General features: G+C 69.2%; 41 protein-coding genes and 1 other RNA gene (1 of these 42 only partly in view). 20 read left to right on the top strand and 22 right to left on the bottom strand.

What is annotated here, in order from left to right; genetic code table 11:
• Positions 1–297 precede the first annotated feature (297 nt).
• Together E8D38_RS03650 and E8D38_RS03645 are read right to left on the bottom strand one after the other, a co-directional pair.
• Positions 298–747, bottom strand: coding sequence for a c-type cytochrome (locus E8D38_RS03650; RefSeq protein WP_140626369.1), 450 nt, complete (start codon positions 745–747; stop codon positions 298–300).
• 132 nt (positions 748–879) lie between these two features.
• Complete coding sequence (locus tag E8D38_RS03645) at positions 880–2820, bottom strand: propionate--CoA ligase (protein ID WP_140626368.1); 1941 nt, start codon at positions 2818–2820, stop codon at positions 880–882.
• Between the two features lie 205 nt (positions 2821–3025).
• Here E8D38_RS03645 and E8D38_RS03640 point away from each other — a divergent pair, with 205 nt between their 5' ends.
• From E8D38_RS03640 to E8D38_RS03625, 4 genes are all read left to right on the top strand, one after another.
• Positions 3026–3748, top strand: coding sequence for an NlpC/P60 family protein (locus E8D38_RS03640; RefSeq protein WP_140626367.1), 723 nt, complete (start codon positions 3026–3028; stop codon positions 3746–3748).
• Between the two features lie 67 nt (positions 3749–3815).
• Positions 3816–4925, top strand: coding sequence for a GTP 3',8-cyclase MoaA (gene moaA, locus E8D38_RS03635; protein WP_140626366.1), 1110 nt, complete (start codon positions 3816–3818; stop codon positions 4923–4925).
• 13 nt (positions 4926–4938) lie between these two features.
• A complete protein-coding gene (gene mobA, locus E8D38_RS03630; RefSeq protein WP_181178911.1) occupies positions 4939–5541 on the top strand; it encodes a molybdenum cofactor guanylyltransferase MobA in 603 nt (200 codons plus the stop codon).
• Entirely contained in the window at positions 5534–6067 is a 534-nt protein-coding gene (locus E8D38_RS03625; protein WP_140626365.1) for a GNAT family N-acetyltransferase, read from the top strand. Before mobA ends, E8D38_RS03625 begins: the two co-directional genes overlap by 8 nt.
• Before the next feature lie 2 nt (positions 6068–6069).
• On the opposite strand, the gene E8D38_RS03620 is transcribed toward E8D38_RS03625, so the two are convergent.
• The 4 genes from E8D38_RS03620 to E8D38_RS03605 all read right to left on the bottom strand — a co-directional run bounded on the left by E8D38_RS03620 (position 6070) and on the right by E8D38_RS03605 (position 11763).
• Positions 6070–9153 (bottom strand): efflux RND transporter permease subunit, encoded by a 3084-nt coding sequence (locus E8D38_RS03620; RefSeq protein WP_140626364.1) that lies wholly within the window; start codon positions 9151–9153, stop codon positions 6070–6072.
• A 12-nt stretch (positions 9154–9165) separates the two neighbouring features.
• Entirely contained in the window at positions 9166–10383 is a 1218-nt protein-coding gene (locus E8D38_RS03615) for an efflux RND transporter periplasmic adaptor subunit (RefSeq protein ID WP_140626363.1), read from the bottom strand.
• Positions 10384–10504: 121 nt separating this feature from the next.
• On the bottom strand, positions 10505–10957 hold the full coding sequence (rnhA, locus tag E8D38_RS03610) for a ribonuclease HI (RefSeq protein WP_246099339.1): 453 nt from the start codon (positions 10955–10957) through the stop codon (positions 10505–10507).
• Positions 10954–11763 (bottom strand): class I SAM-dependent methyltransferase, encoded by an 810-nt coding sequence (locus E8D38_RS03605; protein ID WP_140626362.1) that lies wholly within the window; start codon positions 11761–11763, stop codon positions 10954–10956. The genes rnhA and E8D38_RS03605 overlap by 4 nt, the downstream gene beginning before the upstream one ends.
• Here E8D38_RS03605 and gloB point away from each other — a divergent pair.
• Together gloB and E8D38_RS03595 are read left to right on the top strand one after the other, a co-directional pair.
• Positions 11762–12532: a hydroxyacylglutathione hydrolase gene (gene gloB, locus E8D38_RS03600; RefSeq protein WP_140626361.1), complete on the top strand. Its 771-nt coding sequence runs from the start codon at positions 11762–11764 to the stop codon at positions 12530–12532. The genes E8D38_RS03605 and gloB overlap by 2 nt on opposite strands.
• The gene (locus tag E8D38_RS03595; protein ID WP_140626360.1) at positions 12529–14169 is read left to right on the top strand and encodes a transglycosylase SLT domain-containing protein; all 1641 of its coding nucleotides are present in this window, start codon (positions 12529–12531) and stop codon (positions 14167–14169) included. The genes gloB and E8D38_RS03595 overlap by 4 nt, the downstream gene beginning before the upstream one ends.
• Positions 14170–14185: 16 nt before the next feature.
• Here the strand turns inward: E8D38_RS03595 and E8D38_RS03590 are convergent, their stop codons facing one another.
• The 4 genes from E8D38_RS03590 to dnaX all read right to left on the bottom strand — a co-directional run bounded on the left by E8D38_RS03590 (position 14186) and on the right by dnaX (position 17472).
• Positions 14186–14578, bottom strand: a complete 393-nt coding sequence (locus tag E8D38_RS03590; protein WP_140626359.1) for an MAPEG family protein — start codon at positions 14576–14578, stop codon at positions 14186–14188.
• An 8-nt stretch (positions 14579–14586) separates the two neighbouring features.
• On the bottom strand, positions 14587–15180 hold the full coding sequence (recR, locus tag E8D38_RS03585) for a recombination mediator RecR (protein WP_140626358.1): 594 nt from the start codon (positions 15178–15180) through the stop codon (positions 14587–14589).
• Positions 15181–15282: 102 nt separating this feature from the next.
• Entirely contained in the window at positions 15283–15609 is a 327-nt protein-coding gene (locus E8D38_RS03580; RefSeq protein WP_219851633.1) for a YbaB/EbfC family nucleoid-associated protein, read from the bottom strand.
• An 18-nt stretch (positions 15610–15627) separates the two neighbouring features.
• A complete protein-coding gene (gene dnaX / locus E8D38_RS03575; protein ID WP_140626356.1) occupies positions 15628–17472 on the bottom strand; it encodes a DNA polymerase III subunit gamma/tau in 1845 nt (614 codons plus the stop codon).
• Positions 17473–17553: 81 nt separating this feature from the next.
• Between dnaX and E8D38_RS03570 the strand changes: the two genes are divergently transcribed.
• From E8D38_RS03570 to E8D38_RS03555, 4 genes are all read left to right on the top strand, one after another.
• Positions 17554–18672: an AIR synthase-related protein gene (locus E8D38_RS03570; RefSeq protein WP_140626355.1), complete on the top strand. Its 1119-nt coding sequence runs from the start codon at positions 17554–17556 to the stop codon at positions 18670–18672.
• A gap of 147 nt (positions 18673–18819) precedes the next feature.
• Positions 18820–19614, top strand: coding sequence for a sensor histidine kinase (locus tag E8D38_RS03565; RefSeq protein WP_140626354.1), 795 nt, complete (start codon positions 18820–18822; stop codon positions 19612–19614).
• Positions 19613–19711, top strand: an RNA gene (gene ffs, locus E8D38_RS03560) — signal recognition particle sRNA small type. Before E8D38_RS03565 ends, ffs begins: the two co-directional genes overlap by 2 nt.
• Before the next feature lie 288 nt (positions 19712–19999).
• The gene (locus E8D38_RS03555; protein WP_181178910.1) at positions 20000–21847 is read left to right on the top strand and encodes a carbohydrate-binding module family 20 domain-containing protein; all 1848 of its coding nucleotides are present in this window, start codon (positions 20000–20002) and stop codon (positions 21845–21847) included.
• Positions 21848–21869: 22 nt separating this feature from the next.
• On the opposite strand, the gene E8D38_RS03550 is transcribed toward E8D38_RS03555, so the two are convergent.
• From E8D38_RS03550 to E8D38_RS03535, 4 genes are all read right to left on the bottom strand, one after another.
• Positions 21870–24362: a serine/threonine protein kinase gene (locus E8D38_RS03550; protein WP_140626353.1), complete on the bottom strand. Its 2493-nt coding sequence runs from the start codon at positions 24360–24362 to the stop codon at positions 21870–21872.
• A gap of 85 nt (positions 24363–24447) precedes the next feature.
• On the bottom strand, positions 24448–26199 hold the full coding sequence (locus tag E8D38_RS03545) for a serine/threonine protein kinase (RefSeq protein ID WP_140626352.1): 1752 nt from the start codon (positions 26197–26199) through the stop codon (positions 24448–24450).
• 115 nt (positions 26200–26314) lie between these two features.
• Positions 26315–29602 (bottom strand): UvrD-helicase domain-containing protein, encoded by a 3288-nt coding sequence (locus E8D38_RS03540; RefSeq protein WP_140626351.1) that lies wholly within the window; start codon positions 29600–29602, stop codon positions 26315–26317.
• A complete protein-coding gene (locus E8D38_RS03535; protein WP_140626350.1) occupies positions 29599–32322 on the bottom strand; it encodes a PD-(D/E)XK nuclease family protein in 2724 nt (907 codons plus the stop codon). The genes E8D38_RS03540 and E8D38_RS03535 overlap by 4 nt, the downstream gene beginning before the upstream one ends.
• Positions 32323–32451: 129 nt before the next feature.
• On the opposite strand from E8D38_RS03535, the gene trxA reads away from it, so the two are divergent.
• From trxA to E8D38_RS03515, 4 genes are all read left to right on the top strand, one after another.
• A complete protein-coding gene (trxA, locus tag E8D38_RS03530) occupies positions 32452–32781 on the top strand; it encodes a thioredoxin TrxA (RefSeq protein WP_140626349.1) in 330 nt (109 codons plus the stop codon).
• Positions 32782–33003: 222 nt separating this feature from the next.
• Positions 33004–34266: a transcription termination factor Rho gene (gene rho / locus E8D38_RS03525; protein WP_140626348.1), complete on the top strand. Its 1263-nt coding sequence runs from the start codon at positions 33004–33006 to the stop codon at positions 34264–34266.
• A gap of 94 nt (positions 34267–34360) precedes the next feature.
• Positions 34361–34621, top strand: coding sequence for a type B 50S ribosomal protein L31 (locus E8D38_RS03520; protein WP_140626347.1), 261 nt, complete (start codon positions 34361–34363; stop codon positions 34619–34621).
• Between the two features lie 126 nt (positions 34622–34747).
• Positions 34748–36403: a hypothetical protein gene (locus tag E8D38_RS03515; RefSeq protein ID WP_246099338.1), complete on the top strand. Its 1656-nt coding sequence runs from the start codon at positions 34748–34750 to the stop codon at positions 36401–36403.
• A 2-nt stretch (positions 36404–36405) separates the two neighbouring features.
• On the opposite strand, the gene phoR is transcribed toward E8D38_RS03515, so the two are convergent.
• From phoR to pstS, 7 genes are all read right to left on the bottom strand, one after another.
• Complete coding sequence (phoR, locus tag E8D38_RS03510) at positions 36406–37776, bottom strand: phosphate regulon sensor histidine kinase PhoR (RefSeq protein ID WP_140626345.1); 1371 nt, start codon at positions 37774–37776, stop codon at positions 36406–36408.
• Positions 37777–37795: 19 nt separating this feature from the next.
• Positions 37796–38497 carry a phosphate regulon transcriptional regulator PhoB gene (gene phoB / locus E8D38_RS03505; protein ID WP_140626344.1) on the bottom strand — a complete coding sequence of 234 codons (702 nt, stop codon included), beginning with the start codon at positions 38495–38497 and terminating at the stop codon, positions 37796–37798.
• Positions 38498–38515: 18 nt separating this feature from the next.
• Positions 38516–39223, bottom strand: coding sequence for a phosphate signaling complex protein PhoU (gene phoU / locus E8D38_RS03500; protein ID WP_140626343.1), 708 nt, complete (start codon positions 39221–39223; stop codon positions 38516–38518).
• A gap of 17 nt (positions 39224–39240) precedes the next feature.
• Positions 39241–40026, bottom strand: a complete 786-nt coding sequence (gene pstB / locus E8D38_RS03495) for a phosphate ABC transporter ATP-binding protein PstB (RefSeq protein ID WP_140626342.1) — start codon at positions 40024–40026, stop codon at positions 39241–39243.
• A 17-nt stretch (positions 40027–40043) separates the two neighbouring features.
• Positions 40044–40940, bottom strand: coding sequence for a phosphate ABC transporter permease PstA (gene pstA / locus E8D38_RS03490; RefSeq protein WP_140626341.1), 897 nt, complete (start codon positions 40938–40940; stop codon positions 40044–40046).
• Positions 40941–40942: 2 nt separating this feature from the next.
• On the bottom strand, positions 40943–41914 hold the full coding sequence (pstC, locus tag E8D38_RS03485; RefSeq protein ID WP_140626385.1) for a phosphate ABC transporter permease PstC: 972 nt from the start codon (positions 41912–41914) through the stop codon (positions 40943–40945).
• A 123-nt stretch (positions 41915–42037) separates the two neighbouring features.
• Positions 42038–43075, bottom strand: coding sequence for a phosphate ABC transporter substrate-binding protein PstS (gene pstS, locus E8D38_RS03480; RefSeq protein WP_140626340.1), 1038 nt, complete (start codon positions 43073–43075; stop codon positions 42038–42040).
• Between the two features lie 191 nt (positions 43076–43266).
• On the opposite strand from pstS, the gene E8D38_RS03475 reads away from it, so the two are divergent.
• The 4 genes from E8D38_RS03475 to E8D38_RS03460 all read left to right on the top strand — a co-directional run bounded on the left by E8D38_RS03475 (position 43267) and on the right by E8D38_RS03460 (position 47301).
• The gene (locus E8D38_RS03475; protein ID WP_140626339.1) at positions 43267–43749 is read left to right on the top strand and encodes a fasciclin domain-containing protein; all 483 of its coding nucleotides are present in this window, start codon (positions 43267–43269) and stop codon (positions 43747–43749) included.
• 155 nt (positions 43750–43904) lie between these two features.
• Complete coding sequence (locus E8D38_RS03470; RefSeq protein ID WP_181178909.1) at positions 43905–45044, top strand: ABC transporter substrate-binding protein; 1140 nt, start codon at positions 43905–43907, stop codon at positions 45042–45044.
• A 74-nt stretch (positions 45045–45118) separates the two neighbouring features.
• Positions 45119–45820 carry a response regulator transcription factor gene (locus tag E8D38_RS03465; protein ID WP_140626337.1) on the top strand — a complete coding sequence of 234 codons (702 nt, stop codon included), beginning with the start codon at positions 45119–45121 and terminating at the stop codon, positions 45818–45820.
• Positions 45820–47301, top strand: coding sequence for a sensor histidine kinase (locus tag E8D38_RS03460; RefSeq protein ID WP_140626336.1), 1482 nt, complete (start codon positions 45820–45822; stop codon positions 47299–47301). The genes E8D38_RS03465 and E8D38_RS03460 overlap by 1 nt, the downstream gene beginning before the upstream one ends.
• Here the strand turns inward: E8D38_RS03460 and E8D38_RS03455 are convergent.
• Positions 47285–48448, bottom strand: a complete 1164-nt coding sequence (locus E8D38_RS03455; protein WP_140626335.1) for a GGDEF domain-containing protein — start codon at positions 48446–48448, stop codon at positions 47285–47287. The genes E8D38_RS03460 and E8D38_RS03455 overlap by 17 nt on opposite strands.
• A 182-nt stretch (positions 48449–48630) precedes the next feature.
• Between E8D38_RS03455 and E8D38_RS03450 the strand changes: the two genes are divergently transcribed.
• Both E8D38_RS03450 and E8D38_RS03445 read left to right on the top strand, forming a co-directional pair.
• Complete coding sequence (locus E8D38_RS03450; protein WP_219851631.1) at positions 48631–49893, top strand: ABC transporter substrate-binding protein; 1263 nt, start codon at positions 48631–48633, stop codon at positions 49891–49893.
• Positions 49894–50002: 109 nt separating this feature from the next.
• On the top strand, positions 50003–50421 hold the start of the coding sequence (locus E8D38_RS03445; protein WP_140626334.1) for a carbohydrate ABC transporter permease. It continues 463 nt past the right edge of the window; 419 of the gene's 882 nt are visible here — the first part of the coding sequence; the start codon lies at positions 50003–50005; the stop codon falls past the right edge of the window.

The raw sequence follows: 50421 nt of genomic DNA, 5'->3' as shown, positions 1-50421 counted from the left end.
GGCCTTGCTTGGGGCGGCCCGGCGCGGCGGCCCGGGGGATGTCCGCACCCCGCTCGCCGAGTACGGCGATCGACCCTCCGAGAGGGTCGGGCCTTGCTTGGGGCGGCCCGGCGCGGCGGCCCGCTGGAGTGACATCCACCCGTCTCGCTGAGCGCCCCACGCGATGGCACTTGCGCGCCGCAGAGCCGCCGCGCCCCGCGCGGCGGCGACATCCCGGTGGACACCGCGGATCCGGCTCCGCCGGTCCGCCGGTGTCGCCCCCTCGAGGGGGCGCGCGAAGCGCGTAGGGGGTGGGCCCTACTGCACCTTGAAGTCGTCGTGACAGGACTTGCAGGTCTTGGCGGCGGCGCCGAAGGTCGCCTTGATCTGGGCGAGGTCCCCCGCCTTGGCGGCGGCATTGAGCTTCACCACCTCTTCCTGCATCTTGGTCGCGCTTTTCTTGAAGTCGTCGGCTTCGGTCCAGACCTCGGGCTTCGACTTGCTGCCCTTTTCGGTGCCGGGGACGAAGCCGGTGAACGTGAGCTTTGACACATAGGCCACCACGTCGGCGTTTTCGGCGGCGGCCTTGCCGTCGAACGGCGCGCGGCCGCTGGCCATGGCACCGATGCGACCGAAATGGGCACCCAGCACGCTCATCGTGCTCTGGCGGTACTTGATCGCCTCCTCGGGCTTTGCGAACTGCGCCGCAGCGGGCAATGCACCGACCAGGCCGGCGCTCGCAAGGGCGACCAACAACACTCGCTTCATGAAGAACTTCCTCCTGTGTTTCGTGGGGGCGTGAGAGCAGGTTTCCCCAGGAGGCAAGCAAGCGCAGGACCAGCCGCCGAAACGACGAGTTTCGTCAGTGGCAAGAGCGCCGCCCCTCCCGCGGCGGCGGGATTATCGCGAGGTCTGCGAAACCTGGCGAGACACCAGCGCCCGGATCTGCTCCAGCGCTGCCGGGTCCTCGATGGTGGTGAGGTCGCCCGGGTCACGGCCCTCGCACACGGCCTGGATGGCGCGGCGCAGCAGCTTGCCGGAGCGCGTCTTCGGCAGCACCGTGACGAATCTCACGCGCGCCGGCCGTGCCACCGCGCCGAGCTGCTCGTCCACCCGCTTCATGATCTCGCCCTCGAGCTTCAGGGCGTCGGCCTCGGTTGTGATCTTCGACGCGTCCTTCACCACCGCGAAGGCCATCGCGACCTGGCCCTTGAGCTGGTCGGCCACGCCCACCACCGCCACCTCGGCCACGTTCGGATGGCTCGAGATGCTCTCCTCGATCTCGCGGGTGCCCAGCCGGTGGCCGGCCACGTTGAGCACGTCGTCAGTGCGGCCGAGGATGAAGTAGTAGCCGTCGGCGTCGCGGATGCCCCAGTCGAAGGTCGAATACACCTGCTTGCCGGGGAAGCTGCTCCAGTAGGTGGACACGAAACGCTCGTCGTTGCCCCACACCGTCTGCATGCAGCCCGGCGGCAGCGGCCCGGCGATGGCCACCACGCCCTTCTGGCCCGGTTCGGTGAGCTCCTCGCCGGTCACCTCGTGCAGCAGCTTCACGTCGTAGCCGTACATCGGCACGCCCGGCGAGCCGAGCTTCGACGGCTTCTTCTCGACGCCGTTGGCGATGGTGAGGATGGGCCAGCCGGTTTCGGTCTGCCAGTAGTTGTCGATGATGGGCTTGCCCAGGGCCCGGGCGATCCAGTCGGAGGTGGGTTCGTCCAGCGGCTCGCCGGCCAGGAACAGCGCGCGCAGCGAGCTGAGGTCGTGCCTGGCAAGCGCCGCCGGGTCCTGCTTCTTCAGCACCCGCACCGCCGTCGGCGCGCTGAACATCACCGTCACCTTGTACTTCTCGACGATGGACCACCAGATCGCCGCATCGGGCCGGATGGGCAGGCCTTCGTACAGCACGGTGGCCATGCCGGCGATCAGCGGGCCATAGACGATGTAGCTGTGCCCCACCACCCAGCCGATGTCGCTGGTCGAGAAATAGGTCTCGCCGGCCTGGCCGCAGAAGATGTGCTTCATGCTGGCGGCAAGCGCCACCGCATAGCCGCCGGTGTCGCGCTGCACGCCCTTGGGCTTGCCGGTGGTGCCGCTGGTGTAGAGGGTGTAGCTCGGATGGGTCGAGTCCACCCAGCTGCAGGGCACCCGTGCGTCCAGCTGCGCTTCGCGCTGGGTGGCGTAATCCACGTCGCGGCCGGCCACGCGCTCCATCGGCGCCAGGCCGCGGTCGACCAGCAGCACCTTCTGGGGCGGCTGCTGCGCCAGGCGAAGCGCCTCGTCGAGCAGCGGCTTGTAGGCCACGACCTTGCCGCCGCGCGAGCCCGCATCGGCGCTGACCACCACCTTGGGCCGGGCATCGTCGATCCGGCTCGCCAGCGAGACGCTGGCAAAACCGCCGAACACCACCGAGTGGATCGCGCCGATGCGGGTGCAGGCCAGCATGGCGAACACCGCCTCGGGAATCATCGGCATGTAGATGAGCACCCGGTCGCCCTGTCCGACCCCCAGGCTCTGCAGCACCGCGGCCATGCGCTGCACTTCGACATGCAGCTCCCGGAAGCTGTACACGCGCTCCTGCTCCACCTCGGTGGAGATCCAGATCAGCGCGTTCTGGTCGGCCCGCTCGGCCAGGTGGCGGTCGACCGCGTTGTGACACAGGTTGGTCAGCCCCCCGCAGAACCATTTCGCGAACGGCGGCCGGTCGTGATCGCACACCCGCTCGAACGGCCGCTGCCAGTCGATGAGTTGCGCCTGCTCGGCCCAGAAGGCGTCGCGATCCTGGATCGAACGGCGATGGAAGTCGGCATAGCTCGTCATGTGCTTGTCTCCTCGGCGGCCCATTGCAGGGGGGGCCGCTGACGTGTGACTGACTTCACGGCGCCCGGATGTTGATGCCGGTCAACCCGGCGGCAAAAGCGGGTGCGCCGCGTTCTCTTGTGCCCTCGTGGAGAACTTCATTCCATCCTCGCAAACCCTCTCTAAGCGCCCGAAAACAAAGGCTTTTTTCCTTGACGATGGACGCCGCGGTGCACTAATCTCGCGCCCCATGAAAAGGTCGTCGGGTCAGCGCCTGCCAGGGCGCGTGCGAATCTGCGTGCTGCTCGGCGCACTGGCGCTGGTGTCGGCCGCCCAGGCCGCGCCCGAGCAGGACGCCGTGACCCGCCTGCTCCACGAAAAGGGCCTGCTCAACGCCCCGGTGGCGTCGCCGCCCGCCGAAACCCAGCCCACCACGCCGCCGCCCAGCTTCGTGCAGCAGGTGCGCACCAAGGCGTCCAACGTGGCATCGGACCTGGTGCTGTCGGCGATGAACTTCCTCGGCGTGCCCTACAAGCGGGGCGGCCAGTCGGCCGAAGCCGGCTTCGACTGCAGCGGCTTCACCCGCCACATCTTCGAGATGAGCCTGGGCCTGGTGCTGCCGCGGCGCTCCGAGGAGCAGGCGCGCGCCGGCGGGCTGCTGCAGATCAAGCGCGACGAGCTCAAGCCCGGCGACCTGGTGTTCTTCAACACCATGAGGCGCGCCTTCTCCCACGTGGGCATCTACGTGGGCGACAACAAGTTCATCCACTCGCCGCGCAGCGGCGGCGAGGTCCGCATCGAAGACATGCGGGTGGCCTACTGGACCAAGCGCTACAACGGCGCCCGGCGCGCGCCGCAGCCTTCGAACGCACAGGCGACCGACGGGATGCAGGCCGCAACGCAGGCGGCCGAGACCGCCAACACCACGGCCCCGGCCGCCGCCCCCGCGATCGCCCCGCGCGCAGCCGACTGACCCTGGAGTACGGGGGGCCGCCTCCGCGGGCTGCCCCCGCCGCAGGGGTGCGAGGCACAATCGCCGCATGGCTGAACGCAGCATTCCCCTCGTGGACCACCGGTCGATCGGCCGCGTGCCGCGCGTTCCTGCCGCCGCTCCCCCGCCCACCGGCGTGCTGCTGGACACCCGGCAGCGCCCGTTGCGCGACTTGCGCATCTCGGTCACCGACCGCTGCAACTTCCGCTGCAGCTACTGCATGCCCAAGTCGGTGTTCGACCGCGACCACCCTTTCCTGCCGCACAAGGACCTGCTCACCTTCGAGGAGATCACCCGGCTGGCCAAGGTGTTCATCGCCCATGGCGTGCAGAAGGTCCGCCTGACCGGCGGCGAGCCGCTGCTGCGCAAGGACCTCGACAGGCTGGTGGCCATGCTGGCGGGGCTGCGTACCGCAGAAGGCCGCCCGCTCGACCTCACCCTCACCACCAACGCCTCGCTGCTGGCACGCAAGGCGCGCGACCTGAAGGATGCCGGCCTGCAGCGGGTGACGGTGAGCCTCGACGCGCTCGACGACGCCGTGTTCCGCCGCATGAACGACATGGACTTCCCGGTGGCCGATGTGCTCGCCGGCATCGAGGCGGCGCAGGCGGTGGGGCTCGGGCCGATCAAGGTCAACATGGTGGTGCAGCGCGGCGTCAACGACCACGAGATCCTGCCGATGGCGCGCCACTTCCGCGGCAGCGGCATCGTGCTGCGGTTCATCGAATACATGGACGTGGGCGTCACCAACGGCTGGCGCATGGACCAGGTGCTGCCGTCGGCCGAGGTGCTCGAACGCATCGGCCGTGAATTCCCGCTCGTGCCGCTGCAGGCCAACACGCCGGGCGAAACCGCCGAACGCTGGGCCTACCGCGACGGCGCCGGCGAAATCGGCCTGATCTCCAGCGTGACCCGCGCCTTCTGCCGCGACTGCAACCGCGCCCGGCTGTCCACCGAAGGGCAGCTCTACCTGTGCCTGTTTGCCAGCCAGGGGCACGACCTGCGCAGCCTGCTGCGGGGCAACGCGAGCGACGAGCAGATCGCCGCGGCCATCGGCCACATCTGGCAGCAACGCGACGACCGCTATTCCGAGCTGCGCGGCAGCGCCCAGGCGCCCGAGCGCAGCGCCAAGGTCGAGATGAGCTACATCGGCGGCTGACGCGCACCACCCCATGGCCGACATCCTCCGCTCCCACATCACCGGCCTCGTGCTCGCCGGCGGCCGCGGCAGCCGCATGGGCGGCGTCGACAAGGGGCTGCAGCTGTTCTGCGGCCAGCCGCTCGCCTGGCGCGCCATCGAGCGCCTGGGCCCGCAGGTGGGCCAGGTCGCCATCAACGCCAATCGCAACATCGAGCTGTACCAGCGCTTCGGCGTGCCTGTGTGGCCCGATGCGCTACCCGACCACCCCGGCCCGCTGGCGGGCTTCCTGGCCGGCATGGAGCATTGCGGCACGCCGTGGCTGGTCACCATGGCCTGCGACACGCCGCTGCTGCCGCTGGACCTGGTGGCGCGCCTGGCCGCCGGCATTGCGCACCAGCCGAACGCCCGCATCGCCATGGCCTGGGCCGGCGGGCGGTCGCAGCCGGTGTGCTGCCTGCTGCACACCTCGCTGGCGCCCAGCCTGAAGGACTACCTCGACCGCGGCGAACGGCAGGTCGAACGCTGGATGCGCGAACACGAGATGGTGGCCGTCACCTTCGACGACGATCCGCAGGCCTTCGCCAATGCCAACACGCTGGAAGAGCTGCAGATCCTGGAGCGCGAACATGGCTGACGAGGTCCTCGTTCGCCGCCTCGGCCCGGCCGACCTGTCCGCCTACAAGGCCCTGCGCGACGAGGCCCTGCTGCTGCACCCCGATGCCTTCACGTCCGATCACGAGACCGAGCGTGCCCGTGCGCCGGAGAGCTATCTCGGCCGCCTCGGCCTGAGTGAAAGCCTGGGCGGCACCTTCCTGCTGGGCGCCTGGATCGGCGACCAGCTGGTCGGGTCGGTCTGCCTCGAGCGCGAGACGCGGCAGAAGACCCGCCACACCGCCTGGCTGGTGGGCATGATGGTGCGCGACGCCCATGCCCACCGCGGCATCGGCCGGCGCCTGCTCGAAACCTGCATCCGCGAGGCGCGCTCGGCGATCGGGCTGCAGATCGTGGTGCTGAGCGTCACGGCGTCGAACGAGCGCGCGCTGCGGCTGTACGAGCGCGCGGGATTCCGCCACTACGGCCTGCAGCCGCAGGCGATCCGCGTGCTCACCGCCGGCGGCGAGCGCTACTACGACAAGGCGCTGATGCTGCTGAAGCTGTAGCGTCAGTGCGCCTGCGCCGGCTCGGCCTGCGCAGGCGTGGTGATCGGGCCCGGCGCCGCCTTGCGGGCGAACAGCGAATACACCGTGGGCACCACGAAGATGGTGAGCAGCGTGCCCACCGACATGCCGCCCACGATCACCCAGCCGATCTGCTGCCGGCTTTCGGCGCCCGCGCCATGGGCCAGTGCCAGCGGCACCGCGCCCAGCACCATGGCGCCGGTGGTCATGAGGATGGGGCGCAGGCGCAGCGAGGCGCCGGCGATCACCGCATCGAGCGTGCTCATGCCTTCCTGGCGCAACTGGTTCGCGAACTCGACGATCAGGATGCCGTGCTTGGTGATGAGGCCCACCAGCGTGATGAGGCCGATCTGCGAATACACGTTGAGCGTGCCGCCGGCCAGCTGCAGCGCGGCCAGCGCCCCCACCATCGACAGCGGCACCGACAGCATGATCACGAACGGGTCGAGGAAGCTCTCGAACTGCGCCGACAGCACCAGGAAGATGAACAGCAGCGCGAGCACGAACACCAGCCCGAGCGCGCCGCTGGACGACTTGAACTCGCGCATCGAGCCGGCCAGCTCGGTGGAATAGCCGGGCTTGAGGATCTTGTCGGCGGTGGCATTCATGAAGGCCAGCGCCTCGCCCTGTGTGTAGCCGGGCGCCAGGCTCGCGGTAATGCTCACCGAGCGGCGCTGGTTGAAGTGGTTCAGCTCCCGCGGGCTCACCGACTCGCGCACATGCACCAGCGACGACAGCGGGATCATCGCCTCGACACCGTTCTTGCTGCCCCGCACGAAGATCTTCTCGATGTCCTCGGGCGTCGTGCGGCCGCTGGCCTGCGTCTGCACGATCACGTCGTACTGCTCGGCATCGCGCTTGTAGCGGGTCACGTTGCGCCCGCCCAGCATGGTCTCGATGGTACGGGCCACCTGGTCCACCGCCACGCCGGCATCGGCGGCCCGGTCGCGGTCCACCTGGATGAAGATCTCGGGCTTGTTCAGGCGCAGGTCGATGTCAGGCTGCACCAGCCCCGGGTTTTTGGCCATCTCGGCCAGGAACTGCTGCGCCACCCGCGCCAGGTTCTCGTAGGAGTCCGAGGTGACCACCACGTAATTGACCGGCCGCTCGCGGAAGCCGCCGCCCAGCGACGGCGGCGTGATCGGGAAGGCGCTCACGCCCGGCAGCTGCGAGAACCTGGGCTGCAGGTCGCGTGCAAGCTGCTGGGTCGTGCGGGAGCGGGCATCCCAGTCGGTGGTGCGCAGGAACGAGATGCCCTGCGACACCGTCGGGTTGCCGGTGACCACGAACACCCGGTCGAACTCCGGGTAGCTCATGCCGATGCGCTCGATCTCCTGCATGTAGCGCTGCGTGTAGGCGAGCGTCGCGCCGTCGGGCGCGTTCACGTTGGCCAGGATCACGCCGCGGTCCTCGAGCGGCGCAAGCTCGCTCTTGGTGGTTGAAAAGAGCCACCAGCTGCCGCCGCCCGCAAGCGCCATGACCAGCAGCACGAGCCAGCGGCGCCCCAGCACCCACCTCAGTGCCGACTCGTAGCGCCCGGTGATCCACACCAGCGCCGCCTCCATGCCGCGGTCGAAGCGGTTCGGGCTCGGGTTGTGGCGCAGCAGCTTGCTGCACATCATCGGCGTGAGCGTGAGGGCGGTGAAGCCGGAGACGATCACCGCGCCGGCCAGCGTGAGGGCGAACTCCACGAACAGCCGCCCGGTGCGCCCGGGGGTGAACGCCAGCGGCGCATACACCGCGGCCAGCGTGAGCGTCATTGCGATGATCGCGAAGCCCACTTCCTTGGCGCCCCTGAGCGCGGCCTGGAAAGGCGACAGGCCCTCCTCGATGTGCCGGAAGATGTTCTCCAGCATCACGATGGCGTCGTCCACCACCAGGCCGATGGCCAGCACCAGCGCCAGCAGCGTGAGCGTGTTGATCGAGAAGCCGGCCGCGGCCATGATGCCGAACACGCCGACGAGGCTCACCGGGATGGTGACCAGCGGAATGACCGACGCACGCAAGGTGCGCAGGAACACGAACACCACCAGCGCCACCAGCACCACCGCTTCGCCGATGGTCTGGTACACCGACTTGATGGAACGGTCGATGAACACCGAGTTGTCGTTGGCCTGCTGGACCTTCACGCCCGGCGGCAGGTCCTGCTGGATCCTGGGCATGACCTCGTAGACGCCGGCCGACACCTCCAGCGGGTTGGCGGTCGCCTGGCGGATCACGCCCATCGAGATGGCCGGCACGCCGTTGAGCCGCACGCTCGACCGTTCGCTGGCCGCCGCCTGCTCGATGCGCGCCACGTCGCGCAGGCGCACCGTGTAGCCGTTCACCGTGCGCAGCGCGATCTCGCCGAACTGCAAGGCGGTGGCGAGATCGGTCTGCGCTGTGACGCTGAATTCGCGCTGCTGGCTTTCGATGCGACCGGCCGGCACCTCGAGGTTCTGCTTGCGCAGCGCGTCTTCCACGTCCTGCACCGTGAGGCGGTAGGCGGCCAGCTTGTCCGGGTCGACCCAGATGCGCATCGAGAACTTGCGGTCGCCGTTGATCTGCACGTCGGCCACGCCGGGCACCGTCTGCAGGCGAGGCTTGACCACGCGGTTGACGAGATCGGTCACCTCCAGCGGCGACATCGACTCGCTGCTGAACGCCAGCCAGATGGTCGGCGTGGCGTCGGCCTCCACCTTCGAGATGACCGGCTCGTCGATCGCGTCGGGCAGCCGGCCGCGCACCCGCGAGACCCGGTCGCGCACGTCGGCGGCAGCGTCTTCCGGGCTCTTGTCGAGCTTGAAGCGCACGGTGATCTGGCTCTGCTCCGATCGCGACACCGAGGTGATGATGTCGACACCCTCGATGCCGGCGATCGAGTCTTCGAGCGGCTTGGTGACCTGCGACTCGATCACCTCGGACGACGCGCCGGTGAGCCGCGTGTTGACGTTGACCACCGGCTCGTCGATGCGCGGGTACTCGCGCACCTGCAGCTGCCGGAACGACACGGCGCCCACCAGCACCAGCAGGAGCGACAGCACGGTGGCGAACACCGGCCGGCGGATCGAGGTTTCTGCCAGTTGCATGGAAGCCCCCGCTCAGCCGGCCACCGCCGACGCGGCCGGCGCAGCACCCGATGCACCACCCTTCGGCCGCTGCGCCTCACCCGCCGCGCCGCCGCCACCGCCTCCGGTGCGGCCGAGCTGGACCACACGCACCGGCCGGCTCTGGCCGCGCATCAGCTGCGCCTGGCCTGCGGTCACCACCGTGTCGCCGGCGGCCACGCCGGACAGGATCTCGACCTTGCCGTCGCGGCGGATGCCGGTCGCCACCTCCAGCCGCTCGGAGGCCGGGCCCTCGGGGCCCTGCACCACCTTGAGCAGGAACTGCTTGTTGCCCTGCGGCACCAGCGCCTCTTCAGGCACGAGCACCGCATCGGGCTTCTCGGCCAGCACCAGCCGCACGCGGGCGAACATGCCGGGGCGCAGCAGCTGGCCGGCGTTGTCGACCCGGGCGCGCACCAGCAGTGCGCGACCGTTGGCATCGACCTGCGGATCGAGCGCCTCGACCCTGGCATCGAACTGCTTGTCGGGCAGCGCATCGACGGCCACCGAAACCTTCTGCTTCTGCTGCACCTTGGGCAGGAAGCGCTCGGGCAGGCGGAAGTCGACATACATGCTCGAGGTGTCTTCCAGCGTCACGAGGTCGGCGCCGTCCTTCACGTAGTCGCCCACGTTCACGTTGCGGATGCCGGCAGTGCCGTCGAAGGGCGCCACGATCTTCATGCGGCCGAGCTGCGCACGCGCCAGAGACACCTGCGCCTCGGCCACCTGCAGGTTGGCCTCGCTCTGGTCGAGCACGCTGCGGCTCACGAAGTTCTGCGCCACCAGTTCCTTGTTGCGCTGGTAGTTGCTGCGCGCGATGCTGGCCTGCGCCTCGGCCTGCTGCAGCTGCGCCACCTGCAGGGTGTCGTCGAGCTGCACCAGCACCTGGCCGCGCCTGACCCGCTGGCCGTCGGCAAAGCCCAGCCGCGCCACCCGCCCGCTCACTTCGGGACGCACCATCACGCCCTGGCGCGAACGCAGGCTGCCCACCGCGGTGGCATCGTCCTGCACGAGGCGGGACTCGGCACGCGCCACCTCCACCGGCACCGGGCCGGCGGAGCCCCCGGCGCCTGCTGGTGGCCGGGCCCGCTCTCCGGCCGGCGCGTCCGCCGCCGCGGTCTGCGAATTGGCGGGACGGTGCTGCCACCAGTAGGCCAGTGCCGAGGCGCTCAACAGGCCGACGACGGCCACGATGGCGTGGAGTTTTTTCATGGGGAGACTGCGAGGGAGCCGAGCGGCGGCCAAAGTAACGAAGCGTACCGCAAGGCCGTGCAATCGCTCAGAGGTTTACCGAGCAGAAACCTTCTCACCCGCGGCCGGACGAGTGAGCCGCTCAGGTGAAGCGCGCGCAGCCCTTGTTCGCCAGCGCGTCCGCCTTTTCGTTGCCGGGATCGCCCGCATGGCCGCGCACCCAGCGCCAGTCGATGCGGTGGCCCCGCGACAGGTCGTCGAGCCGCTGCCACAGCTCGGCATTCTTCACTGGCTTCTTGTCGGCGGTCTTCCAGCCGCGGGTCTTCCAGCCGTGGATCCATTCGGTGATGCCCTTGCGCACGTATTCGCTGTCGGTGTAGAGCACCACTTCGCACGGGCGCTTCAAGGCGGTGAGTGCCTCGATGACGGCCGTGAGTTCCATGCGGTTGTTGGTGGTCACCGCCTCGCCGCCGCACATCTCCTTCTCGTGCGCGCCGCTTTTCATCCATACGCCCCAGCCGCCGGGACCGGGGTTGCCCTTGCAGGCGCCATCGGTGTAGATCACCACGGCGCTGCCGCCTGCTGCTTCGTTCAATTCGCTTCCTTGTGCTTGTTGGTGGCCACGGCCGGCGTTGCGCGCGGCTTGGCGTTCTTGGTACGCGCGAGACCCAGCAGGCGCATGCCGCGCACCCGCTTGACCGCGCTCAGAAAGTAAACCGACCCGAGCACCGGCCACCAGCGCTCGCCGACCGGCTCGATCCACGCAAAACGGTCGATCCAGCGCTGCGAGCGCAGCGCCGGCCGATAGCAGCCGAAGCGGGCCGACTCGACCTCGAAGCTCAGCAGCCGCAGCCAATCGCGCAGTCGCCAATAGCCGAGGAAGTCGCCCGTCCGCGGCAGGAACAGGCTGCCGAAACCGAGCCGCATGCACATGCGGCCCCAGCGCTGGCGCAAGCCCCACAGGCTCGCCGGATTGAACCCGACGATGACCACCCGCCCCTCGGGCACGAGCACCCGCTCGACCTCCCGCAGGGCATGATGCGGGTCGCGCGCCAGCTCCAGCGTGTGCGGCAGCACCACGAGGTCGAGGCTCTGGTTCGGAAACGGCAGGGCATCGAAGTCGCAGTGCAGCGCCACGCCGCGGGGCGCCTGGTCGTCGGCACCGAACGACGGCGCGAGCACCGCGCCGGCATCGTCGTCGATGTCCAGCGCCAGCCAGCGGTGCGGCATGCGGTTGGCCTGCAGTGCATCAAGCTCGGGGCGGCCGAGCTGCAACGCATGGAAGCCGAACACGTCGGCCACCGCCCGGTCCAGCACTGCTTGCTCCCAGTCGAGCAGGTAGCGCCCCGGCGGGGTCTGCAGCCAAGGGTGCAACTCTACAATCGGAGGCGCTTGCGTCATGGAACTGATTGCCCTGCCCGCCTTCACCGACAACTACATCTGGATGCTGCACGACGGACGACGTGCCCTCGTGGTCGATCCGGGTGAGGCCGGGCCGGTATTGCGTGCGCTCGACGCGCACGGACTCGACTTGGCAGGCATTCTAGTGACCCACCACCATGGCGATCATGTGGGCGGCGTCGACGCCTTGAGGCCTCGCCTGCAGGGCCCTGTGTTCGGGCCGCGGCGCGAACGCATCCCGGAGCCCTTCGAGGCCCTCGACGACGGTGACCATGTCCGGCTCCTCGGACTCGACTTCGAAGTGATCGACGTGCCGGGGCACACCGCCGGTCACATCGCTTACTTCGCGCAGGTGCAGGGCCAGGCGCCGCTGCTGTTCTGCGGGGACACCATGTTCTCCGCAGGCTGCGGCCGCCTGTTCGAAGGCACACCGGCGCAGATGTTCGAGTCGCTGTCGCGCCTGGCCGCGCTGCCCGGCGCCACCCGGGTGTGTTGCGCGCACGAATACACGCTGTCGAACCTGCGCTTCGCCCAGGCGGTGGAACCCGGCAACGCCCAAGTGACTCTGCATACCGCCCACTGTGAAAAACTGCGCGCAAAAGGGCAGCCGACGCTGCCCAGTTCGATCGCGGTGGAGCTGAAGATCAACCCTTTCCTGCGCTGTGCCCGGCCGGAGGTGATGGCCGCGGCGCGCCGCCACGGAGCGCCCAGCGACGATGCCGTCGATGTGCTGGCCGCGATAAGACATTGGAAGAACGAATTCAGATGAGGCCTACGCCGTTCGTATCGGATCCCGCTCGCGCCTTGGCGGGCTTGCTGTTGCCGCTGCTGCTGGCGGCCTGCGCCAGCGTGCCCGTCCCCGAGGAATCCTCCGCCGACGCGCCGGTCATTGCCGCGGTGCAGGCCGCCAATGCCGCGTCGGCGGCCGAAGCGGCCTCGTCGCCGGCCTCGGCTGCGTCCGGCCCTGCTGCAGCGGCCTCCGCGCCCGACGAAGCCAAGGAAGCCGCCGGCCCACCCACCGACCCCTTGCGCCCCGACGAGCCGGTGAACCTGGCCGACAGCACAGCCCATGCCGACCTGTGGGCCCGCATCCGACGCGGCTTCAAGATGCCCGACCTCGCAGGCGACCTGGTGCGCAACCGCGAGCAGTGGTATGCCACGCGGCCCGACTACGTGCAGCGCATGACCGAGCGCGGCAGCCGCTACCTGTTCCACATCGTCGAAGAGGTCGAGCGGCGCAACATGCCCACCGAGCTGGCGCTGCTGCCCTTCATCGAGAGCGCCTTCAACCCGCAGGCCATGTCGGTGGCCAAGGCCTCGGGCATGTGGCAGTTCATCCCGTCCACCGGCCGGGACTACGACCTCACCCAGAACATCTTCCGCGACGAGCGGCGCGACGTGCTGGCCTCGACCCGCGCGGCACTCGACTACCTGAACCGCCTGTACGGCATGTTCGGCGACTGGCACCTCGCGCTGGCGGCCTACAACTGGGGCGAAGGCAGCGTGAGCCGCGCCATCGCGCGCAACCGCAAGGCCGGCAAGCCGACCGACTACGAGAGCCTGCGCATGCCGGCCGAGACGCGCTACTACGTGCCCAAGCTGCAGGCGGTCAAGAACATCATTGCGCAGCCGGAGGCCTTCGGCCTCACGCTGCCGCAGGTGGCCAACCACCCGTACTTCCTCACCGTGCCGATCCAGCGCGACATCGACGTGGCGCTGGCCGCCCGGCTGGCCGAGGTGGAGGTCGACGAGTTCAAGACGCTCAATCCCTCGCTCAACAGGCCGGTGATCCTGGCGGCCGGCACGCCGCAGCTGCTGCTGCCCTACGACAACGCGAGCCTGTTCGTGCGCAACCTCGAGAACCACCAGGGCCCGCTGGCCAGCTGGACCGCCTGGGTCGTGCCCAAGACCATGCGGCCGGCCGAGGCGGCCAAGCGGGTGGGCATGAGCGAAGACGACCTGCGCGACGTCAACCGCATTCCGGTTCGCATGCTGGTGCGCGCAGGCTCCACGCTGCTGGTGCCGCGCAACGGGCATCGCGAGCAGGACGTGTCCGAACGCATCGCCGACAACGCGATGATGTCGCTCGCCCCCGAAGGCCCGCAGGCGCGCCGCGTCACGCTGCGCGCCGGCAAGGCCGACACGGTGGCCTCGGTGGCCCGGCGCTACCGGGTGAGCGCGGCGCAAGTGGCCCAGTGGAACAACGTCTCGAAGAGCGCACGTTTCGCGCGCGGCGAGTCGATCGTGGTCTACGTACCGCGCGCAGCGGCCAAGGGCACCCGGTCGGCGGCGCGGCCGGCTGCCAAGGCCGGCGCCAGGTCGGCCAAGGCCTCCAGGCCGGCCAAGGCCACGCGCAGTGCCGCCCGCAGCAGCGGCAGCAAGTCCCGCCTGTCGGCAAAACGGTAGAAGAAGGGCTGTCGCCTCAGGCGCTGAAGAGAATGGCCACGTTGGCCGCCAGCGCCAGGGTCCATACCACTGAGCGCGCCGACGGCCTGTCGGCCAGGTACAGCGCCACATAGGCGGCGCGCAGCAGCAGCCAGAGCCCGGCCAGCGCCTCGATGCGCGCGGCCGGCGCCTGCATCAGCAGCGCATACAGCACCGCGCCGATGAAAAACGGCAGCGCCTCGAAGCAGTTCGCCTGGGCCGCATTGGCCCGCGCACGCCAGCCCTGCTGCCGGGCGAGCCACTCGCGCGGGTGGTGGTTGTCGAAGCCGCCTTCACGGCGCGGCCGCATCATCGCGCCCCACTTCGCCATGCCGGCACAGGCCACGGGCATCACCGCGGCCGCCAGCAGGCTCCAGGCGATGAGGTTCATGCGGCCATTCAGCGGCGGTCCACCAGCGCGTGCGCGATGGTGCCCAGGTCCACGTATTCGAGCTCGCTGCCGATGGGCACCCCGCGGGCCAGCCGCGTGGCCTTGATGCCGCGGACCTTGAGCGCCTCGGCCACCACATGCGCGGTGGCCTCGCCTTCGGCCGTGAAGTTGGTGGCAACGATGACTTCCTGCACCACGCCGTCGGCCACCCGCTCGAGCAGCTGGGCAATGCCGATGTCGCGCGTGCTCACGCCGTCCAGCGGACTCAGGTGGCCCATCAGCACGAAATACAGCCCGCGGAAACTGCCGGTGCGTTCGACCGCCGCCTGGTCGGCCGGCGTCTCCACCACACACAGCTGGCGCCCGTCCCGGGAAGGATCCAGGCAGGTCGCACAGACCGGCGCCTCGGTGAAGGTGTGGCAGCGTTCGCAATGGCGCACGTTCGACACGGCCGAACGCAGCGCCTGCGCCAGCAATTCAGCGCCGCCACGGTCGTGCTGCAGCAGGTGATACGCCATGCGCTGCGCGGACTTCACCCCCACCCCCGGCAACCGCCGCAAGGCATCGACCAGCGCAGACAGCGACGAGTCAGCACCAGCCACGGCAAGCGCAGAGGTCGAGCGGGCGCCGCGGATCCGGCTTCGCCGGTCCGCCGGCGCCGCCCCCTTGAGGGGGAGCGCCGCAGGCGCTACGGGGGGGAGCCATCAAAACGGAAACTTCATGCCCGGCGGCAGCGGCATGCCGGCGGTGAGCTTGGACATCTTTTCCTGGCTCACCTCTTCAGCCCGGCGGATGCCGTCATTGAAGGCGGCGGCCACCAGGTCTTCGAGCATGTCCTTGTCATCGGCCAGCAGGCTCGGGTCGATGCTGACGCGCTTCACGTCGTGCTTGCAGGTCATCACGACCTTCACCAGGCCGGCGCCGGACTGGCCCTCGACCTCGATCTGCGCGAGCTCTTCCTGTGCGCGCTTCAGGTTGTCCTGCATCGCTTGGGCCTGCTTCATCAGGCCGGCGAGTTGCCCTTTCATCATGATTTCAGTCCTTCTGGATCAGAGGGGTTTGATGGAGCCCGGCACGATGCGCGCGGTCTTGAACTGCTGCATCAGCGACAGCACCATCGGGTCGTTCTGGATCAGTTCTTCGGCGGCGCGCTGGCGGCGTTCGCGCTCGGCCATGTCGCGCAGGAACGGCGTGTCGGCCACAGCACCTGCCTCCAGCTCGAGCTTCACCGCATGGCCGAGCGACTTGGCCATGGCGGCCTCGAGGCGCTCGCGATGCGTGCCGCCGCGCAGCGTCTCGCGCTCGACGCGCAGGCGCCACAGCTGCGCCGCATCACCCTGCTCGATGGCCACGCACTGCCCCTGCATCGCGAGTTCACGCACCAGCGCGCCAATGGCGCCGGCATCGATGAGCGAACGCACCAGCGCCGCCCAGCGGTCGCCCAGTGCCAGCTCCGCAGCCGACAAGGCCGGTGCGGCAGGCGCCGCCGGCTCGGCGGCGCGCGGCTGTGCGCGCGGCACGATGATCTCGGCGGCTGGGGCCGGCCCGGGAGCGCCTGCCGCGGCGGCGTCGTCCGGCACGGCCGCATCGACCCACGGTGGAATCTCGGCGCTGCTCGAGCGGCTGGGCGCCGCCGGCGCACGCAGGGCCGCCGTGCGCGGCGCGGCCTGGGGCAGCGGAGCAGGCGCCGGGGCCGGGCGATGCAGCGCCTGCGCCGACTGCGCCATCGGCGAAGCCGTGCCGACCTTCGCAGCTGCCACGGGCCGCATCGGCGGTGCCGCCTGTGGCCGCTCGCCCTGGGGCTTGAAGGCCAGCAGGCGCAGCAGCACCATCACCAGGCCGCTGTATTCGTCCGGCGCCAGCGACAGCTCGCCGCGCCCATGGATCGCGATGCTGTAGAGCAGCTGGGTTTCGTCGGCCGGCAGCAGGCCGGCCAGGCGCTGCAGCGTCGGCGTTTCCGGGTCGGCCGCGTTGGCCGCGTCGGGCACGGCCTGCAGCACCGCCATCTGCTGCGCGATGCCGGCCAACTCCTCGAGCGCGCCGGCTGCCGAAAGCCCCATCGACCGCAGCGCATCCACCGTGGCCAGCAGCGCCGGCCCGTCGCCGGCCGCGAGTGCCTCGACGATGCGCACCACATGGCTGCGGTCAACCGCGCCCAGCATCTGGCGCACGCCCGACTCCTCGAGCTTGCCCGCGCCGAATGCGATGGCCTGGTCGGTGAGAGACAGCGCATCGCGCATCGAACCGCGAGCGGCCCGCGCCAGCAGGCGCAGCGCGCCGGGTTCGGCGGCAATGGCTTCGGCCTCGAGCACGCGCTGCAGGTGCTCGAGCACCGTCTCGGGTGCCATGGGCCGCAGGTTGAACTGCAGGCAGCGCGACAGCACCGTGACCGGCACCTTCTGCGGGTCGGTGGTGGCCAGCACGAACTTCAGGTATTCGGGCGGCTCCTCCAGCGTCTTCAGCATGGCGTTGAAGGCGGTGGTCGAGAGCATGTGCACTTCGTCGATCATGTAGACCTTGAAGCGCCCGACCACCGGCTTGTAGACGGCCTGGTCCAGCAGCTGAGAGATCTCTTCGACGCCGCGGTTCGAGGCCGCGTCGAGCTCAACGTAGTCGACGAAACGGCCGCTGTCGATGTCGCGGCAGGCGTCGCACCGGCCGCAGGGGTGCGCGGTGATGCCGCCGCCGCCGTCGGCGCCGGTGCAGTTGAGCGATTTGGCCAGGATGCGCGAGACGGTGGTCTTGCCCACGCCGCGCGTGCCGGTGAACAGGTAGGCATGGTGCAGCCGCTGCTGCGTGAGGGCATTGGACAGCGCCTGCACCACGTGCTCCTGGCCCACCATCTGCTCGAAGTTGAGCGGGCGGTACTTTCGGGCCAGGACGATGTAACTCATGGCGGGGCATTCTACGGGTCGCCCGGAGGTCGCCGCGGCCGCTGGCCGATAATCGCGCGTTCCGTCGATGCGCCTGCTGCCATGAACTCCACGCCCTCCACCGACACGCTCAGCTACGAACAAGCCGGCGTCAACTACGACCTGATCGACCCGCTCAAGGTCGCCGCGCAACGCGCCGCCAAGGACACCGCGAAGAACCTCGCGGCACACGGCTTCGGCGAGGTGGCCGCCTCGCGCGGCGAGTCGGCCTATGTGGTGGACGTGGGCCCCTTCTACCTGGCCTCGATCGTCGAATGCCTGGGCTCGAAGGCGCTCGTGGCCGACGAGATGGCCAAGCTCACCGGCCGCAGCTACTACGACGGCATCGCGCAGGACACCATCGCGATGGCGATCAACGACCTCATCACCGTGGGCGCCACGCCGCTGGTGGTGCAGGCCTACTGGGCCGCGGGCGGCTCCGAATGGTTCGGCGACGCGCAACGCGCGCAGGCCCTGGTGGCCGGCTGGAAGCGCGCCTGCGACGTGTGCGCGGTGGCCTGGGGCGGCGGCGAGACGCCGGCGCTCGCCGGCATCGTGGAAGCCGGCCGCATCGACCTGGCAGCCTCCTGCACCGGCATCATCAACCCGAAGGAGCGGCTGTCGGTGGGCGACAAGCTCGGCGCGGGCGATGCGATCGTGCTGCTGGCCTCGAGCGGCATCCATGCCAACGGCCTGAGCCTCGCGCGCAAGCTGGTCGAGCGGCTGCCGCAGGGCTATCTCACGCCGGTGACCTCTTCGCTCAACTACGGCGAGGCGCTGCTCGCGCCGACCGTGCTGTATTCGCCGGTCACCGAGGCGCTCTACAAGGCGGGCATCACGCCGCACTACTGCGCCAACATCACCGGCCACGGCTGGCGCAAGCTGCTGCGCCACCCGGCGGCCTTCACCTACCGCATCCACAGCGTGCCGGAAGTGACGCCGGTGCTGCGCTTCATCCAGCAGCATGCCAAGCAGGACGATCGCGAGGCCTACAGCACGCTCAACATGGGCGCCGGCTTCGCGCTGTTCGTGAAGGCTGCCGATGCGCAGCGCACCGTCGAGATCGCGCAGGCCCAGGGCATCCAGGCACTGGTCGCCGGCACGGTGGAGGCCGGCCCCAAGAAGCTGCTCATCGAGCCGCTGGGCATCGAGTTCGGCGACGACGACCTGCAGCTGCGCTGAGCGGCCGGCGCCATCGGTTGTTTCACCGAGCGTGGAATCACGTACCCAACGTAGTTCCACGCATGCGACCGGTGCGGGTGCCGCCTAAAACATGCCTACACGTTGCGCCGCGATGCCTTGGTGCCGCCGCAAACGCCGGAGGCAACCATGCAGTACCCGCCCGACCTGTGCACCGACCACCGCCCCACTGTGGGCAACGAAGAGCTGCTCGCGCGGCTGAAACGCGCCGAGAGCTTCAACCGCAGCGTCTCGCATGACCTGCGCGGGCCGCTGGCCGGCCTGTGCGGCCTGGCCCAGCTGACCTCCATCGCACTGCGCAAAGGCGACACGGAAAGCGCCGCGGAACTCGTGGCAGGCACTTCGCGCCAGCTGTCGATGCTGGTCGAGATGGTGGACGGCCTGTTGTCCCTCGCGAGCGCCAATGAAGCGCCGCTCGCACTCTCGGAGACAGACCTCGAAGGCTGTGCAACGCAGGCGCTGGAGCTCGTGCGCCTCGGCCTCGCGCACAAGCTGCCCGGTGCGCGCATGCCGGCCGTTCACATCGACCGGCTGCCTCGCTCAACGGCCGATGCCCGGCTGATGCGGCAGGTGTTCGCCAACCTGCTGTGCAATGCCGCCAAGTTCACCCAGCCGGTCGCGCAGCCGCGCATCGAGGTCGGCTTCATCCCCGGCGACCATGCATCGACATCGGTCCAGTACGTGCGGGACAACGGCATCGGCTTCGATCCGAAACATGCGGCGAAGCTCTTCGAGCCGTTTCGCCGCCTGCACGGCGCCGGCTTCCACGGCAGCGGCCTGGGCCTGAGCATCGTGCGCAGCATCGTCGAGCGCCACGGCGGGCGCGTATGGATCGAGTCGGAGCCCGGCGTGGGCACCACCGTCTTCTTCACGATCGCTGCCTTTCCCGGGACTGTTCGTCCGCTGGCCTACAATCGCGCCTGACGGGCCTCCCCGCATGGGGGCGCGGCCAACCGGGTCAGGTCGGGAACGAAGCAGCCCTAACCGTTTGCCTTCAGTGCCGGGGGTAAGGCTCGTCACCCACCCCCACCTCCCCTTCTCCCCTCCATAGCGCCTCGGCAGACAAAGTGTTGCACTTTGGTCGAAGCGTGCGTGCGCCTGCCACGTGCCCGGTGTACTCCCTGTAGTTCAACCGACTCGCTGACGAAACGGCGTTCTTCCGCCGACTACTCGCCTCCCCGCGAACCGCGCAGCACCCGCGATTGCTGCGACGCAGCGTGCCTGCCCGCGCTTCGGTTCATAGAGTCGCGCCCGCTCCGGCTGTGTGATGAGCGAGTGAACGAGCGTGTTGAACAACGAGGAGATTGCGATGAGTACATCCGTCCTGCGGCGATCCAGGGGCTTCGCCGCGGCTGCCTTGCTGGGTCTGGGCTTGCTGGGCAGTGCACAAGCCCAGAGCCGAACGGCCTTCGTGCAGCTGTTCGAGTGGAAGTGGACCGACGTGGCGAAGGAATGCGAAACCTTCCTCGGTCCGAAAGGCTTCGCGGCGGTGCAGGTGTCGCCGCCCAACGAGCACAACTGGGTGACCAGCGGCGACGGCGCGCCCTACCCGTGGTGGATGCGCTACCAGCCGGTGAGCTACAGCCTCGACCGCAGCCGCAGCGGCACGCGCGCCGAGTTCTCGGACATGGTGAGCCGCTGCAATGCCGCAGGCGTGGCCATCTACGTGGACGCGGTCATCAACCACATGTCGGGCGGCGCCAGCGGCACGTCGAGCGCGGGCAACGGCTGGACCGGCCACAACTACCCGCGCGTGCCGTACGGCTCCAGCGACTTCCACCAGCCGGTGTGCGGCATCGACAACTACAACGACGCGTGGAACGTGCAGAACTGCGAGCTCTCGGGCCTGCAGGACCTCAACACCGGCGCGGCCTACGTGCGCGGCAAGATCGCCGACTACCTGGTGGACCTGGTGAACCTGGGCGTGAAGGGCTTCCGCGTCGACGCGGCCAAGCACATCAGCCCCGCCGACCTGGGCGCGATCATCGACGGCGTCAACTCACGCGTCGCCAACAAGCCGTACTGGTTCCTCGAAGTCATCGGCGCCTCGGGCGAAGCGGTGCAGCCCGGCCAGTACTTCGGCCTGAACGGCAACCTCGTCAACGTGACCGAGTTCGCCTACGGCCCGCAGCTGCATGGCAAGTTCGCCGGCGGCGGCAAGCTGGCCGACCTGCGCACCTTCGGTGAAAGCTGGGGCCTCATGCCCGGCAACCGCGCGGTGGCCTTCACCGACAACCACGACAAGCAGCGCGGCCACGGCGGCGGCGGCAACTACCTCACGTACCACAACGGCGCGACCTACGACCTGGCCAACGTGTTCATGCTGGCCTGGCCCTACGGCTACCCGGCGCTGATGTCGAGCTATGCCTTCAACAAGTCGACCAGCTACGACACCAGCTACGGCCCGCCCCACTACAGCGGCGGCGCCACCAAGGGCCCGTGGGACGGCGGCGTGGCCAACCCCGACTGCTTCAGCCAGAGCGTGGGCGGCTGGGTGTGCGAGCACCGTTTCCGGCCGATCGCCAACATGGTGGGCTTTCGCAATGCCACGGTGTCGAACTGGAGCGTAAGCAACTGGTGGGACAACGGCAACAACCAGATCGCCTTCAGCCGCGGCAACCTGGGCTTCGTGGTCATCAACAAGGAAGGCTCCTCGCTCACGCGCACCTTCCAGACCGGCCTGCCGGCGGGCAACTACTGCGACGTGATCTCGGGCGACTTCAGCGGCGGCAGCTGCAGCGGCACGGTGGTGGCGGTGGACACCGCCGGCAATGCGACGCTGACGGTGGCCGCCTACAGCGCAGCCGCCCTGCATGCCGGCGCGAAACAGGGAACGACCAACGGCGGCAGCGCCAGCGTCACCTTCAACGCGGCGGCCAGCACCAGCTACGGGCAGAACATCTTCGTCGTCGGCAACGTGCCCGCCCTGGGCAACTGGAGCCCGGCCGCGGGGGTGGCGCTGACCTGGATCTCCGGCAGCGGCACGCAGGGCAACTGGCGCGTCAGCAACGTGGCGCTGCCGGCGGGTTCGTCCATCCAGTACAAGTACATCAAGAAGGACGGCAGCGGCAACGTGGTGTGGGAAAGCGGCGCCAACCGGGCGCTCAACACCGTGGGCGCCGGAGGCTCGCAGGCGGTGAACGACACCTGGAAGTGATGCGGATCGGACAGCGGCGGCGTCAGCCGTTGTTCGCCGTCCTGAAGGCCATCACCGCCTGGTTGCGCAAGGTGCGCAGCAGCGAGAGTTCCTTTTCCGACAGGGAAATGCCGCCCGGCTTGGCCTTGTCGGCGTAGATGAGCCCGAAGGTGGCGTTCTTCATCTGCAGCGGCAGCAGCAGGAAGGTGGGCGCCCTGACCTTCTCGCGAAACCAGGCCGGCAGGCGCGACTCGATGTGGCCGGTGGCGTCGGAGATCATCGTGTCGGCGCCCTTCAGGCACACGGCGGTGAAGAGGTCCGGATTGCTGCCCGCCGCCACCGAAAGCGGCACCTGGAACAGGGCCACCACCGGCTCGGCGCCTTCGCCGAGGCCGAAGCGACCGACCAGGCGGCCCGTCCTGGCGTCGCGCAGGCAGAACACCACCCGGCGGAAGCCCAGCGCGCGGTACATGGTCTCGAGGATCATGCGCAGCACTTCGTTGAGCTTGAAGTTCTCGACCACCATCGAGTTGGTGATGTCCTGGATGCCGGCCGCCAGCACGTGGGCCGGGTCTTCATGCGGCGGCAGCGCATCGAGCGGCAGCGGCGCGGTGGCTTCGAGCTGGTGGCGCGACAGCGTGTCGGTCATCGGGTCGCGTTCGGACCCATCCTTCGGCGGCTGCGGCTTCGGCTCCAGCAGGCGCTCGGCCGGCGAGCCGGGCTTCAGGTGAAGCTGCAGCCCGGCGGCCAGCTGGGTGAGCCTCGAACGTGAACGCACCACCGCGTCCTGCACGTCCTTGGGGTTCAGCCCCAGCGCCTTGGCATGGCGTTCGGCCACCTGGGCGACCAGCCGGGGCGCATCCTGCGGCTCGGCATGCAGCATCACATCGGCCACCTCGTTGGCGGCGGTGGCCAGCCACCGCAGGCGCTCCGGCGTCTGCTTCGGCGTCTCGGTGGGCGGCGTGCCGGTGGCCGCGCGCATGCAGCGCTGCAGCGTGTCGGGCAGGCCCCAGGACCTGGCAACGCCGAGGCCCAGTTCTTCGTAGCTCAGGCCGAGCACGGAGGCGGAGGCGGCCTGCTCGTTCATCGGCTGCCGCGGCGTCTCGCGGGCCAGGGTGACGCCCGGGTGCACCAGCGAGCGGATCTGCTCGGCCTCTTCATGGAAGTAGAACTCGGTGAGCAGCCGCCCCAGGCCCTGGAACATCGAGCCGATGAAGGCCTCTTCGCTTTCGCTGGTCACCGGGCTCAGCTCGCTGGCCAGCGTGCCGGCCATCAGCGAGCGCAGGAACTCCTGCTTGATCTGGTCGGCATGCAGCTTGTCGTTCATGTGCTCCAGCAGCACGAGCGACAAGGCCAGGTTGCGGATGCCCGCAAAGCCCACCAGCGCCACCGCACGCGACACGGTGCTGATGGTGCCGCCGCCGGCATGCTGGAAATGCGCGGTGTTGACCAGGCGCAGCAGCTTGTGGGTGAGGGCCACGTCCTTGAGGATCTCGCTGGACAGGCTGGAAAGGCTTTCGTTCTCGCTGGTGGCCACCCGCTGGATGCTGGCCACCGAATCGCTCAACGCCGGGAAGTCGCTCTTGTGGCGCATGCGCCGCAGCAGGAACTCGAGCGTGCCGCTGGCGTTGGACCTGGCAGCTGCGGGCCCGGTGCCGGCGCTGCCATCGTCCGCCGCAGGGCTCTTGGGCGCGAGCCAGGCCATCAGCGAGTTGCGCATCTCCCCGGCATGGGCAAAACGAACCGAAGGCTCGCGCGCCAGCGCACGCTGCACCAGCGCACGCAGGCCGTCGTCCACCGGCTGCGGCATCGCCGCGGGCAGGCTCAGGTCTTCATGGGCGATGCGGTACATCGCGCGCGGCATGTCCGCCTCGGCGATGAGCGGCTTGCCGGTCATCAGTTCGGCCAGCACCAGGCCGGCGGCAAACACGTCCATCGACGGCGCCGGCGGCAGGCCCCTCACCGCTTCCGGCGACAGATAGCCGGGGCTGCCCGCGGGCACGGCGCCGTCGGTGTCGCCCGAGCTCACCGCGATGCCGAAGTCCGTGACGCGGGCACGGCCGGCGGAGTCGAGCAGGATGTTGGAAGGCTTGAGGTCGCGGTGCACCACGCCCGAGGCATGCGCATGCGCCAGTGCGTCGAGCACGCCCAGCATCAGCTCGGCGGCGGCGCGCGGCGCATACGCGCCGTGCTGCCTGAGCCTGTCGGCCAGCGACTGGCCGGGCACGAACTCGAAGACGATGTAGGGCTGGGCGCCGCTGCCGTCGGCATGCACGTCGGCCTCGAACACCGGGACGACGTGCGGGTGGGCCAGCCGGCCCACCGTGCGAGCCTCGCGCAGCCATTGCTCCAGCGCGGCGGCGGCGTCCCCGCCGGCCGCACCGCCAGCAGGCAGGCGCATCAGCTTGATCGCCACCTCGCGTTCGAGGCGCGGATCGAAACCCAGCCACACGGTGCTCTGGGCACCACGGCCGAGCACGCGCTTCAGTTCGAAGCGGCCCAGGGTGGGGACGGGGGCGGCGGCGCTGCTGGACATGAGTGCGAAAGGTGCAGCACCCATTGGACCCTACCCCGCCCGCGCCGATGCCGGGATGAGCGGGGTGCGCCGGGCTTATTTCACGTCAACCGGCGGCGCGTTCTGCGGCCGGCAGGCCGTCGGCCAGGCGCCGGCCTTTCTGCAACGCCTCCTGCAGTTCCTTGGGCGTGAAGCCGAGCGCACGCGCATAGCGCTGGACGATCGCATTCATGGCCGAGGGCTGCTTGAGCGCCGGCAGCAGCAGCACGTCGACCGCCTCGTTGGCCGCGCTGGCCACACAGCGCAGCAGGCCGTACCGGTCGTCCGGCTTGTGCACCGACTTGTCGGTGGGCAGCCGTCGCATGATCTGCAGCATGGCCTCGTGCAGGCCCCAGTAGCGCGCCACCGCCACGCCCAGGGATTCGAGGTCGGCGCCCAGCACCGCACTGGCGGCGGCCACCTCGTTCATGCCGGGCTGCTCGGGTGCGTCGGGTTCGGGCCTGGGCCCGGGGAGCATGAGCTGGCGGATCTGCTCGGCTTCTTCAGGGAAGTGGTAGAGCACGAGCAGGCGCCCCAGGCTCTGGAGCAAGGCGCCGAGCAAGGCCTCTTCGGCATCGAGTCCGGCCGGGCACAGCATTTCGGCCACATGCGCACCGAAGCGCGCACGGTAGAGCCCGCGCTCCAGCGCCTGCGCCGGCTTTTCGCCCAGCGGCCCCGGCCAGCCCCGCAGGCCGCTGGCAGCGCTGCGCACACCCTGCAGGCCGATCAGCAGCACGGCACGCCGCACGGTGGTGACCGGCGCATCGCCATGGCCTGCGAACTGGGCCGCATTCACCGTGCGCAGCAGCTCGAAGGCCAGCGCCGGGTCCTGCACGATCACGTCGACCATCTCGTCGATGCGCTGGCGCTCCATGGCCACCAGCCGGGCCACACGCTGGGTCAGCCCGGACCGTGCCGGCAGGTGCCCCGCGGCCCGCATGCGGTCGAGCAGCAGCGGCAGCGGGCCGCCGTCTTCCTGTGCCTGGGCCTCCTGCCAGCCGCGCAGCGCACGCAGCAGCGTGCGGGCGCTCAGGTAGCGCTGGCGCTGCGCTCGTTCGGTGCTGCGGTTGACGATGGCCCGCAGGGTGTCGGGCACCGGCTGCGGCGTGGTCCACGGGAGGCGGACGATCTCCTGGCCGACCAGGTCGGCCGCCAGCGCGATGTCGGGCTGGTCGAGCGCCGGGTGGTCGGCCAGCAGGCCATGCAGCAGCAGGCCGATGGCCACGAGGTCGCGTTCACCGGCCGCGCGCTGCGAACGCAGCTGCGAAGGGTCGAGCGCGAGAGAGCCGCCGGCGGCAGCGGCCGGCGCGGCGTCCGCTGCGCCGGCATCCGACCCGGCAGCCAGGGACAGCGCAAGTACCTGCACGCGGCCGTTGCTGTCGATCCAGAGGTTGTGGGCGGCGATGTCGCCATGGGCCACCCCTGCCTCGTGGGCATAGGCCAGGCCCTCCAGCGCGTCGCAGGTCCAGGCCACGGCCTCAGCCGGACCCGGCACCGGGTGGGTCGCCAGGTGCTCCGCCAGCGTCGCGCCGGCGGGCGGCTGGCTCACCATGTAGGGCCAGCGTTCCTCGACGCCCGTCTCGAGCACCGGCACGAGGTGGGGATGGTTCAGCCGCGCAGCGGCTTGCGCCGCCTGTTGCCACCGTTCGAGGGCCTGAGCGTCGGCCGGCTGCTGCCGGGGCAGGCAGATCACCAGCTCCAGCCCGGCCCGTTCGTCATAGCCCAGCCAGTTCATCGTGCGCGAGCTCTTGCCGAGCAGGCGACGCAGCTCGAACCGTCCGAATCGGCGTGTGGTCAGTGAACCGGCGGTAGCGGGCATGCGGTCTGCAAGACAGAAGAAGGCTTGGGGAGTTGGCCCGATTGGATCGCAGGCCGCAATAGGCAAAGCCTTGATGAGGGTGGCGAATTCATGGTTTCTTCCACGGCAAGTGCCACTACTGCACTTCGACCAGGCGTCCTGCGCCGGTGATGAACGCGGCTCGCACCTCCTCGCCGGGCTGGGCCGCCTGCACGGCGGCGCGGTAGCGGGCCAGCTGGTCGCGGTAGGCCGCCAGTTCCTGCGGGGCGTGCTGCAGCTTGTAGTCGAGCACCCACCATTGGCGGCCGGCCTGGGTGTCCAGCGCCACCAGGCGGTCCAGCCGGAGCACCTCGCCACCCCAGGCCATGGGCACTTCGTTGCCGGCCCAGGCGAGGCCGGCGGGGTCGAGCAGGTGGGCCGCCTCGGCGCTGTGCAGCACCGGAAGCACCAGCGCCTTGATGGCCGCGGAGGTGCTGCCGGGCAGGCCGAGTTCGGCGGCGGCAGCCGCCACGGCCGTGGCAAGGGCCGCATCGTCGCGTTGCGGCACCGGCCGGGCGGTGAGCCATTCGAGCACACGGTGCACGGCACGGCCGAGCAAGGCCGCCTGGTCACCGCGGGCCGCAGGGGCGGACGGCGGCTCCGGCTCTCGCGTCTGGCGCTGCAGGCGAGGCAGCACCGGCAGCACGACAGGCTTGCGCCGCTCCTGCTCGCCGGCGCCATGGCCCGACGGGGCCGGCCGCCAGGGCTCGGCCGGCAGCACCGGGACCAGGCGCTGCCACCATGAGGGCGCGCCGGCGTCGCGATGCGGCTCGGTGCGGCTGAACACGAGCAGCTCCGCCGCACGCGTCATGGCGACATACAGGCCGTTGAGTTCTTCGCGGGCCTGCGCCTCGCGCTCGCGCTCGAGCAGCGGCTTCAGCGACGGCGGGCAACGGGCCATCGAGGCGACGAAGGCGCAGCACGCCGGGTGGGTGGCATCGACCGGCCATTCCACCAGCAGCGTGGCCGATTCCTGCTGCGGCGGCGCCGGGTCTGCGTCCATCACGAACACCGCTCGGGCCTCCAGCCCCTTTGCGCCGTGCACGGTGAGTAGCTGCACCGCCTCGGGGTGCGCGCGTGGCGGCACCTGGACCGCCCGCCGCTTGAGCGCACGCACGAAGTTGTAGGGCGTGGCGTAGCGAGCGCCGTCGAGCAGCAGCGCCTGGTTCACCAGCGCGTCGATCTGCTCCAGCGCCAGCGCCCGTGCATTGGGCGGCACCACCGCGGCATAGCGCTCGCGCACCTGGCCTTGCGACACGATGCGCTCGAGCAGGTCGTGCGGCGGCAGCTGCGCGGCCAGTTGCTGCCATTGCGGCAGCAACTGGCGGGCACGCTGCAAGGCCGGGCTGCCGCCGCGGCCCTGCATCACCGCCAGCCACCACTGGCGCGGACCGGCCTGCCCCTCCCGCAGGGCGGTCTGCACCTGCGCGGCGAGCTCCAGCAGTTCCTCGTCGCTCGCGCCGAACAGCGGACTCTTGAGCACTTGCGCCAGCGACAGGTCATGGTGCGGCGACACAAGAACGTCCAGCAAGGCCACCAGGTCGCGCACCTCGGGCGCGTCCATCAGCGCGTGTTCCTCCGGGGCCACGTGCGGCAGGCGCTGCTCGCGCAAGGCTTCGCCCAGCACGCGCAGATGCGCCCGCTTGCGGCTCAGCACGAAGATGTCGCCCGGCGCCCAGCCCTGCTCCACCAGCTCGGCGACGGCGAGTGCCACGTGGCGCGCCTCGGCCATGCGCAATGCTTCTTCCGGCTCGAAGCGCGGCTGCGTCAGCGAGTCGCGCCAGTCCAGGAGCCTGGCCGCCGCCACCTTCTCGGGCCGCGGGACGCCGGGCAGCGCACGCACCTCGCCGGCCGCCTGCGATTCGGTGGTGTGGCTGCGAAAGCCCGGCATCAGGCCTTCGGCCGCCGCCTGCTCGAACACCGGGTTCAGCGCAGCGATCACCGCCGGGGCGTTGCGCCGCGTGTGGTCGCAGGCGAGCAGCGCACCGCCCAGCGCTTCGCGCACGAAATGCTGGGCCGCCTCGAACACGCGCGGCTCGGCACGGCGGAACCGGTAGATGCTCTGCTTGGGGTCGCCCACGATGAACACCGAGGGCGCCCCCTGCCCGCCGCCCGCGCCGGCATAGCCCGCGAGCCAGGCGTGCAGCGCATGCCATTGCAGCGGGCTCGTGTCCTGGAACTCGTCGATCAGGAGATGGCGCACGCGGGCGTCGAGCCGCTCCTGCACCCAGCCGGCCAGCGTGGCGTCGCGCAGCAGCGCGAGGGCACAGCGCTCCAGGTCGGCCATGTCTGCGAGGCCGCGGGCCTGCTTCACGTCGCGATAGCGCGCCAGCAGCACGCGCGACAGGCGCACGAGGCGCAGGTGCTCCTCGCGCGCCGCGTGCTGGTCGAGCGCGGTGCGAATGTGCTGCAGGCTGTCGCACAGCGACGGCTGCTCGGGCCGGTCGCCCAGCTTGCGCGGCGTGCCGTTCCCGGTGAAGAGGGCCTTCCAGACTCCTTCGAACGCTGCCTGGTCGTCAGGCTCGCCGAGCGCCATTTCGAGCACCTGGGCGATCTTCGTCTGCGTGGACTTGCCCGAGGCGCCCAGCGCGCCGGCGAACTGCCACAGCGCGTTCGTGAGCGCAGGGCCACGCAGCAGGCCGGCGGGCGTGGGCAGTCCGGCGCATTCGGGCCACAGCGCGGCGGGATCGGCCACGCTGTCCTCCAGCGTGCCGGCGGCATCGGCCAGCTCCAGCTCGATGCGCTTGTCGAGCGCAGCCTCCAGCCATTTGTGCGTGGTGAAGCGCCCGCGCGCCAGCACCAGCGCGGTGTAGTCGGCGCGCAGCTCCGGCTGTGCGGCCACTTCGGCCAGGAACGCCCGCCACACCTGCGGCAGCAGCTCGGTGATGTCTTCGACCAGCTCCATCTCCGGCTGCAGGCCGAGTTCGGCCAGCAGCTCCAGCGGCGCCTGGCGCAGCAGCTGGGAGAACCAGCCGTGGAAGGTCCGGATCTCGACCGGCCGGCCGCCCGCGAGGACGCGTTCGTACAGCGCCGCGAGCGCGGGGGCCTGCTGCTGCGCTTCGTCGGGCCGCAGGCCGCGCTGCACCAGCGCCTTCACCCGGTCGGCTTCACCGGCCAGCGCGAACTCGCGCAACCAGTCCGACAGCCGCTGGCGCATTTCGCCGGCCGCCTTCTTGGTGAAGGTGATCGCCAGGATCTCCTGCGGATGCGCGCCGTCGAGCAGTGCACGCAACATGCGCGACACCAGCATCCAGGTCTTGCCCGCCCCGGCACAGGCCTCCACCACCAGGCTGCGCCGCGGGTCACAGGCGGTTTCGTAGAAGGCCTCGCGGGTGACCGTGCGGCCGTCGATGGCGTAGGCGGGGCGCGCCGGGTTCGTCGTCATCGGTCGCCCTCGTCGTCCGGCGCCCAGTGGTCGCGGCGGCACAGGCCGCGGGCGGCGCAGTAGTCGCAGGCGACTCCCTCCCCCAGCGCCGGCAAGGCGGCGCCGCCGGCGATGCGCTGCAGGTCGCTGGCCAGGCCTTCGAGCAGCTGTTGCGCGGTGTCGCCGACCGCCTCGTGCGGCAGCCACTTGACGTCCTTGCCGTCGAGCGAAAGGTAGCCGGCTTCGACGCCGGTGTCGTCCGGCGATCCGTAGCGGGCCCCCTCCAGCAGGGCCGCGTAGAACGGCAGCTGCGTGTCTTCCAGCGGTTCGGCGAGCTTGCCCTTCAGCCGGGCCGCACTGCTGGCCTTGTAGTCGACGATGCGCACGCGCGCCTCGCCGCCTTGGCGCACCCGGTCGACGCGGTCGAGCCGGCCGTGCAGCTGGGTGGGCGGCAGCCCGGGCAGCGCCAGTTCATCGGGCTGCCAGGCGAGCTCGACCTCGCCTTGCACGAAGGCGGCGCCGGCCTTTTCCTGGTCGTGCAGCCACTGCACGTAGTGCGGCGCCAAGCGCTCGAAGGCGGTGGCGAACGGCAGGAACTCCGCGTCGGCCCAGCCTTGCTCGGCCTGCACCGCCCGCGCACTGGCGAGCAGTTGCGCGAGGTCGTCCGCATCGGGCCATGGCGCCGCCTGCCGGTCTGCATGAAAGCGATGCAGCACCGCATGCAGCCAGGTGCCGTAGTCGCGCGCCTCGACGGTGTCGTCGAGTTCGTCGGCTTCGCGCAGCCCCATCGACTTGAGCGCCAGAAAGCGATACGGGCAGGCGCGCAGGTGTGCATAGGCGGTGGCGTCGAACCGGCGCGGCCACAGTGCCTGCCTGGCTTGGCCGCCGAGCACCGGCCGCGGCATGGGCTGGGGGCGGGGCGCAACGGTTTCGGTGGGCCGCGGATCGATGGCCGGGGGCAGCTCGATGCCCGAGCGCTGGAAGTGCAGCTGCAGGCGCTCCAGCAGCGGGCTCGGGGCGAGCGGCTGGTCGCCTTCGGAGCGGCGCCGCAGCAGCGTCAGTTGCGGGTGCCTCAGCAGCAGCGCGAACGCCAGCAGTTCGGACTCGCTGCGATCCCGCTGCGTCGGCAGGCCCAGTTCCGCCGCGGCGGCTTCGCCGACCAGCGGCGAACCGTTGCCAGGCGCTCCCAGGTGGTTCTCGTCGGCTCCGGGCATCACGACGGCGGCGAAGGGGCGCAGCACCGCACGCGAGAGCGGCGTGATCACGACATCGGCGCGCTCGGCCAGCGGATCGGGCCGGAACGACACTTGTTCCAGCACGTCGTCGACCCAGGCCAGCAGGCCGCCCAAATCCACACGGGCACCGCGTGCGGCGGTGTCCCATGCGAGCCCGGCACCGACCTCCGGATCGAGACGCAACGCGACCAGCACCTGGCGGCCAGCGGCGTCGGCAGAGAGCGAGTCCCATGCACCACAAGCCACCAGGGCCTTGCGCAGGATGGCCAGCGCCTCCGGCAGGCTCTTGCGGCCGACGTCCTGCACGGGCTGCAGCACCTCGCGCGCAGCCAGCCACAGGGCCGCCGCCTCGGCATGCAGGCGAGGCGCGTGCTGCGCATCGAAGCCCCAGGCCCGGGTGATGCCGGCGCGGCGCAGGTGGAACTCGAGCCGGCCGATGCGTTCGGCCGGTGGCAGGCACGCGGCATGCAGGCCCGGCCACGAAGCCATGCCGGACTTGAACCAGTCCAGCCAGTCGTCGCTGCCCGCCAGCGGACGCGCGGCACGCAGCAAGGTCATGACCGCCGCACCGGCGCGTGTGGTCGAAAGCTTCCAGCCGCTCTCGTCTGCCACCGTCACGCCGCTGCGCTCCAGCAGCGCATGCACCCGGCGCACGAGCACCCGGTCCTGAGCGACCAGCAGCACCGGCGCTTCGCCGGCGGCCAGGTGATGCAGCACCTGCCCAGCGGCACGCTGAGCCTCGTCCTCGGCGTCTGCGGCGACCGCCACTCGAGGTGTGAGCACCGCCTCGAAGGCCCGCTGCGGCTCGGCGTCGGCGACCAGGCGCAGGGCCGGCAGGCCGATGCCGGCCGCGTGATGCAGCACCGTGTCGACGAGGGCGTCACGCCCTGCTGCCACCAGCCCGGCCCAGGCCCCGCCGTGCGGCTCGAACAGCACATCAGTGACAGGCGCACTGGACGCCGCGGCCCACTCCAGCGCCACGCGCGCCAACAGGCGCTCGGTGCTGCCGATGTTGCCGGCAGGATTGAGCAGGACGCGAGCGCGCTGCCAGTAGGCAGCGCGCTCTGCCGGAAGCACGGCCGCAGCCTTGCGGGCGAAGGCGTGGGCGGTCTCGACGACACGGGCCACGCCCTGATCGAAGGCGCGCCGGTCGGTGCGCGCCCAGTCGAGCGCCCAGCTCTGCGAACGCAGGAGCCCCGCCGCCGTGAGCCGGTCGGTGGTCACGTCGAAGCTGACGTCCGAGGCGACACCTGCATGCGCCGGTGCCAGCGAAACCGCGAGCGTCTGCGGCGTCTCGAACCGCGGCGACCAGCCGCCCGGCGAAACGCCCGCCCACGCCTCGCGCGCCCAGGGCAGCAACTGAGCGAACGGCAGCAGCACGGTGAGGTCGCGCGGCGAAACGCCCGCTTCGAGAGTCCAGCCGGCCAACCGTTCGGCAAACTGCCGCCACCATGCGGGCGTCACCGCCGCAAGGGCCAGGGCACGGGATTCGAGGGAGGTCGTCAAGGCAGGGGGAAAGGCGCTTTGCGGCTATCAAGCCCATAGCGGCCACGGGGCGCCGCTTGAGAACGAGGCAGTAGGCTTTATGTCAGAATCATTGTGCCTTGGCCCTGGTGCCTGCCTGAGGATCAAAAAATGAGCAGTGAACTGATCAAACACATCTCCGACGCGTCCTTCGATGGTGACGTCCTGAAGGCCGACAAGCCGGTGCTGGTGGACTACTGGGCCGAGTGGTGCGGCCCCTGCAAGATGATCGCCCCGATCCTCGACGAAGTCGCCAAGGACTACGGCAGCAAGCTGCAGATCGCAAAGATGAACGTCGACGAGAACCGCGAAGTGCCGGCCAAGTTCGGTATCCGCGGCATCCCCACCCTGATGCTGTTCAAGGGCGGCCAGCTGGCCGCCACCAAGGTGGGTGCTCTTTCCAAGGCCCAGTTGACGGCCTTCCTCGACGGTCACCTATAATCCCGCCAATTGCACCGGGCGAGTGAGCCACAAGCCACCGCCCGGCTGCCCTTGATAGCCACGACGCAAGGCTTCATTCGCGTCGAGTCGGCCCCAACATCCCGCGTTCAGTACTTAGACGCTCGATTGCGAGGTTGTGCGAGAGACACGCACATCCGCCGCCGACAGAACTCCAGCCGTCTTGCCTGGCAAGAGACGGTTCCCGTTGAAGGGTGATCCCTCATGCATCTATCCGAACTCAAAGCACAGCACATCTCGGCTCTGACCAAGATGGCCGAGGAGCTGGAGATCGAAAACACCGGCCGCATGCGCAAGCAGGAGCTGATGTTCGCGATCATGAAGAAGCGCGCCAAGCACGGCGAGCAGATCTTCGGCGACGGCGTGCTTGAGGTCCTGCCCGACGGCTTCGGCTTCCTGCGTTCGCCCGACACGAGCTATCTGGCGAGCACCGACGACATCTACCTGTCGCCGAGCCAGATCCGGCGCTTCAACCTGCACACCGGCGACGCCATCGAAGGCGAAGTGAGGGTGCCGAAGGACGGCGAGCGCTACTTTGCGCTGGTGAAGGTCGACCGTGTGAACGGCCTCACGCCCGAGGAGAGCAAGCACAAGATCATGTTCGAGAACTTGACGCCGCTCTTCCCGAAGGAGCAGTTCAAGCTCGAGCGCGAGATCAAGGGCGAAGAGAACATCACCAGCCGCATCATCGACCTCATCGCGCCCATCGGCAAAGGCCAGCGCGCGCTGCTGGTGGCGCCGCCCAAGAGCGGCAAGACGGTGATGATGCAGCACCTGGCGCACGCCATCGTCGCCAACCACCCGGACGTCTACCTCATCGTCCTGCTGGTCGACGAGCGGCCGGAAGAAGTGACCGAGATGCAGCGCACCGTGCGCGGCGAGGTCATCAGCTCCACCTTCGACGAGCCGGCGGCGCGCCACGTGCAGGTCGCAGAAATGGTGATCGAGCGCGCCAAGCGCCTGGTCGAATTGCGCAAGGACGTGGTGATCCTGCTGGACTCGATCACCCGCCTGGCCCGCGCCTACAACAACGTGCTGCCCTCTTCCGGCAAGGTGCTGACCGGCGGGGTGGACGCCAACGCGCTGCAGCGCCCGAAGCGCTTCTTCGGCGCTGCGCGCAACGTCGAGGAAGGCGGCTCCCTCACCATCATCGGCACGGCGCTGATCGACACCGGCAGCCGCATGGACGAGGTGATCTACGAAGAATTCAAGGGCACCGGCAACTGCGAAATCCACCTGGATCGCCGCATGGCCGAGAAGCGCGTGTATCCGTCGATCCTGCTGAACAAGTCCGGCACGCGCCGCGAAGAACTGCTGCTCAAGCCCGAGATCCTCCAGAAGAGCTGGATCCTGCGAAAGCTGCTCTACCCGATGGACGAGATCGAGGCGATGGAGTTCATCCTCGACAAGATGAAGTCCACCAAGAACAACCACGACTTCTTCGACATGATGCGCCGCGGCGGCTGATTTCAGCGCTGTGGCATAATCGCCGGCTTTTCCCGCCCAGGAAAGTGCGCTGCATGGGGCAGCGTGGCTACCACCGAAGTTTCGCGAGGACCACATGAAACAAGGCATCCATCCCGACTACCGCGACGTCTGCTTCGTCGACCTGTCGAACGGCTTCAAGTTCGTGACCCGTTCGTGCGTGCAGACCAAGGAGACGACCAAGCTCGACGACGGCCGTGACGTGCCGCTGTTCAAGCTGGAAACGTCGAGCGAGTCGCACCCCTTCTACACGGGCACGCAAAAGAGCGTCGATTCGCTGGGCGGCCGCGTGGAGAAGTTCCGCAACAAGTTCGCCCGCGTCGGCATCAAGAAGTAAGCCGTCCGTGCACCCAGGAGAAGGCAGCCCCCAGGCTGCCTTTTTTGTTGGCTGCGCGGCGCTCGTCACAATCCGCGTGCTTTGCGGGCAAGATCGCGCCTGCCAGCCTTTCCGCCTCCGGAACTCGTGAACAGCCCCCCGACACCTGCCCTGGTCACACAGCGCGCCGCGCAGCGGCTGCCGCGGTTTGCCTTGCTGCTGTTCTGTGCAGCCTATCTGTTGCCTGGCCTGTTCGGTCGCGATCCGTGGAAGAACGCCGACATCACCGCCTTCGGCTACATGGTGAACATCGCCACCGGCGCGGCGTCGCCCTGGGCCCCCGCCATCGCCGGTCTCCCCAGCGATGCGGGCCTGCTGCCCTACTGGATCGGCGCCGTGGCGATCAAGCTGCTCGGGCCGCTGTTCGGGCCCGCGCTCGCGGCCCGGCTGCCCTTCATGCTGCTGCTGGCCGCGGTGCTGATGCTCACCTGGTACAGCACCTACTACCTGGCGCGCACCGAGGCGGCGCAGCCGGTGGCGTTCGCCTTCGGCGGTGAAGCGCACCCGGTGGACTATGCGCGCGCCATTGCCGACGGCGCGCTGCTGGCGCTGATCGCCAGCCTGGGGCTCCTGCAGCTCGGCCACGAGACCACGCCCGAGCTGGTGCAGCTGGCCGGCGCCTGCCTGTTCCTCAGTGCGATGGCGATCAGCCCCTACAAGCCCGCTCCCGCACGAGCGGCAGCGCTGGTATCCCTGCCGGTGCTGGCCGCCAGCGGCAGCCCCTTCGTGGCGGTCGCGCTGGCGGCCGTCGGCGTGGCTGTGTCCGCCCGGTCGAGCTATGAACAGGTGCGCCGCTTCACCATCTGGATCGCCGCCGCGGGCGTCCTGGCCGCGCTGGTGGCGACCGCGCTGTCCGCCTGGGAATGGAAACTGGGCAGCTCGGTGTCGCTGCGACAGATCGGGCGCCTGCTCGTGTGGTTCACCTGGCCTGCCTGGCCGCTGGTGGCCTGGGGCCTGTGGCGCTGGCGCCTGCACCTCAGGCACCGCCACATCGCGGTGCCCCTGGGCATGGCTGCAGTGGGGCTGGTCACATGCATCTGGATGGGCGGCTCCGACCGCGCCCTGATGCTGGCGCTGCCGCCCCTGGCCGTGCTGGCTTCCTTTGCACTGCCCACGCTGCAGCGCAGCGTGTCGGCCGCGATCGACTGGTTCTCGGTGTTCTTCTTCAGCTTCTGGGCCATCGCCTTCTGGGTCGTCTATGCCGCCATGCACACCGGTGTGCCTGCCAAGACGATGGCCAATGTGATGAAGCTGGCGCCGGGCTTCGTGCCGAGCTTTTCGGCCATTGCACTCGCGATCGCCGTGTTGGGCACCCTGGCGTGGCTCGCGCTGGTGCGGTGGCGCACCGGCCGGAACCAGCATGCGCTGTGGAAGAGCATGGTGCTGCCAGCCAGCGGGGTGGCCTTGTGCTGGCTCCTGCTGATGACGCTGTGGTTGCCGCTGCTGGACTACGCACGCAGCTATCGCCCGCTGGTGCAACGCATCGGCCAGCACGTGCCTGCCGATGCCTGCATCGCCGGGGCCGGGCAGCCGCGCAGCCTGCTGGCGGCACTCGAGTTCTTCGGAGGCTATCGGGTGGACGGACTGAAGCTGCCGGCCGATACCGAGTGCCGCTACCTCATCACCTCGATGCAGGCCCGTGCCGAAGCCCCGCAGCTGCCGGGCTGGGAACTGCTCGCCCGCGAGCGCCGCCCCACCGATCGCGACCTGGACACCGCCATCTACCGGCGCGCCGGACGCTGAGCCTACGAAGCGTCGCTGGCCGCGGCGCTGACGCGGCGCGGGTCGGGTGCCGGCTCGAGATAGCGCACCCGCGCCGCGGGAAAGACGATGCGGAACGACGAGCCCTTGCCGGGCTCGCTGTCGATGGCGAGCTCGGCGCCGTGGCGCTGCACCACATGCTTGACGATCGACAGCCCGAGGCCGGTGCCGCCGGTGTCGCGCGAACGGCTGCCGTCCACCCTGTAGAAGCGCTCGGTCAGCCGCGGCAGGTGCTCCCGGTCGATGCCGATGCCGGTGTCGGTGACCGAGAACTCGCCGGAGCCGTCGGCCAGAACCCGCCAGCCGACTTCGATGCTGCCGCCTTCGGGGGTGTAGCGAACCGCGTTGTTCACCAGGTTGGCCAGGGCGCTGAGCAGTTCGCCCTCCGCCCCGGCGATCTGTACGGCCGACACGTCGGCATTGCCGGCGAAGCTGAGCTGGTGCCGCCCCTGTGACAGGGTGCGAGCATCGCCTTCCACATGCGCGAGCAGCTTGCCCACCGCCACCCATCGGTCCGCGCTCGGGCGCGGACTGCCTTCGAGCTGGGCCAGGGTGAGCAGGTCGCTCACCAGCGTCTGCATGCGGGCGGTCTGCTGCGACATCAGCGTCAGCACCCGCTTGCGCTCCACCTCGGTGAGCGGCAGGTTGCTCATGGTCTCGATGAAGCCCGACAGCACGGTGAGCGGCGTGCGGATCTCGTGCGACACGTTGGCCACGAAGTCCCGTCGCATCGAGTCGGCCCGCTCCCGTTCGGTGACGTCCTGCGACAGCACCAGCTTCATGCCTTCGCCATACGGCCGGATGGACACCGACAAGGTGCCGGGCCCGCGCGAGTTCGGGAAGGTCACCGGTTCGTCGAAGGCGGCACCCTGCAGGTAGTTGACGAACAGCGGGGAGCGCACGAGGTTGGTCACCCGCTGGCGACGGTCGCGCTGCGGATCGAGGCCGAAATGGTCGGCCGCCACCGAGTTGCACCACTCGATCTGCTCATTGGCGTCGAGCAGCAGCACGCCATTGGGCGAGGCTTCGATGGCCGACAGGAACTGGGCCAGCCGGGTGTGCTCCTGCACGGCATGCAGTTCGCGCGAGCGGATCGCGCGCTCGATGCGGTAGCCCATCTCGCCCCACAGGCCCGCATCGCGGGGCGCCGGGCCATCCTGCGCGCCGCGCAGCCAGCTGATCAGGCGGTAGCCGCGCAGCGTGTCGAACACCGCCACCAGCCCCACGGCGGTTGCACCGCCGAACAACATGCTCAGCACCGGCGCGTGGATCGGATTGCCGACGAAGTAGCCGGCGGCTCCGCCGGCGACCATGGCCAGCATGCCCGCGACGATGCGGGGAAAGAGCCAGTTCATCGAACCTCGTCAGCGCTCATCAAGCGGAGAGCGCCTGCACCTGTTGAGTGAGCCGATAGCCGGCACCGCGGACCGTTTCGATCATCTGCGAGCAGCCGACCGGCGCCAGCGCTTCGCGCAGGCGCTTCACGTGCACGTCGACCGTGCGCTCCTCGATGAACACATGGTCGCCCCATACCCGGTCGAGCAGCTGCGCGCGGCTGTGCACCCGTTCCGGATGCGTCATGAGGAAATGCAGCAGGCGGAACTCGGTCGGGCCGATCTTGACCTCCTGGTCAGCCCTGGACACCCGGCGCGTGGCGGGGTCGAGCCGCAGGCCCGCCAGCTCGACAGCCGAATCGAGCGCCTCGGGTGCCTTGCGGCGCAGCACCGCGCGGATTCGCGCCATCAGCTCGTTGGTGGAAAAGGGCTTGGTGAGGTAGTCGTCGGCGCCTGCGTCCAGGCCGGCGATCTTGTCGGCCTCGTCGGCGCGGGCGGTCAGCATGATGACCGGCAGCTCCTTGGTGCGAGCCTCGGAGCGCCAGCGTTTCGCCAGCGCCAGTCCGGACTGGCCCGGCAGCATCCAGTCGAGGATCACCAGGTCGGGCAGCACGCGGTCCACTTCCATCTGGGCCTGGTCGGCCGCAGAAGCGATGGTGACTTCATAGCCCGCGTGGCGCAGGTTGATGGAGATGAGCTCGGCAATCGCGGACTCGTCTTCAACCACCAGCACTCGGCTCATTGCGTTTCTCCTCGGGGTTCAGCGCGCCAGCGACTCGAGCGACTCGAGCGGGTTGTGGCGCACGTCGGTGCCCTTGACGATGTAGATGATCTGCTCGGCCAGGTTCTTCGCATGGTCGCCCACCCGCTCGATGGCCTTGGCCACGAACACCAGGTCGATGCTCGACGAGATGGTGCGCGGGTCTTCCATCATGTAGGTGATGAGCTTGCGCATCAGGCCGTCGAACTCCTGGTCGATCTGGTTGTCCTGCTTGATCACCTCCACCGCCTTGGCTGTGTCGAGGCGCGCAAAGGCATCGAGAGCCTTGCGCAGCGAGGTGGTCGCCAGGCTGGCTTCGAAGGACACGTCGCCCACCGGCAGGCGCAGCCGGCTGGAAACGCCGGTGTTGATGAGGCGCTGCACCGTGCGTGCAATGCGTGCAGCCTCGTCGCCCACGCGCTCCAGGTTGCCGATGGTCTTGGAGATGGCGATCAGCAGGCGCAGGTCGCGCGCGGTCGGCTGGCGCCTCGCGATGATGGTGGACAGGTCGCGGTCGATGTCGACTTCCATCTGGTTGACGACGGTTTCCTGCGCCAGCACCTGCGTTGCGGTTTCGGCACTGAAGTTGGTGAGCGCATAGATCGCCTGCGCCACCTGCGACTCGACCAGCCCGCCCATCTCGAGCACGCGCGTGGAGATGCCGCTGAGCTCGGCATCGAACTGGGTGGAAAGATGTTTGTCGGTCATGGGATCTCCCTGTGCGCTCAGCCGAAGCGGCCGGTGATGTAGTCCTCGGTGTCCTTCTTCTTCGGCTTCATGAAGAGGTCGGAGGTGGGGCCGAACTCGATCAGGTCGCCCAGGTACATGTAGGCGGTGTAGTCCGAGCAGCGCGCTGCCTGCTGCATGTTGTGGGTCACGATGACCACCGTGTAGTCGTTCTTGAGCTCATGGATCAGCTCTTCGATCTTGCCGGTGGAAATGGGGTCCAGCGCCGAGCAGGGTTCGTCGAGCAGCAGCACCTCGGGCTTGATGGCGATGCCGCGCGCGATGCACAGCCGCTGCTGCTGGCCGCCGGAGAGGCCCGAACCGCTCTGGTTGAGCTTGTCCTTCACTTCGTTCCACAGGGCCGCCTTCTTCAGCGCCCACTCCACCCGCTCGTCCATCTCCACGCGCGGCAGCGTCTCGAACAGGCGCACGCCGAAGGCGATGTTGTCGTAGATCGACATCGGGAACGGCGTGGGCTTCTGGAACACCATGCCGACCTTGGCGCGGATGAGGGACACGTCGTCCTTGGACTTCAGGATGTTCTTGCCGTCCAGCAGGATCTCCCCCTCGGCGCGCTGCTCCGGGTAGAGCTCGAACATGCGGTTGAAGGTGCGCAGCAGCGTCGACTTTCCGCAACCCGACGGCCCGATGAAGGCGGTGACCTTGCGCTCGGGGATCTCCAGGTTGATGTTCTTCAGCGCGTGGAAATGGCCGTAGTAGAAGTTGAGGTTGCGCACCGACAGCTTGGCCTTTTCGGTGACGGGCATTTCGACTTTGACGTCCATGATGGATCCCTCGGGACTCAGTGTTTGTTGCGCAGGAAGATGCGCGCGAGGATGTTGAGCACCAGCACGCCGATGGTGATGAGGAACACCCCTGCCCAGGCCAGCTTCTGCCAGTTCTCGTAGGGGCTCATCGCGAACTTGAAGATCGTCACCGGCAGGCTGGCCATCGGCTCGGACAGGCTCGCCGTCCAGAACTGGTTGGACAGCGCGGTGAACAGGAGCGGCGCGGTTTCGCCCGAAATGCGGGCCAGCGCCAGCAGCACGCCGGTGATCACCCCGGCCCGGGCCGCCTTCAGCGTGATCGACGAGATGACCTTCCACTTGGGCGTGCCCAGCGCATAGGCCGCCTCGCGCAGCGAGTTCGGAATGAGGCTCAGCATGTTCTCTGTGGTGCGGATCACCACCGGGATCACGATCAGCGCCAGCGCCAGCACGCCGGCCCAGCCGGAGAACGACTTCATGCGCGCCACCACCACCGCATAGATGAACAGGCCCACCACGATGGAGGGCGCCGACAGCAGTATGTCGTTGATGAACCGGGTGATGCTGCCCAGCCAGCTCTTCTGGCCGTACTCGGCCAGGTAGATGCCGGCCAGGATGCCGATCGGCGTGCCGATCAGCGTGGCCAGCGCGACCATCAGCGCCGAGCCGAAGATGGCGTTGGCCAGGCCGCCCACTTCCTCCTGCGGCGGCGGCGTCATCTCGGTGAAGGTGGACAGCGCAATGCCGCCCACACCCAGGCGCACCGTTTCAACCAGGATCCAGATCAGCCAGAAGACGCCGAAGGCCATGGCCAGCAGCGACAGCGCCAGCGCGATCACGTTGACGCGCTTGCGGGCGCGGTGCCTGGCCAGGCGCCGGGCATCGAGTGCGATAGACGACGCGGCGGTCGCGGAGGTGGGTACGACGCTCATGTTCAGGCTCCTTCACCCTTCTTGAGCCGCGACAGCAGGACCTTCGAGAACGCCAGCACGACAAAGGTGATGAAGAACAGGATCAGGCCGAGGTAGATGAGCGAGGCCTGGTGCAGGCCCTCGCCGGCTTCGGCGAACTCGTTGGCCAGGGCGGACGTGATGCTGTTGGCCGCCTCGAACACCGACAGCGAATTCAGCTGGTTCATGTTGCCGATCACGAAGGTGACGGCCATCGTCTCGCCCAGCGCGCGGCCCAGGCCGAGCATGATGCCGCCCACGACGCCGGTCTTGGTGTAGGGCAGCACGACCTTCCAGACCACCTCCCAGGTGGTCGAGCCCAGGCCGTAGGCAGATTCCTTCAGCATCGGCGGCGTGACCTCGAACACGTCGCGCATCACCGAGGCGATGAACGGGATCACCATGATGGCCAGGATGATGCCGGCCGACAGGATGCCGATGCCCACCGGCGGCCCGGAAAACAAGGCGCCGAGCACCGGCACGTTGCCGAAGGCGCTCTGCAGCGGCTGCTGCACGAACTGCGCCAGCAGCGGGCCGAAAACGAGCAGGCCCCACATGCCATACACGATGGACGGCACGGCCGCCAGCAACTCCACCGCGATGCCCAGCGGCCGCTTGAGCCACTTGGGCGACAGTTCGGTGAGGAACAGCGCGATGCCGAAGCTCACCGGCACTGCGATCAGCAGCGCGATGATGGAGGTCATCAGCGTGCCGTAGATCATCACCAGGCCGCCGTACTTGTTCTGCACCGGGTCCCAGTCGGCGCTCCACAGGAAGCCCAGGCCGTATTCCTGGATGGCCGGTGCAGCACCGATGAACAGGGAAACGATGATGCCGGCCAGGACCGCGAGCGTCAGCAGCGCAGCCGAATGGGCCAGCACGGAAAACACCGTGTCGGCCCACGGCTTGGAGCGCCGCCGCTCAGGCGGCCGCCCGGTGGGGTCGGAACGCTCCATCTTGTCGTCTTGGTAGTGGCTGGCGGGCAGTGTAGCGGCCACGATGTTCTCCGAAGGATGCAAGACAGCTTGCAACAAAGGGCTGCGCCCGGGACAGGCGCAGCCCTTGCGGGTGCGAGGCCGTTACTTGAACGCGACCGCCTTGCCGGAACCGTCCTTGATCTCGGCCCATTGCTTGCGCACCAGGGCCTTCACGGCATCGGGCAGCGGCACGTATTCCAGGTCCGACGCCATCTTGTCGCCGTTGGCATAGGCCCACTCGAAGAACTTCAGCGCGTTGCTGGCGTTGGCCGGCTTGTCCTGCGCCTTGTGCATCAGGATGAAGGTCGCGCCGGTGATGGGCCACGATTCCTTGCCCTGCTGCTCGGTCAGCACCTGGTAGAAGCTCTTCGACCACTCGGCGCCTGCCGCGGCGGCCTTGAAGTTCACCTCATCGGGGCCCACGAAGTTGCCGGCCGCATTCTTCAGCAGCACGTGCGACATCTTGTTCTGCTTGGCATAGGCGTATTCGACGTAGCCGATCGAGTTCGGCAGGCGCTGCACGAAGGCCGACACGCCCTCGTTGCCCTTGCCGCCGGCACCGGTCGGCCAGTTCACGGCCGTGCCCTCGCCCACCTTGGACTTCCACTCGGCGTTCACCTTCGACAGGTAGTTGGTGAACAGGAAGCTGGTGCCCGAGCCGTCGGCGCGGCGCACCACGGCGATGGCGGCGTCCGGCAGCGGCACGCCGGGGTTCAGGGCAGCCAGGGCGGGGTCATTCCACTTGCTGACCTTGCCCAGGTAGATGTCGCCCAGCAGCTGGCCGGTCATCTTGACCTGCCCGGGCTGGATGCCCTTGATGTTGACCACCGGCACCACGCCGCCGATGACGGTCGGGAACTGCACCAGGCCGTCCTTGGCCAGCTCGTCGTCCTTGAGCGGGGCGTCGGAAGCACCGAAGTCGACCGTCTTGGCCTTGATCTGCCGGATGCCGGCACCGGAGCCGACCGACTGATAGTTGATACGGGCACCGGTGGCCTTGTTGTAGGCATCAGCCCACTTGGCGTACACGGGAGCGGGGAAGGAAGCGCCGGCACCCGTCACGTCCTGGGCGAAAACAGCACCGGTCGCAGCCGACAGGGCCGCGGCAGCCAGGAGAGAGCGGAACAGCGAGAGTTTCATCGTCACACCTTTCAAAAAGGGGGCCTTTCGAGGGACGGGGCGCACTGTATGAGTGCTTTGTGACAGCCGCGTGACGCTCCGGCAGGTGCCTTGGAGCTGTCATTCGGACGTCACGGTTCTGTCACGAGCGCTTTTTATCCTCCGCGGCGCCGGGGCCGCCAGGCCCTGATGACGACCTAAAAGGAGTTCCCATGACCCATCGCATTTGGCTGCTGCCCGCGGCTCTCGTCCTCGCCTTGGCCGCCGGCTGCGCCACCACCTCGGCCCCCGCGACCATCGCCGAAACGGCCGCAAAGACGCCCGAACTGTCCACTCTCAACAAACTCATCAACGACGCCGGCCTCGCGCAGACCCTGAGCGCCGAAGGTCCGTACACCGTCTTCGCGCCGAGCGACGCCGCCTTCAAGGCCGTTCCCGCCAAGACCATGGACGAGCTGGCCAAGGACAAGGAACTGCTCAAGTCGGTGCTGACCTATCACGTGGTGCCGGGCAAGCTGGCCTCCTCCGACGTCAAGAACGGCAACACGAAGACCGTGCAGGGCGCCAACGTCGCGCTGGCCAAGGCGGGCACGTTCGTCACGGTCGAAGACGCCATGGTGACCCAGGCCGACCTGCCGGCCACCAACGGCGTGGTGCACGTGATCGACCGCGTGCTCATGCCGCCCAAGAAGTAAGCAAAAAAGAACCCTGCGGCCAACGCAGCCGCTCGCTCGCTCTCTCGCTCGGCTTCCTCGCGGGCTTGCCTGCCGTTACCGGTGGCAAGCCCGCGCTGCATGCCGGGTGTTCACATCTCGAAAAAAGACTCGTTGGAACGGCAGACAACATGCCCATGACCGCCCCCCTCACCCGCCGGCAGGTGCTGGCGCTTTCGGCCGGCTTGTCGGCCAGCCTGGGCGTCGCCGCCCAGGGGCCGTCGCGCGGCAGCAGGACGCTGCGCGTCGCCCAGCTGCTGGACAGCTCGCCCGACCAGCAGGAACTCTCGCGCGATTACGCCACCGGCGTGCAGATCGGGCTGGCCGAATTCAACCGGAGCGGCCGCTCCGTCCAGCTCGTGAGCCTGAACACCGACGGCACGCCCGCGTCGCTGCGGCAGGCCCTGGCCACCGTGCGCGACGATCCGTCGATCTGCGCCCTGCTCGGCACCGCTGGCGGTCGGCTGGCGGTGGAAAGCGTGGCCGCGGCGCGGCGCGAGGGGCTCGCCATCGCGCACGTGGCGCCATGGATGGCCGATTCCCGTTTCGACACGGATGCCAACGACGACGTGTTTGCGCTCTTCGCCTCCCGCGAGATGCAGATCCGGCATGCCTTGGCCAGCCTGGGCAGCGTGGGCGTCGGCGAGCTGGGGCTGGTCTACACCAGCGCCCGGGATCAATACGCCTTGCATTCCGAAGTGGCGGAGGCGGCGGCGCGCCTGAAGCTGCGCACCCAGGCCTTCGTGGCCGGCCCCGGCGAAGACCTGGCAGCCCTGGGCATGCGGCTCGGTCCGCAGTCTCCGGTGATCCTGCTTTTCCTGGGCGGCACCATCGAACTGGCCCGGTTCACCCACGGCCTGCAGAGCCTGGGCGCCCGCGCCGCGGGGCGCTACGTGATGAGCCTGTCCGACGTGGACCTGCCCACCCTTGTGCAGCTGAGCCCGACCCGATCGGTGCCGCTCATCCTGACCCAGGTGGTGCCCAACCCGCAGAGCAGCACCCTGCCGGCGGTGCAGAGCTATCGCAGCGGCCTGAAGCAGCTGTTCGACGAAAACCCGTCGCATGTGAGCCTGGGCGGCTACCTGGCCGCGCGCTATGCCACCCATGTGCTGTCGCGCCTGCCGGGCACGCCCTCGCGGGCCGACACACTGGCGGAGTTTCGCAAGCGCGCCCCCGCCGACCTGGGCGGCTTCGCCATCCAGTTCGGCGCACAGCGCCGTGGCAGCAGCTTCGTCACGCAGGCCCTGCTGCTCGGAGACGGCCGGCTGCTGGGGTGACGGCCGCCCTTTCGGCCGACACCTCGGGATTTCAAGCATCGTGAACGGGGCGTTAGGCATTAAGCTCGCGTCCCATGAAGCTGCTCCTTGCCGAAGACGACGCCTGCCTCGCCGATGCGCTGAGTTCCAACCTGCGCCAGGCGGGTTTCGAAGTGGAGGTGGCTGAAAACGGTGCAGTGGCCGAATACCTGCTGCTGCGGCAGATGTTCGACTTCGGGGTCATCGACCTGGGCCTGCCGCTGGTGGACGGCTTGAGCGTGCTCAAGAAGGTGCGTGCCGCCAAGCCCGCGCTGCCGCTGGTGATCCTCACCGCACTCGACGGGCTCGACAACCGCGTGGCCGGACTGAACGCCGGCGCCGACGACTACCTCACCAAGCCGTTCGACTTTCCGGAGCTGGAGGCACGCATCCGCGCGCTGCTGCGGCGTGCCCAGGCCGCCGCCGGCCAGCAGGTGGCTCCGGCAGCAGGCAACGACGGCGTGCAGCATGCCGCCCGCCTGAGCTTCGATCGCGACGCCCGCCGCGCCAGCGTCGACGGCGAACCCATCGACCTGTCGCCGCGCGAGTGGCTGCTGCTCGACCTGCTGCTCAGCCAGCGCGAAAAGGTGGTCACCAAGGACCAGATCGCCCAGGCCTGGGAGCTCGAACCCAGCGACGCCGGCCCGAGTTCGCTCGAGGTCTACATCCACCGCCTGCGCCGCAAGCTTGAAGACTCCGGCCTCAGCATCCGCACGGTGCGCGGCCTGGGCTACCTGCTCGAGCCGGCCGCGGCTTGATGCTGCAGCGTTCCTGGCAGGGGCTGCGCCGGCTCATCAGCGGCGTGCCGGGCGTGTCGCCCGTGTCGCGCTCCCTGCACCGGCATCTGCTGCTGTGGCTGCTGCTGCCGCAACTGGTGCTGTGGCTGGCCGCCGCCTGGGTGACCTACGACGTGGCGGCGCGCTATGCCAACCTGGCCATCGACCGCAGCCTCTACCAGAGCTCGCGGGCCCTGGCGCGCCAGGTCAAGCCGATCGGCAACGGCCTGTTCATCGACTTCCCGCGGGCCGCGCAGGACATCATCGAGACCGACGCCGACGACAAGGTCTACTACATGGTGAGCGCGCCGCCGGGGCAGTTCATCCTGGGCAACAACCGCCTGCCGGCGCCGCCGCCCATCACCAAGCCGGTGCTCGATGCGCCCTATTTCTACGACGGCATGGTGGGCGACACGCCGGTGCGGGTGGCGGCGCTCTACCTGGCCTACGGCGAAGAAGGCGAGCCGCAGCGCATGCTGGTGCAGCTGGCCAAGAGCCGCGCCAGCCGCGAGGGGCTGGCGCGGCGCATCCTGATCGACACGGCCCTGCCGCTGTCGATGCTGGTGGGCCTGATGTCGCTCATCGTGTGGGCCGGCATCCGCGCCGGCCTGGCGCCGCTGGCGCGGCTGCGCGACGCGGTGAAGGACCGTGCGCCGAACGACCTCGCCCCCATCGAGATCGAGTCGGCGCCCGACGAGGTGCGCGCGCTGGCCAAGGCGCTCAACAGCCTGCTGGCCGCCGTGCATGAAAGCGTGAGCAAGCAGCGGCGCTTCATCAGCGATGCGGCGCACCAGCTGCGCACGCCCCTGGCCGGCCTGAAGAGCCAGACCGAGCTGGCGCTGCAGGACATCGCCGACCCCGCCAAGCTGCACGACGAGGCGGCCATGACGGCGCTGAAGGCGCGCCTGAAGCGGGTGCACGAAAGCGCCAATCGCAGCGCCCACCTGGTGAGCCAGCTGCTCACGCTGGCGCGCGCCGAGCCGGAGTCGGCAGCCGCCCAGGGGCGCACCCGCTTCGACCTCGCCAAGCTCGCCCGCGAGCTCACCGCCGAACAGGTACCCCGGGCGCTGCAGGCCGGCATCGACCTCGGCTTCGACGCACTCGGCGCCCGCGAAGCGCCAGTGGAGGTGGAGGGCAATGCCTTGCTCATCCGGGAGGCGCTGGCCAACCTGATCGACAACGCGATCCGCTATGCCGGCCGCGGCACCGAAGTCACGGTGCGGGTGCGTGCCGAAGGCCTGCACGCGGTGGCCGAGGTGGAGGACAACGGCCCCGGCATCGCCGAAGCCGACCGCGAGCGGGTGTTCGAGCGGTTCGTGCGGGCCACCCACGAAGGCAGCGGCTGCGGCCTGGGCCTCGCCATCGTGAAGGAGATCGTCGAACGCCACGCCGGCAGCGTGTCGCTACAGCCGGTGCAGCCCCAGGGGCTGTGCGTGCGGCTGGTGTTCAGGCGGGCGCGGTGACCTGTCGCGCCTCGGCGGCGGTGCACACCCGGTTGCGGCCGCCGCTCTTGGCCGCGTAGAGCGCCTCGTCCGCCCGCTGCAGCAGTTGCTCGAGGCCCGAGGCGCCGTCCGCGAACGCCAGCCCGGCCGACATGGTGACCTGCAGTCCGGCGGCCACCTCGCCCCAGGCCTGCGACTCGGTGGCCTGCCGCAGCCGCTCGGCCACCGCACGCGCTGCCTCGGCGTCGATGGCGCCGTCGATGAGCAGCAGGAATTCCTCGCCGCCGTAGCGGCCCATGCGGTCGCCGCCACGCAGGCTGCGTGCGGCCGTGATGACGAAGCGGCGCAGCACTTCATCGCCGACAAGGTGGCCGTGGCGGTCGTTGACCTGCTTGAAGTGGTCGAGGTCCAGCAGCGCGACGGCGAACGCCGGGCCGCCCTGCCGCCGGCGTTCGAGATGCTCGGACACGATGCCCATGATGGCCCGCCGGTTGAGCGCCCCGGTCAGCTCGTCGCGCGAGGCCAGGTCCTGCAGGCGCCCCTGGGCGGCGGCCAGCTCTCGGTTGCGCGAACCGAGCAGCTCGCGCACCGACGCCCCATACAGGCCGACGAATGCACAGCGCCCGACGGTGAACGAGACCCACAGGCCCGACAGCACCGCCTGCCACGGCGTGGCCGCCGGCAGCGCGAGCGGCTTCCCCGACAGCAGCACCACCGCCACGATGCCCAGCGAAACCGCCGCCCACACCGGCACCAGCTGCCGCAGCGTGAGCCGCAAGGCGCTGAAGGAGAACACCAGGAAGATGATGCACAGCAGCAGCGCGCCCACCTGCGGCGCCAGCCAGGCGACCACCAGCTGCAGGGTCGAGGCGGTGACGATCTGCGCGCTGGTCAGGTAGGGGTCCTGGAAGCGCTCGCTCCAGCCGCCTCGCAGCGCGAGATAGAAGCCCAGGCAGGCAGCGGCGCCGCCCAGTGCGTAATAGCCGGCGGCCAGCGGGTCCATTGCGCCGGCCAGCCCCAGCATCCCCAGCATCCCCGAATCGAACAGGTAGCTGACGAACACCAGCCCCAGCATGCGCAACCTTTCGCCGCGGCGACGCCGGGCGCGGGCCTGCATCTCCTCTGGCTGGCCGGGGGGCAGGTGCTGGGCGGCAGCTTCAATGGTCACGGAATGGGAGAGGCAAGCCGTTGGCCTGCGGGGCTAGGTGATGCGCCCTCTTCGGCGGCTGCGGCCGTGACTTGAGCATATCGAAACGAGGGTAAACACCAGTTTAAGGACGCATTAATTAATCTTTAACATTGCGCCGCTTGAGTGCTCAAGCTGAACAACACTGAAAGAGGAGTCAAAGGATGACAACGCAACGCACACTGAGCCGCATGAGCTGGGCGCTGGCGGCCGCTGGCCTGCTGGGTGCCACCGCTGCTCAGGCAGGTGAAATCGAGGTGCTGCACTGGTGGACGTCGGGCGGCGAGGCCAAGGCGGCCACAGCGCTGAAGCTCACCCTGCAGAAGAAGGGCCACCGCTGGAAGGACTTCGCGGTGGCCGGCGGCGGCGGCGACTCCGCCATGACCGTGCTGAAGTCGCGCGTCGTCTCGGGCAACCCGCCCTCGGCCGCGCAGATCAAGGGGCCGTCGATCCAGGAATGGGCGCGCGAAGGCGTGCTGGCCAACATGGACGACGTGGCCAAGGCCAACAAGTGGGACGAACTGCTGCCCAAGGCCATCGCCGACGGCCTCAAGTACAAGGGCAACTACGTCGCCGCGCCGGTGAACGTGCACCGCGTGAACTGGCTGTGGACCAACCCGGAAGCGTTCAAGAAGGCCGGCGCCAAGGTGCCGACCACCTGGGACGAGTTCTTCACCGCCGCCGAAGCGCTGAAGAAGGCCGGCATCGTCGCCGTCGCACACGGCGGCCAGAACTGGCAGGACTTCACCACGTTCGAAGCCGTGGCGCTGGGCGTGGGCGGCACCGACTTCTACAAGAAGGCGCTGGTGCAGCTGGACCAGAACGCGCTGAAGAGCGCGACCATGGACCAGGTGCTCACCACCTTCAAGAAGATCAAGGACTACACCGACAAGAACGCCCCGGGCCGCGACTGGAACCTGGCCACCGCCATGGTCATCAACGGCCAGGCCGGCATGCAGATCATGGGCGACTGGGCCAAGGGCGAGTTCCTGGCGGCCGGCAAGGTGCCGGGCAAGGATTTCGGCTGCGTGGCCGCCCCCGGCACCGCCAAGGCCTACACCTACAACGTGGACTCGTTCGCGATGTTCCAGCTGAAGGACCAGGCCAACATCGCCGCCCAGAAGGACCTGGCCGCCGAGATCATGAGCACCCAGTTCCAGGAAGTCTTCAACCTGAACAAGGGCTCGATCCCGGTGCGCCTGAACATGCCGATGGACAAGTTCGACGACTGCGCCAAGGCCTCGTCGAAGGACTTCGTCGATTCGTCCAAGTCGGGCGGGCTGGTGCCTTCCATCGCCCACGGCATGGCCGTCTCGTCGGCCGCCGAAGGCGCGATCAAGGACGCGGTGTCCAACTACTGGAACAGCGACAAGATGACCGTGGCCGAGGCAAAGGACAAGATCGCTGCCGCCGCCCGCACCAAGTGATGAGGGTTAGACCGATCTTCGTGTGTGTGAACTGCTGAAGCAGCATTGAGGCCGGCCAGGGTGACAGGCCCTGGCCGGCCTTTTTTTGACAGACGACCCTCAAGGCTTCATGAGTACTGCCCCGTCCCCCGCAGTCCGCAACTGGCTGCCCAAGCTGGTGGTGGCGCCCTCCTTCGTGCTGGGCTTCGCCTTCATCTACGGGCTCATCGCCTGGAACGGCTACTTCTCGGTGTCGGCCTCGCGCCTTCTGCCCAACTACGAATTCGCCGGCTTCGAACCCTACGTCACGCTGTTCGAGAGCGAGCGGTTCCAGGTGGCGCTCAAGAACCTGGTGATCTTCGGCACGCTGTTCATCGGCGGCGCCATGGCGCTGGGCCTGCTGCTGGCGGTGCTGCTGGACCAGAAGATCCGCGCCGAGGGCGCCCTGCGCACCATCTACCTGTACCCGATGGCGCTCAGCTTCATCGTCACCGGCACGGCATGGAAATGGATCCTGAACCCGGGCCTCGGGCTTGAAAAGGTGATGAA

Source organism: Methylibium rhizosphaerae, assembly GCF_006386545.1.
Taxonomy (GTDB): Bacteria; Pseudomonadota; Gammaproteobacteria; order Burkholderiales; family Burkholderiaceae_C; genus Pseudorivibacter; species Pseudorivibacter rhizosphaerae.
Note: the sequence above shows the minus strand (reverse complement) of the source record. Positions and strands in the feature narration are given on the sequence as shown.

Coding starts and splice junctions, on each gene's coding strand:
- phoR (WP_140626345.1), bottom strand. CDS start 37,776: ATGAACTGGCTCTTTCCCCGCATCGTCGCGGGCATGCTGGCCATGGTC.
- pstS (WP_140626340.1), bottom strand. CDS start 43,075: ATGAAACTCTCGCTGTTCCGCTCTCTCCTGGCTGCCGCGGCCCTGTCG.
- E8D38_RS03590 (WP_140626359.1), bottom strand. CDS start 14,578: ATGAACCTCATCGCCTGGAGCCTGCTGGCGGCCGCGGTGATGCCCGTG.
- E8D38_RS03620 (WP_140626364.1), bottom strand. CDS start 9,153: ATGCAACTGGCAGAAACCTCGATCCGCCGGCCGGTGTTCGCCACCGTG.
- E8D38_RS03565 (WP_140626354.1), top strand. CDS start 18,820: ATGCAGTACCCGCCCGACCTGTGCACCGACCACCGCCCCACTGTGGGC.
- trxA (WP_140626349.1), top strand. CDS start 32,452: ATGAGCAGTGAACTGATCAAACACATCTCCGACGCGTCCTTCGATGGT.
- pstB (WP_140626342.1), bottom strand. CDS start 40,026: ATGGACGTCAAAGTCGAAATGCCCGTCACCGAAAAGGCCAAGCTGTCG.
- E8D38_RS03640 (WP_140626367.1), top strand. CDS start 3,026: ATGAAAAGGTCGTCGGGTCAGCGCCTGCCAGGGCGCGTGCGAATCTGC.
- moaA (WP_140626366.1), top strand. CDS start 3,816: ATGGCTGAACGCAGCATTCCCCTCGTGGACCACCGGTCGATCGGCCGC.
- E8D38_RS03570 (WP_140626355.1), top strand. CDS start 17,554: ATGAACTCCACGCCCTCCACCGACACGCTCAGCTACGAACAAGCCGGC.
- E8D38_RS03465 (WP_140626337.1), top strand. CDS start 45,119: ATGAAGCTGCTCCTTGCCGAAGACGACGCCTGCCTCGCCGATGCGCTG.
- E8D38_RS03615 (WP_140626363.1), bottom strand. CDS start 10,383: ATGAAAAAACTCCACGCCATCGTGGCCGTCGTCGGCCTGTTGAGCGCC.
- dnaX (WP_140626356.1), bottom strand. CDS start 17,472: ATGAGTTACATCGTCCTGGCCCGAAAGTACCGCCCGCTCAACTTCGAG.
- rho (WP_140626348.1), top strand. CDS start 33,004: ATGCATCTATCCGAACTCAAAGCACAGCACATCTCGGCTCTGACCAAG.
- E8D38_RS03605 (WP_140626362.1), bottom strand. CDS start 11,763: ATGACGCAAGCGCCTCCGATTGTAGAGTTGCACCCTTGGCTGCAGACC.
- pstC (WP_140626385.1), bottom strand. CDS start 41,914: ATGGAGCGTTCCGACCCCACCGGGCGGCCGCCTGAGCGGCGGCGCTCC.
- E8D38_RS03645 (WP_140626368.1), bottom strand. CDS start 2,820: ATGGGCCGCCGAGGAGACAAGCACATGACGAGCTATGCCGACTTCCAT.
- E8D38_RS03460 (WP_140626336.1), top strand. CDS start 45,820: ATGCTGCAGCGTTCCTGGCAGGGGCTGCGCCGGCTCATCAGCGGCGTG.
- pstA (WP_140626341.1), bottom strand. CDS start 40,940: ATGAGCGTCGTACCCACCTCCGCGACCGCCGCGTCGTCTATCGCACTC.
- phoU (WP_140626343.1), bottom strand. CDS start 39,223: ATGACCGACAAACATCTTTCCACCCAGTTCGATGCCGAGCTCAGCGGC.
- E8D38_RS03650 (WP_140626369.1), bottom strand. CDS start 747: ATGAAGCGAGTGTTGTTGGTCGCCCTTGCGAGCGCCGGCCTGGTCGGT.
- gloB (WP_140626361.1), top strand. CDS start 11,762: ATGGAACTGATTGCCCTGCCCGCCTTCACCGACAACTACATCTGGATG.
- E8D38_RS03540 (WP_140626351.1), bottom strand. CDS start 29,602: ATGACGACGAACCCGGCGCGCCCCGCCTACGCCATCGACGGCCGCACG.
- mobA (WP_181178911.1), top strand. CDS start 4,939: ATGGCCGACATCCTCCGCTCCCACATCACCGGCCTCGTGCTCGCCGGC.
- phoB (WP_140626344.1), bottom strand. CDS start 38,497: ATGAGCCGAGTGCTGGTGGTTGAAGACGAGTCCGCGATTGCCGAGCTC.
- E8D38_RS03520 (WP_140626347.1), top strand. CDS start 34,361: ATGAAACAAGGCATCCATCCCGACTACCGCGACGTCTGCTTCGTCGAC.
- E8D38_RS03625 (WP_140626365.1), top strand. CDS start 5,534: ATGGCTGACGAGGTCCTCGTTCGCCGCCTCGGCCCGGCCGACCTGTCC.
- E8D38_RS03475 (WP_140626339.1), top strand. CDS start 43,267: ATGACCCATCGCATTTGGCTGCTGCCCGCGGCTCTCGTCCTCGCCTTG.
- E8D38_RS03550 (WP_140626353.1), bottom strand. CDS start 24,362: ATGTCCAGCAGCGCCGCCGCCCCCGTCCCCACCCTGGGCCGCTTCGAA.
- E8D38_RS03470 (WP_181178909.1), top strand. CDS start 43,905: ATGACCGCCCCCCTCACCCGCCGGCAGGTGCTGGCGCTTTCGGCCGGC.
- E8D38_RS03595 (WP_140626360.1), top strand. CDS start 12,529: ATGAGGCCTACGCCGTTCGTATCGGATCCCGCTCGCGCCTTGGCGGGC.
- E8D38_RS03450 (WP_219851631.1), top strand. CDS start 48,631: ATGACAACGCAACGCACACTGAGCCGCATGAGCTGGGCGCTGGCGGCC.
- E8D38_RS03545 (WP_140626352.1), bottom strand. CDS start 26,199: ATGCCCGCTACCGCCGGTTCACTGACCACACGCCGATTCGGACGGTTC.
- E8D38_RS03555 (WP_181178910.1), top strand. CDS start 20,000: ATGAGTACATCCGTCCTGCGGCGATCCAGGGGCTTCGCCGCGGCTGCC.
- E8D38_RS03580 (WP_219851633.1), bottom strand. CDS start 15,609: ATGATGAAAGGGCAACTCGCCGGCCTGATGAAGCAGGCCCAAGCGATG.